55 protein-coding genes (2 of these 55 only partly in view) are annotated in these 54,842 nt (G+C 64.6%); 16 read left to right on the top strand and 39 right to left on the bottom strand.

Features of this window, described 5'->3' with window-relative positions; all coding sequences use genetic code 11:
* From ACSBOB_RS25525 to ACSBOB_RS25505, 5 genes are all read left to right on the top strand, one after another.
* On the top strand, window positions 1–480 hold the 3' portion of the coding sequence (locus ACSBOB_RS25525; protein ID WP_442578854.1) for a GntR family transcriptional regulator. The gene continues 222 nt to the left of window position 1, outside the view; only the last 480 of its 702 coding nucleotides appear in the window; its start codon lies off the left edge, out of view; the stop codon is at window positions 478–480.
* Window positions 481–596: 116 nt separating this feature from the next.
* The gene (locus ACSBOB_RS25520) at window positions 597–770 is read left to right on the top strand and encodes a hypothetical protein (RefSeq protein ID WP_442578853.1); all 174 of its coding nucleotides are present in this window, start codon (window positions 597–599) and stop codon (window positions 768–770) included.
* Window positions 767–2,041: a mandelate racemase/muconate lactonizing enzyme family protein gene (locus ACSBOB_RS25515; protein WP_442578852.1), complete on the top strand. Its 1,275-nt coding sequence runs from the start codon at window positions 767–769 to the stop codon at window positions 2,039–2,041. Before ACSBOB_RS25520 ends, ACSBOB_RS25515 begins: the two co-directional genes overlap by 4 nt.
* A gap of 187 nt (window positions 2,042–2,228) precedes the next feature.
* Window positions 2,229–3,320: an NAD(P)-dependent oxidoreductase gene (locus ACSBOB_RS25510; protein WP_442578851.1), complete on the top strand. Its 1,092-nt coding sequence runs from the start codon at window positions 2,229–2,231 to the stop codon at window positions 3,318–3,320.
* Between the two features lie 23 nt (window positions 3,321–3,343).
* Window positions 3,344–4,162 carry an HpcH/HpaI aldolase family protein gene (locus ACSBOB_RS25505; protein WP_442578850.1) on the top strand — a complete coding sequence of 273 codons (819 nt, stop codon included), beginning with the start codon at window positions 3,344–3,346 and terminating at the stop codon, window positions 4,160–4,162.
* A gap of 265 nt (window positions 4,163–4,427) precedes the next feature.
* Here the strand turns inward: ACSBOB_RS25505 and ACSBOB_RS25500 are convergent, their stop codons facing one another.
* From ACSBOB_RS25500 to ACSBOB_RS25480, 5 genes are all read right to left on the bottom strand, one after another.
* Window positions 4,428–5,204, bottom strand: a complete 777-nt coding sequence (locus tag ACSBOB_RS25500) for an SDR family NAD(P)-dependent oxidoreductase (RefSeq protein ID WP_442578849.1) — start codon at window positions 5,202–5,204, stop codon at window positions 4,428–4,430.
* Window positions 5,205–5,454: 250 nt separating this feature from the next.
* Window positions 5,455–6,075 (bottom strand): SDR family NAD(P)-dependent oxidoreductase, encoded by a 621-nt coding sequence (locus ACSBOB_RS25495; protein WP_442578848.1) that lies wholly within the window; start codon window positions 6,073–6,075, stop codon window positions 5,455–5,457.
* Window positions 6,072–7,184, bottom strand: coding sequence for an Ldh family oxidoreductase (locus tag ACSBOB_RS25490; RefSeq protein ID WP_442578847.1), 1,113 nt, complete (start codon window positions 7,182–7,184; stop codon window positions 6,072–6,074). The genes ACSBOB_RS25495 and ACSBOB_RS25490 overlap by 4 nt, the downstream gene beginning before the upstream one ends.
* Window positions 7,185–7,234: 50 nt before the next feature.
* A complete protein-coding gene (locus ACSBOB_RS25485; protein ID WP_442578846.1) occupies window positions 7,235–7,987 on the bottom strand; it encodes an E3 binding domain-containing protein in 753 nt (250 codons plus the stop codon).
* Window positions 7,988–7,999: 12 nt separating this feature from the next.
* On the bottom strand, window positions 8,000–10,444 hold the full coding sequence (locus ACSBOB_RS25480) for a pyruvate dehydrogenase complex E1 component subunit beta (protein WP_442578845.1): 2,445 nt from the start codon (window positions 10,442–10,444) through the stop codon (window positions 8,000–8,002).
* A 328-nt stretch (window positions 10,445–10,772) separates the two neighbouring features.
* Between ACSBOB_RS25480 and ACSBOB_RS25475 the strand changes: the two genes are divergently transcribed.
* From ACSBOB_RS25475 to ACSBOB_RS25465, 3 genes are all read left to right on the top strand, one after another.
* Window positions 10,773–11,588 (top strand): transporter substrate-binding domain-containing protein, encoded by an 816-nt coding sequence (locus ACSBOB_RS25475; RefSeq protein WP_442578844.1) that lies wholly within the window; start codon window positions 10,773–10,775, stop codon window positions 11,586–11,588.
* Window positions 11,589–11,656: 68 nt separating this feature from the next.
* Window positions 11,657–12,322, top strand: a complete 666-nt coding sequence (locus ACSBOB_RS25470) for an amino acid ABC transporter permease (protein ID WP_442578843.1) — start codon at window positions 11,657–11,659, stop codon at window positions 12,320–12,322.
* A complete protein-coding gene (locus tag ACSBOB_RS25465; RefSeq protein WP_442578842.1) occupies window positions 12,319–13,011 on the top strand; it encodes an amino acid ABC transporter permease in 693 nt (230 codons plus the stop codon). The genes ACSBOB_RS25470 and ACSBOB_RS25465 overlap by 4 nt, the downstream gene beginning before the upstream one ends.
* A 61-nt stretch (window positions 13,012–13,072) precedes the next feature.
* On the opposite strand, the gene ACSBOB_RS25460 is transcribed toward ACSBOB_RS25465, so the two are convergent.
* On the bottom strand, window positions 13,073–14,755 hold the full coding sequence (locus ACSBOB_RS25460; protein ID WP_442578841.1) for an acyl-CoA dehydrogenase family protein: 1,683 nt from the start codon (window positions 14,753–14,755) through the stop codon (window positions 13,073–13,075).
* Window positions 14,752–15,981, bottom strand: coding sequence for a CoA transferase (locus ACSBOB_RS25455; protein WP_442578840.1), 1,230 nt, complete (start codon window positions 15,979–15,981; stop codon window positions 14,752–14,754). The genes ACSBOB_RS25460 and ACSBOB_RS25455 overlap by 4 nt, the downstream gene beginning before the upstream one ends.
* Window positions 15,982–16,465: 484 nt before the next feature.
* Here ACSBOB_RS25455 and ACSBOB_RS25450 point away from each other — a divergent pair, with 484 nt between their 5' ends.
* The 3 genes from ACSBOB_RS25450 to folP all read left to right on the top strand — a co-directional run bounded on the left by ACSBOB_RS25450 (window position 16,466) and on the right by folP (window position 19,182).
* Window positions 16,466–16,912 carry a 2'-5' RNA ligase family protein gene (locus ACSBOB_RS25450; RefSeq protein WP_442578839.1) on the top strand — a complete coding sequence of 149 codons (447 nt, stop codon included), beginning with the start codon at window positions 16,466–16,468 and terminating at the stop codon, window positions 16,910–16,912.
* 113 nt (window positions 16,913–17,025) lie between these two features.
* Window positions 17,026–18,066: a Gfo/Idh/MocA family protein gene (locus ACSBOB_RS25445; protein WP_442578838.1), complete on the top strand. Its 1,041-nt coding sequence runs from the start codon at window positions 17,026–17,028 to the stop codon at window positions 18,064–18,066.
* A 279-nt stretch (window positions 18,067–18,345) separates the two neighbouring features.
* A complete protein-coding gene (folP, locus tag ACSBOB_RS25440) occupies window positions 18,346–19,182 on the top strand; it encodes a dihydropteroate synthase (RefSeq protein WP_442578837.1) in 837 nt (278 codons plus the stop codon).
* Window positions 19,183–19,343: 161 nt separating this feature from the next.
* Here folP and ACSBOB_RS25435 read toward each other — a convergent pair whose 3' ends face one another.
* From ACSBOB_RS25435 to ACSBOB_RS25385, 11 genes are all read right to left on the bottom strand, one after another.
* Entirely contained in the window at window positions 19,344–19,670 is a 327-nt protein-coding gene (locus tag ACSBOB_RS25435; RefSeq protein ID WP_442578836.1) for a hypothetical protein, read from the bottom strand.
* A gap of 345 nt (window positions 19,671–20,015) precedes the next feature.
* A complete protein-coding gene (locus ACSBOB_RS25430; RefSeq protein WP_442583828.1) occupies window positions 20,016–21,704 on the bottom strand; it encodes an arylsulfatase in 1,689 nt (562 codons plus the stop codon).
* A gap of 525 nt (window positions 21,705–22,229) precedes the next feature.
* Window positions 22,230–23,357: a pyrroloquinoline quinone biosynthesis protein PqqE gene (gene pqqE / locus ACSBOB_RS25425; RefSeq protein WP_442578835.1), complete on the bottom strand. Its 1,128-nt coding sequence runs from the start codon at window positions 23,355–23,357 to the stop codon at window positions 22,230–22,232.
* On the bottom strand, window positions 23,354–23,662 hold the full coding sequence (gene pqqD, locus ACSBOB_RS25420; protein ID WP_442578834.1) for a pyrroloquinoline quinone biosynthesis peptide chaperone PqqD: 309 nt from the start codon (window positions 23,660–23,662) through the stop codon (window positions 23,354–23,356). The genes pqqE and pqqD overlap by 4 nt, the downstream gene beginning before the upstream one ends.
* A 175-nt stretch (window positions 23,663–23,837) precedes the next feature.
* Complete coding sequence (gene pqqC / locus ACSBOB_RS25415) at window positions 23,838–24,614, bottom strand: pyrroloquinoline-quinone synthase PqqC (RefSeq protein WP_442578833.1); 777 nt, start codon at window positions 24,612–24,614, stop codon at window positions 23,838–23,840.
* 199 nt (window positions 24,615–24,813) lie between these two features.
* Entirely contained in the window at window positions 24,814–25,749 is a 936-nt protein-coding gene (gene pqqB / locus ACSBOB_RS25410) for a pyrroloquinoline quinone biosynthesis protein PqqB (RefSeq protein WP_442578832.1), read from the bottom strand.
* 139 nt (window positions 25,750–25,888) lie between these two features.
* On the bottom strand, window positions 25,889–25,984 hold the full coding sequence (locus ACSBOB_RS25405; RefSeq protein WP_442578831.1) for a pyrroloquinoline quinone precursor peptide PqqA: 96 nt from the start codon (window positions 25,982–25,984) through the stop codon (window positions 25,889–25,891).
* Window positions 25,985–26,152: 168 nt separating this feature from the next.
* On the bottom strand, window positions 26,153–26,740 hold the full coding sequence (locus tag ACSBOB_RS25400) for a PQQ-dependent catabolism-associated CXXCW motif protein (protein WP_442578830.1): 588 nt from the start codon (window positions 26,738–26,740) through the stop codon (window positions 26,153–26,155).
* Window positions 26,737–27,600: a substrate-binding domain-containing protein gene (locus tag ACSBOB_RS25395; protein ID WP_442578829.1), complete on the bottom strand. Its 864-nt coding sequence runs from the start codon at window positions 27,598–27,600 to the stop codon at window positions 26,737–26,739. Before ACSBOB_RS25395 ends, ACSBOB_RS25400 begins: the two co-directional genes overlap by 4 nt.
* 1 nt (window position 27,601) lies before the next feature.
* On the bottom strand, window positions 27,602–28,132 hold the full coding sequence (locus tag ACSBOB_RS25390; protein ID WP_442578828.1) for a c-type cytochrome, methanol metabolism-related: 531 nt from the start codon (window positions 28,130–28,132) through the stop codon (window positions 27,602–27,604).
* A 176-nt stretch (window positions 28,133–28,308) separates the two neighbouring features.
* The gene (locus ACSBOB_RS25385) at window positions 28,309–30,084 is read right to left on the bottom strand and encodes a methanol/ethanol family PQQ-dependent dehydrogenase (RefSeq protein ID WP_442583827.1); all 1,776 of its coding nucleotides are present in this window, start codon (window positions 30,082–30,084) and stop codon (window positions 28,309–28,311) included.
* Between the two features lie 831 nt (window positions 30,085–30,915).
* Between ACSBOB_RS25385 and ACSBOB_RS25380 the strand changes: the two genes are divergently transcribed.
* Window positions 30,916–31,269 (top strand): hypothetical protein, encoded by a 354-nt coding sequence (locus ACSBOB_RS25380; protein WP_442578827.1) that lies wholly within the window; start codon window positions 30,916–30,918, stop codon window positions 31,267–31,269.
* A gap of 98 nt (window positions 31,270–31,367) precedes the next feature.
* Here ACSBOB_RS25380 and ACSBOB_RS25375 read toward each other — a convergent pair whose 3' ends face one another.
* Entirely contained in the window at window positions 31,368–32,222 is an 855-nt protein-coding gene (locus ACSBOB_RS25375; protein WP_442578826.1) for a quinoprotein dehydrogenase-associated SoxYZ-like carrier, read from the bottom strand.
* 208 nt (window positions 32,223–32,430) lie between these two features.
* Here ACSBOB_RS25375 and ACSBOB_RS25370 point away from each other — a divergent pair, with 208 nt between their 5' ends.
* Entirely contained in the window at window positions 32,431–34,128 is a 1,698-nt protein-coding gene (locus ACSBOB_RS25370) for an amidohydrolase (RefSeq protein WP_442578825.1), read from the top strand.
* Between the two features lie 45 nt (window positions 34,129–34,173).
* Window positions 34,174–34,629 carry a hypothetical protein gene (locus ACSBOB_RS25365; protein ID WP_442578824.1) on the top strand — a complete coding sequence of 152 codons (456 nt, stop codon included), beginning with the start codon at window positions 34,174–34,176 and terminating at the stop codon, window positions 34,627–34,629.
* 42 nt (window positions 34,630–34,671) lie between these two features.
* Here the strand turns inward: ACSBOB_RS25365 and ACSBOB_RS25360 are convergent, their stop codons facing one another.
* The 5 genes from ACSBOB_RS25360 to ACSBOB_RS25340 form a co-directional block, all read right to left on the bottom strand.
* On the bottom strand, window positions 34,672–35,649 hold the full coding sequence (locus ACSBOB_RS25360; RefSeq protein WP_442578823.1) for a quinoprotein relay system zinc metallohydrolase 2: 978 nt from the start codon (window positions 35,647–35,649) through the stop codon (window positions 34,672–34,674).
* A 58-nt stretch (window positions 35,650–35,707) separates the two neighbouring features.
* Window positions 35,708–36,484: an ABC transporter ATP-binding protein gene (locus ACSBOB_RS25355; protein ID WP_442578822.1), complete on the bottom strand. Its 777-nt coding sequence runs from the start codon at window positions 36,482–36,484 to the stop codon at window positions 35,708–35,710.
* Between the two features lie 4 nt (window positions 36,485–36,488).
* Window positions 36,489–37,235 (bottom strand): ABC transporter permease, encoded by a 747-nt coding sequence (locus ACSBOB_RS25350; protein ID WP_442583826.1) that lies wholly within the window; start codon window positions 37,233–37,235, stop codon window positions 36,489–36,491.
* 74 nt (window positions 37,236–37,309) lie between these two features.
* Window positions 37,310–38,302, bottom strand: a complete 993-nt coding sequence (locus ACSBOB_RS25345; protein ID WP_442578821.1) for an ABC transporter substrate-binding protein — start codon at window positions 38,300–38,302, stop codon at window positions 37,310–37,312.
* Window positions 38,303–38,339: 37 nt separating this feature from the next.
* A complete protein-coding gene (locus ACSBOB_RS25340) occupies window positions 38,340–38,549 on the bottom strand; it encodes a hypothetical protein (protein ID WP_442578820.1) in 210 nt (69 codons plus the stop codon).
* Window positions 38,550–38,817: 268 nt separating this feature from the next.
* Here ACSBOB_RS25340 and ACSBOB_RS25335 point away from each other — a divergent pair, with 268 nt between their 5' ends.
* Window positions 38,818–39,195: a c-type cytochrome gene (locus ACSBOB_RS25335; protein ID WP_442578819.1), complete on the top strand. Its 378-nt coding sequence runs from the start codon at window positions 38,818–38,820 to the stop codon at window positions 39,193–39,195.
* Between the two features lie 31 nt (window positions 39,196–39,226).
* Here ACSBOB_RS25335 and gph read toward each other — a convergent pair whose 3' ends face one another.
* The 9 genes from gph to ACSBOB_RS25290 form a co-directional block, all read right to left on the bottom strand.
* Complete coding sequence (gph, locus tag ACSBOB_RS25330) at window positions 39,227–39,928, bottom strand: phosphoglycolate phosphatase (protein WP_442578818.1); 702 nt, start codon at window positions 39,926–39,928, stop codon at window positions 39,227–39,229.
* A 226-nt stretch (window positions 39,929–40,154) separates the two neighbouring features.
* Window positions 40,155–40,838 carry a ribulose-phosphate 3-epimerase gene (gene rpe, locus ACSBOB_RS25325; protein WP_442578817.1) on the bottom strand — a complete coding sequence of 228 codons (684 nt, stop codon included), beginning with the start codon at window positions 40,836–40,838 and terminating at the stop codon, window positions 40,155–40,157.
* On the bottom strand, window positions 40,835–41,764 hold the full coding sequence (gene cbbX, locus ACSBOB_RS25320; protein ID WP_442578816.1) for a CbbX protein: 930 nt from the start codon (window positions 41,762–41,764) through the stop codon (window positions 40,835–40,837). Before cbbX ends, rpe begins: the two co-directional genes overlap by 4 nt.
* Window positions 41,765–42,001: 237 nt before the next feature.
* Complete coding sequence (locus ACSBOB_RS25315) at window positions 42,002–42,424, bottom strand: ribulose bisphosphate carboxylase small subunit (RefSeq protein WP_442578815.1); 423 nt, start codon at window positions 42,422–42,424, stop codon at window positions 42,002–42,004.
* A gap of 153 nt (window positions 42,425–42,577) precedes the next feature.
* The gene (locus ACSBOB_RS25310) at window positions 42,578–44,035 is read right to left on the bottom strand and encodes a form I ribulose bisphosphate carboxylase large subunit (protein ID WP_442578814.1); all 1,458 of its coding nucleotides are present in this window, start codon (window positions 44,033–44,035) and stop codon (window positions 42,578–42,580) included.
* 37 nt (window positions 44,036–44,072) lie between these two features.
* The gene (fba, locus tag ACSBOB_RS25305) at window positions 44,073–45,152 is read right to left on the bottom strand and encodes a class II fructose-bisphosphate aldolase (RefSeq protein WP_442578813.1); all 1,080 of its coding nucleotides are present in this window, start codon (window positions 45,150–45,152) and stop codon (window positions 44,073–44,075) included.
* Between the two features lie 152 nt (window positions 45,153–45,304).
* Entirely contained in the window at window positions 45,305–47,308 is a 2,004-nt protein-coding gene (gene tkt, locus ACSBOB_RS25300; protein WP_442578812.1) for a transketolase, read from the bottom strand.
* A gap of 180 nt (window positions 47,309–47,488) precedes the next feature.
* A complete protein-coding gene (locus tag ACSBOB_RS25295; protein WP_442578811.1) occupies window positions 47,489–48,361 on the bottom strand; it encodes a phosphoribulokinase in 873 nt (290 codons plus the stop codon).
* A gap of 11 nt (window positions 48,362–48,372) precedes the next feature.
* On the bottom strand, window positions 48,373–49,422 hold the full coding sequence (locus ACSBOB_RS25290; protein WP_442578810.1) for a class 1 fructose-bisphosphatase: 1,050 nt from the start codon (window positions 49,420–49,422) through the stop codon (window positions 48,373–48,375).
* A gap of 120 nt (window positions 49,423–49,542) precedes the next feature.
* On the opposite strand from ACSBOB_RS25290, the gene ACSBOB_RS25285 reads away from it, so the two are divergent.
* On the top strand, window positions 49,543–50,493 hold the full coding sequence (locus ACSBOB_RS25285; protein WP_442578809.1) for a LysR family transcriptional regulator: 951 nt from the start codon (window positions 49,543–49,545) through the stop codon (window positions 50,491–50,493).
* Between the two features lie 166 nt (window positions 50,494–50,659).
* On the opposite strand, the gene ACSBOB_RS25280 is transcribed toward ACSBOB_RS25285, so the two are convergent.
* From ACSBOB_RS25280 to ACSBOB_RS25255, 6 genes are all read right to left on the bottom strand, one after another.
* Window positions 50,660–51,454 carry a hypothetical protein gene (locus ACSBOB_RS25280; protein ID WP_442578808.1) on the bottom strand — a complete coding sequence of 265 codons (795 nt, stop codon included), beginning with the start codon at window positions 51,452–51,454 and terminating at the stop codon, window positions 50,660–50,662.
* Window positions 51,454–52,305, bottom strand: a complete 852-nt coding sequence (locus ACSBOB_RS25275; RefSeq protein ID WP_442578807.1) for an ABC transporter permease — start codon at window positions 52,303–52,305, stop codon at window positions 51,454–51,456. The genes ACSBOB_RS25280 and ACSBOB_RS25275 overlap by 1 nt, the downstream gene beginning before the upstream one ends.
* A 121-nt stretch (window positions 52,306–52,426) precedes the next feature.
* Window positions 52,427–53,197: an ATP-binding cassette domain-containing protein gene (locus ACSBOB_RS25270; protein WP_442578806.1), complete on the bottom strand. Its 771-nt coding sequence runs from the start codon at window positions 53,195–53,197 to the stop codon at window positions 52,427–52,429.
* A 58-nt stretch (window positions 53,198–53,255) separates the two neighbouring features.
* Window positions 53,256–53,756, bottom strand: coding sequence for a hypothetical protein (locus tag ACSBOB_RS25265; protein WP_442578805.1), 501 nt, complete (start codon window positions 53,754–53,756; stop codon window positions 53,256–53,258).
* A 38-nt stretch (window positions 53,757–53,794) separates the two neighbouring features.
* A complete protein-coding gene (locus tag ACSBOB_RS25260) occupies window positions 53,795–54,769 on the bottom strand; it encodes a YVTN family beta-propeller repeat protein (RefSeq protein WP_442578804.1) in 975 nt (324 codons plus the stop codon).
* Between the two features lie 23 nt (window positions 54,770–54,792).
* Window positions 54,793–54,842, bottom strand: partial view of an ABC transporter substrate-binding protein gene (locus ACSBOB_RS25255; RefSeq protein ID WP_442583825.1) — the 3' end only. The gene runs 1,207 nt beyond the window's last position; 50 of the gene's 1,257 nt are visible here — the last part of the coding sequence; its start codon lies off the right edge, out of view; the stop codon is at window positions 54,793–54,795.

Raw genomic sequence — 54,842 nt, 5'->3', positions numbered from 1 at the left:
GGCGCGACCGTCGGGCAGGTCTCGCAGGACGACGTCGAGGAAATCTACAGCCTGCGCCTCGCCCTGGAGCGGCTGGCCATCGAGCAGGCGAGCCGCAAGGCCGGCGCCAAGGAACTGGCGGAGATCGAGGCTGTGCTGGAGCGCTTCAATGCGGTACCGCGCGCCGAAGTGTCGCGCCGTCTGGTGGCCGAACTCGACATCGACTTCCATGACGCCATCTTCCGTGCGTCCGGCAACCGTCGGCTCTATCGCGCTTGGGAAACATTGCGCTCGCAACTGATGATGTTCCTGATGCTGCGCGATGCACTGCCCGACGATTATCTGGACAGTTGGCACCGCGACCATGTGCTGCTGCTCGACGTGATCCGCGCCGGCAATCTCGCTGTGGCGCAGGAGACGATCGAAACCCACATCAACGGCGCCAAGCGCCGCCTGCTTGCCATCCTGCAGGCCAGCGGCCGCGTTTCTTCGACTTCCTGATCGCTCTCGCCTTGACATGCGCCCGCCACGAACCCTACGCTTAGGATTGTAAACAATAAACAGTTCTCGACGCAACATGTCTTTCCTCGACGCTGGTCATTGACGACGGCCGCCATATGGCCTCGCTGGGCATGGCGACGCTGACGACACGGCTTGATACGCCGCTGTTTGTGCGGATGGTCGCCAGCGTAGTGTGCTCGGTGCTGCGGGTGGTTTTCTACATGTCGAGAGGACACCATTTGCTGCGCGGCCCGACCACCGGTTCGGTCAAGGGAGAGGAGGGAAAATGAAGATCACCAGGATCGAAACGATCTGGTTCGAGGCGCTGCCGGCGGCGGAGTGGCAGAAACAGAACCCGAAAGCGCGGCAGGCGCTTCCCAACAATCTGTGGGTGCGCATCCACACCGATACGGGGCTCTCCGGCATCGGCGAGACCTATTACCTGCCGCGCGCGGTGGCTTCAATCGTGCATGACGTCTACGCGCCGCTGCTCATCGGCCGCGATCCGCGCGACATCGAGAACCACTGGCAGAACATGTTCGCGCTGACCAATTTCTGCGGCGTCATGGGCGCGGAGATGCGCGCCATCTCGGCGCTAGACGTCGCGTTGTGGGACCTGCTCGGCCAGATCGCCGGCCTGCCGATCTACACCATGCTCGGCGGCCGCAGCCGCGACCGCATCCGCGTCTACAACACCTGCGTCGGTTCGGGCCGGCATGCGGGCGACCTCGACGCCTGGCTGACCGGCAAGGCCGGTGAACTGGCCGAGGACCTGCTGAAGCAGGGCATCACAGCCATGAAGATCTGGCCTTTCGACCAGTTCGGTACGGGTTTGGGCGGGCCAGGCAACGAGCGCGGCGACACCATGGTGTGGGGCGCGAAGACCGCCGCCGGCACGCGCGGGCTGGGCATCTCCAACGACGATTTGCGGGCCGGCGTGGCGATCGTCGAAGATATCCGCCGGGCCGTCGGCGACAGGATGCAGATCGCCATAGAGGGCCATTGCCGCTGGGACCTGCCGTCCTCGGTCAAGATCGCCAGGGCGCTCGAGCCGCTCGACGTGATGTGGCTGGAAGAGATCATGCCGCCGGACAATGTCGACGCCTTCGTGCGGCTGAAGGCCGAGACCACCGTGCCGATCTGCCAGAGCGAGCGCGTCTTCACCCGCTTCGGCTTCCGCCCCTGGATCGAGAAGGCGGCGACGGACATCGTCATGATGGACCTGTCCTGGGGCGGCGGCCTCACCGAGGGCCGCAAGGTGGCGGCCATGGCCGATACGGCGATGCTGCCCTTCACCTGCCACGACACGATCGGCCCGGTCGCGCTGTGGGCCGCCACCCACATGATGATCAACGCGCCGAACGGCCTGATCATGGAGATCGTGCGCGGCTATGTCGACGGGTGGTACGACGACGTCGTCGAGGACCGCATTCAGGTGATCGAGGGTAACCTTGTGCTGCCCGACAAACCGGGATTGGGCACGAAGCTTCGAGAGGATCTTTTTACGCGGCCGAATGCGCGGATCGAGAGGACCACGGAAGAGAGTTTGAAGGTGTGGTGATGAGAAGTCGCGACGCCAACGTCCCCCTCCAGGGGTGGGGGTCGAGACAGTCTCGGCCTTTGCCGGATTTGTCCCTTGTTCAGGCAGATCGTCGAGCATGGGCGCGGCGTTACCCCCACCCTGTATCCCTCCCCACAAGGGGGAGGGGGGCGTCAGCCTCGAAGCGAGTCGTCAACGAGTGCGCTGCATGACCCCCTTCACCGTCAACTACACCGGCGACTATCTCGACGAGCGCGGCAATCTCAGCGTTTCCGACATCGCGCTTGATCTTTACGCCGCCGCGCCTTTCATTTCACACGGTTTCCTCACCGAGCAAAGTCCACAACCCGGCGACACAACCTATTGGGACCGCCTCTATTCGCTGGAAGTCACGCCGGAGCAGGTCGCGCGCTCCGAGGCGATCGTCATCTTCCGCCCGTGGGTTCGCGCGTCGGCTTTCGCCAATGGCGCCGGGCGGCTGACCGTGATCGGCAGGGCAGGGGCCGGCATCGACAAGCTCGACCTCGCCGCCTGCACGCAAAACGACGTTGCGGTGTTCAACGCGCCGGACACGCTGACCCACGCCACGGCCTCCTCCGCCTTCCTGTTCATCCTGGCGCTGGCCAAGCGGCTGACTGAACAGGAGCGGCTGGTGCATCGCGGCCGCTGGGATTTGCAGCCGCAGACCATGGGCATCGATCTGCCGGGAAAAGTGCTCGGCATCGTCGGGTTCGGGGCGAGCGGGCGTGAACTGGCGCGGCTCATGCGGCCGTGGGGCATGGAGATCATCGCCTATTCGCCACGCGCCGGCGCAGAGGATGCGGAGGCGCTCGGCGTGACGCTGGTGGCCAGCCTGGACGAACTGCTGGAGCGCTCGGACTTCGTCAGCCTGCACAACAGGCTCGACGCCTTAACGCGCGGCACAATCGGCGCCGAGCATTTTTCCCGCATGAAGCGCGGGGCCTATTTCATCAATGTCGCGCGCGGCGAGGTCGTGCGCGAGCCAGAACTTGTCAACGCTTTGCGTGACGGTGTCATCGCTGGCGCCGGGCTCGATGTTTTCGAGCACGAGCCGATTCCCGCAGACCATCCGCTGACCGGGTTCGAGAACGTCATCCTGACGCCGCACTGGCTGCCCTCGACGCGCGACGCCGCGCGCCTGACCATGGTGACGATGTCGAACGGCATCCTGCGTGCCGCCCAGGGTCTAGTGCCCGACAATGTCGTCAACCCGCAAGTGCTCGACCGGCCTGGCTTTCAGGCGAAACTCGCCCGTTTCGCGTCGAACCGTTCTTCCTAACCAAAGCTCAGGATTGCCGAAAAATGTTCCGTCCCAACCGCTTGAAAGCCCGCGTTCGCGCCGGGGAAAAATCCATCGGCACATGGCTGCAAAGTGCCGCGCCCACCTTTGCCGAGATGGCGGCGGTGGCCGGCTTCGACTTCATCATCATGGACGAGGAGCACGGGGCGGGTGAACTGCACCATGCCGTCGACATGATGCGGGCCGCCGCCTGTACCGACACGACCATGGTCATCCGCGTGCCTTCCGACAATCCGGTCTATCTGCGGCGCTTGGTGGAGGCTGGCTGCGACGCTCTGCTGGTGCCGATGGTGGAAAGCGCCGAACAGGCCCGCGCAGTCGTCGAGGCGGTGCGCTATCCCTCGCGCGGCAAGCGCGGCAATGCCTGGGATGCCGCGCGCGCCTCCAGCTTCGGCCTCTATCCCAGCTACTACCAAGAGGCCGACGACAATCTGCTGATCATCGTGCAGATCGAGACCAAGGCTGGCGTGGAGAACGCGCGCGAGATCGCCGGGGTCGAGGGTGTAGACGTGATCTTCATCGGGCCGACGGACCTTTCCGGCAGCATCGGCTTTCCCAACCAGACCGGCGCGCCGGAAGTCGACCGTGAGATCCGCCGCGCCATGGCCGCCGCGCGCGAGGCCGGAAAGCCGCTTGCCACGGTGCCGCGCGTCGGCCGCAGCAGCATCGAGCTGTTCGACGAGGGGTTTTCGATGATCGCCTGGGGCAGCGAGCTTTATTTCTATCGCCTCGGCATCACCCAGATGATAAAGGAATGGCGGGAATATCAGGGCAAGGAACCCACGCTCGCGGCGCCCGGAGCGTCGTCCTACGGTCGGTAGGTGGTGCGTCCTTCGAGGCTCGCCCGTTGGGGTTCGCCTCCCATCTGCAATGTCGTGCAGGCTCGCGCCTCCGGATGAGGATCGGCGTGCCGGGAAGGCCAATCGCAAAAGTCGGTGTCTCGGCAGGATGTATATCTCTTGTGCCGGCGCTGGCGAGTGGCCTTGCCGGCACGCCGGCCCCCGTCCTGAGGCGCGAGCCCGCAACGCGTTGAAAGAAAGGTGAGAGTCCTTCGCGGCGAGCCTCGAAGGACGCACCTCAAATCTGTCAGAACATGTACCCCGCCGTCCAGCCGCCATCGACCATCATCAGGTGGCCGGTCATGTAGGAATTTTCCGGCGCGCTCAGGAACAGGATGCCTTCCGCGATCTCTTCGACATGGGCCGGGCGGCCAAGCGGGATGTGGTTCATGAATCCCGCCATCTGCGCGCGGAACGAGCCGTCGTCGCCGTAGAAGAGCTGTTTTGTCCCTTCGGTCAGGACCGAGCCGGGGGCCAGCGAGTTGACCAATATGCCTTTTGGCCCGAGTTCCAGCGCCATCGAGCGGGTCAGGTGGATCATGCCCGCCTTGGCCGCGACGAAGGCGCTCTGCAGCCGCATCGCCGTGACCCCAACCACCGAGGCGATGTTGACGATGCGGCCATGGCCGCGCTTGACCATCGGCTGCAGCACGGCATGGCTGACGACATAGAGCCCGTCGAGGTCGATGCTGACGATGCGGTGCCACTCCTCCTCGGAGAATTGATCTATATCGACGCGGTCCTTGAACGTGTTGACGCCGGCATTGTTGATCAGCACGTCTATCCTGCCGAATTTTTCCATAGCCAGGTCGACGGCGCGTTTTGCGTCCTCGGCGCGGCGCACGTCCATCGAAACGGCGAGCGCGCTCGGCAGTTCGGCTGCGACGCGCTCGGCGCCCTCGGCGTTTATGTCGGCGACGACAATAGCTGCCCCGTTCGCCGCCAGCCGATGCGCGGCGGCGCGGCCGATGCCGCCAGCGGCTCCGGTGATGAAGACCACCTGCCCGGTGAGATCAGTGCGCATGGGAGGGCTCCATTCGACAATTCTGCGTGGATGGTCGACCCCCACTCCGGTTTGCTTCGCAAACCACCTCTCCCCCGATCGACGGGGGAGAGGAAAGCCGGCCGCGTCTGCGCGACATACTATTACGTAGCACTTGTGCGAGGAGGGGCGAAAAGCGCGGAGCTTTTCCTCTCCCACGTCGTTCGGGGGAGAGGTGGCTCGGGCGAAGCCCGAGACGGAGTGGTGGTCGACTGATCCTCACTCCGCGCTCTCAAAAATTCCGCGCATAGCCCGCCGCCCAGCCACCATCGACGTTCAACGTGTGTCCGGTCATGTACGCGTTGTCCGGATCGGCGAGGAACAGCACGGCGGAGACGATCTCGTCCAGCGTGGCCGCCCGCTTGACGCCGGTATGCGTCAGGAAGCGCTGCGTCCGCACCTCGCCGTCCGCCTCATAGGCACCGACCGACACAGCATTGACGACAGTGGTGGGGCCAAGTTCCATCGCCAGCGTCCGCGTCAGCGAGGAGAGCCCGGCCTGATCGGCGGAGAAGTCGGCGAAACCTTTTACCGGCACCAAGCCGGCCGCCGAAAACACCAGCACGACGCGCTTCAGCCTCGGGGCGAGTTGCCGGATTGCGGCGATGAAATCGGCACGCTCAGGTCCAAATCCGGTGTCCAGATCGGGCAGGCCGTTGGCGCCTTCGCTGACCAGCACAAGCGCGAACGGATCGCCTTGAGCTGCTCCGCCCACCACGATTTCCGCCGCGCTCGCCACATCGCTCTCGACGACCTTCGCGCCATTGTCGGCAAGAGCCTGGCGCACTGCCGAGGTCAATGCGCCCTCGGCGCCGCCAACCAGTGCAATCTTGCCGTCGAGGTCGATGTTCACGCCTTTGCCTCTGCGGTGCCGGAAGTCTCGCGCGCCTCGGGAACGTCCCGGCCGTAACGCGACGCGGCATCCTTCAACTGCGCCCACGTTGTGCGGTCGATGGGAATGCCGTTCCTCGCCCGGCGTTCGGCCTCGGCCTTTTCCACATCGCCCGGGGCCATCACCTTCTGCCCCGGCTGCGCCGGCTGGGCACGAAGGTCGTTGAGGAAGGCACCGACTCGCTCGTCGAAAGCGGCGAGCGCCTGGAAGATCGCCGGGTTGAGGATCAGGAAGAAATGTCCGATGGGAATCGGCTTATCGTATTTGGTCGCGGTTCCGGCCAGCGGCGGGATGGTGAAGCCGTGGCCCATGCCGGAAAACGCCGAGCACAACAGGTCGACCATCGCTGCCAGCCCGGCGCCCTTGTAGCCGAAGCCGGCGCCGCCCACCGGCAGTACCGCGGTCGCCTGGAACGGATCGGTAGTCATCACGCCGTCCGCAGTCATCGCCACTTCGGGCGGCAGCGGGGTGCCGGTCGCGCGGCGCAGGAAGATGCGGTTGTAGGGGATCGAACTCGTCGCCATGTCGAGCAGCATCGGCTCCTCGCCGGGCGCCGGCACGGCGAAGCTGATCGGATTGGTCCCATAGAACGGCTTCGTGCCGCCGAACGGCACGACGGCGGCGTCGGCATGCGTCATGCTGATTGCGGCGAAACCCGCACGCGCCGCCGCAAGCGCGTAGACCCCCGAAGCGCCATGATGGGTCGAGCGTCCGACCGTCACCGCCGCGACGCCGCTTGTCTTGGCTAGAGCGATGCCTTCCTCGATGGCGCGGAAGCTGGCGAGATGGCCGAAACCGTTATCGGCATCGACATGACCGACCGCCGAGGCTTTTTTCGAGAACGTGACATACGGCGTCTTGTTGATGCGTCCGCCTTCCAGCATCTGGATGTACCAGGGAACCAGCCGCACACCGTGGGTGTCGACACCGCGCGACGAGGCGTCGACAACTGCCCGGGCCACCGCCTCCGAGCTTTCCGTGCTTGCGCCGCCTGCATGCAAGAGGCCGCTCACATAGGCCGAAAGCGCGGACGCTGGACATAAGAACCCATCGATCGGCTCGATCGCCATTCAAAAATCCTCCCGGTGATTCCGTTGCGGCATTGGCTGCCGTCTTTTAACTAGACCAAAAGGCGGAACGGCGTCTCGACAAGGTCCCTGAACACGCCAAGAAATTCTTCGGCATCTTCGTCGCCGACCCTAGACGGATCGTAGCTCAGCAGGCATTCGGCGGACCCGTCCTTTTCGCCGGCTCCGACCACCAGCCTTGCCACGCCGCCGCCGATCAACCGTGCAGCGACCGGACGGATGCCGGCGCGGCCGAGGAACGAGACCGCGAGTGTGGCCTCGCCTGCGTCATTGGCCTGCTGCCGCATTTTCGAGATGGTACTGAGAGAGGCGTCGGCCAAGTCTATCAGCCGCTGGCGCCTGTCGGGAGCGCTGAGCAGAAGCAGCGCCCGATCTGGGGCAACGGATTTGACCGCTTCCGATGCGAACGCCGCGGCCTTCAGGCAGATGTCCTCTCGTGAGACACCCGGACGGAGTTCGGCGATCTGCGCAAGCAAGGCCTCAAGCGCCGAGAAAACGACACGAGCGACGACAGCCGACGGAGCCGCCGTGGAGGCAACCGCCACCTTTGGCGACACGGCAATCGCAGGAGCGGCATCTGCGGCGACAGGAGCCGAAATCGCCGGGGCGGGCTGTCGGGCGATTTCAACCTGCGCCGGCCTGAAATGGATCAGGTCGTCGCCGGTGATGCGGCCGTCCGGGCCGGTTCCCGCTATGGCCGACAGCGACAGGTTGCGTTCGCGCGCTAGGCGCCGCGCATAGGGCGTGGAGCGCAGGCGCTGCAGGGCATGGGCGGCGGTGCTCATGATCGCCGCCCCTTAGTGCACGGCGCCGATGCGGCCGCCCATCGGCACCACCGTGCCGACGGCTTGTTCGATCGTCAGCGTGCCGGCGGACGGCGCCTCGATCTCGACCACCGCCTTGTCGGTCTCGATCTCCGCCACCAGTTCGCCGGCCTTCACCGCCTCGCCCTCGGCCTTGGCCCAGCGGATGATCGTGCCCTCGCTGACCGTCAGGTCGCCGAACGGCATGGTGATGGGCTCGCCGCCATTGCCGGCCGCCGCTGCCGAACTTGGTGCCGGCGTTGCGGCCGGCGCCGGGAGATTGGTGTTCGCCGCTGCTGCGGCGGCTGTAGCTGCGACGGGGGCAGCGACCGCCGTGCCCGTGGCGGCCGCAGCCGCCGCAAGACCCGGATAGCGCCAATGCGACGGCACCGGCGCGCGGCCGGCGATCACGTCCTTGGCCGCCGCCACGATCTTCGCCGCATCGACCAGCATCATCCGTTCCAGCGATGGCGCCAGCGGATGCGACACCGGCTCCGTATGCAGCCGCCCGACCGGCGCATCGAGATCGTCGAAGGCGATCTCGTTCATCGCCTGGCCGAGTTCGGCGCCGACGCCGCACATTGCCCAGCCTTCGTCGACGATCAGCAACCGATGCGTCTTCGCCACGCTTTCCGCCACCGTCTTCACGTCGAGCGGCACGATGGTCCTGAGGTCGATCACCTCGCAGTCGATGCCTTGGGCGGCAAGCGTTTCCGCCGCTTCAAGGCTGCGATGCACGAGCTGGCCCGCCGACACGATCGTAATATCCTTGCCGGTGCGGGCGATGCGCGCCACGCCGAACGGTACGAGATGTTCGCCTTCCGGCACTTCGCCCTTGGTGGCGAAAAGCGCCTTCATCTCCATCATCATCACCGGGTCGGACGCCCGCAGCGCCGTCTTCATCAGGCCCTTGGCGTCGGCCGGCGTCGAGGGTACGCAGACGATCAGGCCCGGCACATGCGCCCAGACCGGATGATAGGCGCCGGAGTGATGCGGCCCGGCGCTGCGCACCGCGCCCGCGCCGACGCGCACCACCATCGGCGCGCTCATCTGGTTGTTCGACATGTAGCGCAGCTTTGCCGCCTGCAGCACGATCTGGCCGCCGGCCTCGAACATGAAATCGGCGAACATCAGGTCGGCGACGGTGCGTGCCCCGGTCGCTGAGGCGCCGACGGCGGCGCCCGTAAAACCCTGTTCGGAGATCGGCGTGTCGACCATGCGGTTCGGCCCGAACTCCGCCCACAGCCCCTTGGTGTGGGCGAAGGTGCCACCGCGCTCGCCGGTGCCTTCGCCGAAGTAGAGAATCGCCTGGTCACGACGCATCTCTTCCGCGATGCCGTCGCGTACCGCGTCGAGCCAACTGGTCACCGGCCCGCCGGTCCTCGGCTTTGCCGCCAGCGCGTCGGCAGGGTTCAGCGGCTCGGCGAAGACGTGATGGAACGCGGTCGCCGAATCCGGCTCGGGCGAGCGCCGTGCGAATTCCAGCGCTTCCTGCACGACCTTGTCGATGCGGTCGTCGATGGCGTCGAGTTCGGCGGCGGCGGCTGCCTCGAATTCCTCCAGCAGTTTTTTGCGGAAGGTTGTGATCGGATCGCGGCCCAGCCATTCGTCGACTTCGGCCTGGGTGCGGTAGGTGCCGGTGACGGGGTCGCCCTCGTGGTGCCCGACGGTGCGGTAGGTTTTTGCCTCGATCAGCGTCGGCCCGTCGCCGCGCCGCGCCCGGTGTACCGCGTCGCGCATCGCGTCATACATGGCGAGCACGTCGTTGCCGTCGACCGCGATGCCCGGGATGCCGTAGGCGGCTGCGCGCGTCGCGATCTCGGGATTGAGCGTTGCGGTCTTCAGTGGGGTGGCAGTGGCGTAAAGATTGTTCTCGCAGACGAACACCGCCGGCGCCTTCTGGATGCCGGCAAAGTTGAGGGATTCGTGGAAACCGCCATGGTTGGTGGCGCCGTCGCCGAAGAAGGCGACGCCGATGTCGTCGCGGCCTTGTGCCCTCGCGGAAATGCCGACGCCGGTCGCGTGGCTGATGCCGGCGGCAACGATGCCGTTGGTGCCGAACAGGCCGACCGAGCGGTCGTAGAGATGCATGGTGCCGCCGCGCCCGCCGCAGCAGCCGTCGCGCTTGCCGAACAGTTCGGCCATCAGGATGTTGGGATGCATGCCCTTGGCCAGCGCGTGGCCATGGCCGCGATGTGTCGAGGTCACCCAGTCGGTGGGCCTGAGATGCGCGCAGGCGCCGACGGCCGTCGCCTCCTCGCCGATATAGAGATGCAGGAAGCCCGGCGTCTCGCCCTTGCGGCAGGCCGTCTGCGCGACGCTCTCGAAGCGCCTCAGCAGCACCATCTGCTCGTAGAGCCGTAGCAGAAGCGGGATGTCGAGATTGCGCCCCGCGCGAGCGGAACTGTTGCCGGCGACGGCGCTGCTTGAACTGGCCATTTCCCCACCTGCTCGCGTGCATAACCCGAGGGCTGACGCCTAATGTTATAATAGCATTATAGTATGATTGTCGGGTTCCGCAATCGGCTATCCGCCACGCGCCTGCCGTCACTGATGTTTTTTGTTAACAGTAGGCAGTACCGGTAGCGCCGTGCGTGGACAAGCCCATTAGATTATAATAGCATAGTTTTCATAAAGCGGGAGGAACGGCTTTATCGCGCTTGCGGAGAGCAGGGCGCTCGTATCGGATCGGCGGGTCAAGCGCGTTGTCGCGTGCCGCTTTTCGAGCACGGCGCGGTCGGCGCGTCACATGCATCGGGAGGAATTCATGAGGACTTTATCGAAGTGGGGTTCACTGGGCGTCATGCTCGGCGCCCTCGTCTTGACTGCCGCGGCGTCGTTGATATCGCCGGCCTACGCGCAGACCGTCGACGAGATCATCGCGCGCGGCAAGCTGATCGTCGCCATCGACACGACCACGCCGCCCTACGGTTTTCTCGACAAGGACCTGAAGCCCACCGGCTTCGACATCGAAGTCGCCAACAAGATGGGCGAGGCGCTGGGCGTGCCGGTCGAGTTCGTCACGGTCACCTCGCCGGGCCGCATCCCGGCGTTGCTCACCAAGCAGGTCGACGCCGTCGTCTCGATCTTCTCGATCACCGCGGCGCGCGCCATCCAGATCGACTATTCGATCCCCTATGCGGGGCAATCGGCGGTCGTCATCGCGCCAAAGAGCACGGCGATCAAGGGCCATGCCGACCTCGTCGGCAAGAAGGTCGGGCTGACGCGCGGCACCGGCGAGGACGGTCTGCTGACCAAGGCGGCGGAAGCCAATCCCGGCATCGAGATCCTGCGTTTCGACGACTATTCCTCGCTGCTGCAGGCCATGGTGTCCGGCCAGATCGACGCGATGGGCGGCGGCGACTATGGTGAGATCTACCTGAAGAAGGCGCAGAACGGCGACGATTTCGAGCAGAAATACATCCTGAAGACGTTCTATTTCGGCATCGGCGTCGCCAAGGGCAACGACAATCTGCGCCAGTGGATCAACACCTGGCTGTTCACCCTGAAGACCGACGGCACGCTGGAAAATCTGTCGATGAAATATCGCAACCAGCCGCTTCCGACGCTGCCGGTTTTCTGATCGGATCGCTTTCCTGACCTCAGTGCCGGGGCCGTTCGACGGCCCCGGTTTTCATTGCCAAGCGAGCCATGACAACCGTCCTGCAATTCGGCCCGGTTCTGGTGCATCTCGACAGGCTCCTGTGGGGGCTTGCGCTGACGCTGGAATACGCAGTCCTGTCGATCCTGTTCGGCACGGCCATCGGCATCCTCGGCGCTGTCGGCCGCTGTTTTGGGCCGCGCTGGCTGTCCGCGGCGATCGCCTGTTATGTCGAGCTGATCCGCAACACGCCGCTGCTCATCCAGCTCTACATCGTGTTCTTCTCGCTGCCGCTGATCGGCATGAAGTTCACGCCGGGCACCTCGGCGATCATCGCGCTGTCCATCCATCTTGGCGCCTACGCCACGGAGATCCTGCGCGCCGGCGTCGAGTCGATCCCCGCTGGCCAGATCGAGGCGGCGAAATCGCTCGGCCTCAGCTCCTATCGCATTATCCGCCACGTCGTGCTGGTCCCGGCGGTGCGCGCCGTCTATCCGTCGCTGTCGGCGCAGTTCATCCTGCAACTGATGGGCACCTCGATCGTCGGCGCCATCGCTGCGGAGGAACTCACCGCGATCGCCAACAACCTGGTCATGCAGACGTTCCGCAGCTTCGAGGTCTACATCATCGTCGCCGTCATCTATTTCGTCGTCGTCCAGGCTGCGAGCCTGCTGCTCGCCGGCGCCGGACGCCTGCTGTTCCGGTGGAAGCAATGAGCCTTCGCGAATTTGGCTTCAACGAATTCTGGTTCATCCTGATGGCGGCGCGCTGGACGGTCCTGCTCGCTGTCATAGCCTTCGTAGGCGGTGGTGTGCTGGGCATGATCGTCGCCGCCATCCGCGTGGCGCCGGCCAGGCCGCTGCGCTGGCTGGCCGCCGGCTACATCCAGTTCTTCATGGGCACGCCCCTGCTCATCCAACTGTTTATGGCCTATTACGGCTCGTCGCTGCTGGGATTTCGGCCCGACCCCTGGACGGCGGCGGCGCTCACCTTCTGCCTCAACGGCGCGGCCTTCTTCGGCGAGATCTTTCGCGGCGCCATCGAGGCGATCCCGAAGGGCCAGTGGGAAGCGTCGACGGCGCTCGGCTTCCGTTTCGTCCGCACGCTGCGGCTGGTGATCGTGCCGCAGGCGGTGCGTCTCATGCTGCCGCCGACCGTGGGCTTCATGGTGCAGATCGTCAAGTCGACCTCCGTCGCCTCGCTGATCGGCCTGACCGAAGTGGCGCGTGCCTCGGTGCAGGTCAACACGGTGACCTTCGAGCCGGTCTGGGTGTTCGGCACGGCGTCGCTGATCTATTTCTCGCTATGCTGGCCGCTGTCGCTCTATGCTGGCTATCTCGAACGCCGCATGGCCGTCGGCATCGTGCGCAAGCCCGAGAAGCCGTTAATCATGACGTCAGCCTGACTTCGGCGACAAGCCAGTCACCTCCGCGCCCGCCGATGCGGCAAACTTTTTCATGGAGCCGTCAATTCGACCCGGCGAGCAGGCCGCGCGCAATCACCTGCGCCTGGATCTCGCCGGCGCCCTCGAAAATGTTGAGGATGCGCGCGTCGCACAGGACGCGGCTGATCTCGAACTCCAGCGCATAGCCGTTGCCGCCATGGATTTGCAGGCTGGTGTCTGCATTGCTCCAGGCGACGCGCGCCGCCAGCAGTTTCGCCATGCCGGCCTCGACGTCGCAGCGCCTGCCCTTGTCCTTCTCGCGCGCCGCGAAATAGGTCAGTTCCCGCGCCATGGCGATCTCGGCCGCCATCAGCGCCAGCTTGTCGGAGACACGCGGGAATTCGATGATCGGCCGCGCGAACTGCCGGCGCGTCATCGCATAGTCGAGGCCGAACTCGAAGGCCCGCCGCGCCACGCCGACGGCGCGCGCCGCCGTCTGGATGCGCGCGCTTTCGAAGGTTCGCATCAATTGCCGAAAACCTTCGCCTTCGACGCCACCCAGCAGCCCATCCGCCGGCGCGGCAAAACCGTCGAAGGACAGCTCGTATTCGCGCATGCCGCGATAGCCCAAAACCTCGACCTCGCTGCCGCTCATGCCCGCGGCGGGGAAGGGGTCCGCCTCAGTGCCACGCGGTTTCGGCGCAAGCAGCATGGAAAGCCCGGAATGGCCCTTCACGTCGGGCTTCGTGCGAACCAGAAGCGTCATCAAATCGCTGCGGCTGGCATGGGTGATCCATGTCTTGGAGCCGAAGACCTCCCAGTCGCCGGCCGCGTTGCGGGCCGCGCGCGTCGCCAGATTGCCGAGGTCGGAACCTGTATCCGGTTCGGTGAATACGGCGGTCGGCAGCACCGCCCCGCTGGCCACGCCGGGAAGCCATTGCGCCTTCTGCGCGTAGGTGCCGGCGAGGCTGATCAATTCGGCGGCGATCTCCGAACGGGTGCCGAGCGAGCCGGCGGCGATCCAGCCGCGGCTCAGTTCCTCCGTGACGATGCACATGGCGACCTTGCCCAGGCCAAGTCCGCCATGGTCGGGATCGATCGACACGCCGAACACGCCGAGTTCCGCCATCTCGGCCACGACTTCGTCGGGGATCAGCGCGTTTTCGAGATGCCATTTCTGCGCCTGCGGAATGATGCGCTCGTCGGCGAATCGGCGGAACTGGCCGCGGATCATATCCAGCGTCTCGTCGCCGAAATCCTCGGCGATGCCGCCGCCGGCCTGGAATCCTTGAACCAGTGCAGCGCGGTTCTCCGCCGTATTGCCGCCGCGTATCAGCAGATCGACGTGATGATCGCGCGCAAGCCTCTCGGCCGCCGCCTCGACGCCAAGATCCATCGGCCGGGCGATCTCGTTCTGGCTCATCGGCAGGCCGCCGATGAGCTGGGAAAAATATTCGCCGATGCCGATCCTGAGCGCCAGCGCCTCCATCCCGCCCAGCCGGCCTGCTTCGTCCAGACGCCTGGCCCAGGCGGTGGATTTCTCGATTGCCGTGACGGTCGTCGCAATCCAGGCAAAACCATGCGCGGCGCGCTGCTCGCGGTCGAGGCTGGCATTTGAAATGCGTCCGTCGACGGTGACCCGTTCCGCCACAGCGCGGCGCGCTTCGGCGAGATAACGGCCAGCGGCGTAGGATGCCGCGGACAGCAACTCGACCAGCGGAGGGGTGTTAGCCTCCGCCGTTGACGCCAGTCCGGTCGCGCTCAATTCTGCGTCTCCGGCCCGGCGACGATCTTCCTGTCGTGCAGCGCGCCGATCTCAGTCTCCGACAGGCCGAGAATGTCCACAAGCACCTCGTCCGTATGCTCGCCGAGCACAGGCGAGCGTCCTGGCAGGTCTCGTTCTTGACCGCTAAAACTCGCCGCCGAGCCGGGCGTGAGATAGGCCGGGCCGCTCGGGTGCTGAACCTTGGCGAAGACCGGATTCGCTTCCGAAAGATCGGGGTCCTCGGAAAGCGCCTGCGACAGCGTCCGATACGGCCCCCAGCAGCCACCGGCGGCATCGAGTGCGGCGGTCAGTTCGCCTTGGTTTCGCCCGGCGATCGCGGCCGCCACCAGCGGATTGAGCGTCTCTCGATGCTCGAACCGCACGCCTTCGTCGCGGGCAAACGATACGCCGGCCGCTTCCTCGGCGCGCTCGACCGCCTCGCCGATGCCGAGCACTTCGACAAGCCCCGACCATTGCCGCTGGGTGATCGCCACGATCATGATTCGCTTGCCGTCGCGTGTGACGAAATCCCGCCCGAACGCGCCGAAAAGCTCGTTGCCGTAACGCGGCCGGTCGGCCCCTGTGATCGCAGTCTCGGCGATCTGGCCGAGATGGCCGAGGCTCGCCATGGCGACGTCGCTCAGCGGCACGCGAATCTCCTGGCCCTGGCCGGTATCGCGCCGATGGCGCTCGGCCGCCAGCAGCGTGAAGGCGGCGTAGGCCCCGGCCAGAAGGTCCCACGCTGGCAGCACATGGTTCACCGGTTCGTCGCCCATCGAGACCGGGCCGGTCATCTGCGGAATGCCGATGGCGGAGTTCACCGTATAATCGACGGCGGTCGTGCCGTCCGGCCGGCCCATGACACGCAGCACGATCAGGTCGTCGCGCTTTGCCTTCAGACGCTCATAGGAGAGGAAACCCGCAGCCGGAAAATTGGTGAGGAACATGCCCCGGTCCGGGCCGGGCGCGGCGATCAGGCTGGTCACCAGTTCGCGGCCCTGCGGGCTGCCGAGGTCGACGGCGATCGACTTCTTGCCCTTGTTCAGTCCCTCCCAATAGAGGCTGGCGCCGGCTGCGCGTGGCCAGCGGAAAAAGTCCGGCCCGCCGCCGATCTGGTCGATGCGGACCACCTCCGCGCCGAGCTGCAAAAGGTGCAGCCCACAGGATGGCGCGGCGATGAACGACGCCGCCTCGACGATCCGCATGCCTTTGAGAAGTTTGTACATTCCGACTGCGCCCCGTCTTCTCGAAACGAGGCGCGGAGCATTCCGTCGCGGCGTCGCCGTCGCCTCTCCGGCCTGTTCAGACCCGACAGGCCACGATGCACCTTTGCATCGATTGCCGTTTGCGTAAACCGTGGAACGCCGCCTCGGCAAGTGGAAGCGATCCCGTGTCTGTGCGAACAGCCACCGTTCGGCGCGCCATCGCCGTCCCGGCCTCGGCACGTGCTGTCTTCAAAATGTTTCCTGTTTGTTCTATTTTATGCGGATGCAGCTGGATCTGGGACTGGACGAACCCGAACAGGCGGTGGATCGACCCGAGCGCAAGCCTGTGCATTCGCGCCGCCCGCGAAAGCCGGCAGAACCGCAGCCACCGATTCCCGGCCTTGAAATCACACGGCTCGACAATCTGTTCTTCGCCATCCGCGTGCCATGCGCTGTCGCCCCCGCTATTGGCGACATCCGGTCCAGATTGATGAGCGAGGCGGAAATGAAGGGAACTCTGATCTCGGACCACTGCCTTCACATCTCGATCCATGCGCTCGGCATGTATGAAGGCCTGCCGGAAGGCATCAAGACCCAGGCGCTTGAGGCGGCAGCGGCGCTCCACATGCAGGCTTTCGACGTGGAATTCGGCCGCGCCTTGAGTTTTGCCAACCCACGCAACAATCACCCGCTGGTGCTGCGGGCTACGGATGGGCTGGGTTCGCTCTATGATTTTCACCACGCACTGGGCGAGGAGATACGGAAGGCCGGGCTGGGCCGGACGGTGGTGAAATCCTTCACGCCGCATGTGATCATGCTGTATTCGCCGCGGGTTCTGGCGGAGCGGGCTGTCGAACCCGTCGGCTGGAAGGCGAAGAGTTTTACGCTGATCCACAGTCCCTATGGTGCTTCGACCCATAACCCTGTGGAGGAATGGCGCTTTTCCGATTGAACCGGGAGCGTTCCCACCGTCGGCGGATCTTTATGAAAACCTTCGACGTGGTAGAGGTCGGGACATCCGGTTTCGGTATGCCCGAACCGGGATTGTGGGGGGATCGGAAACAAATGACCATTCGCGTCGGCGTCATCGGCTGCGGTTTCTATGCGCAGAACCATTTGAATTCATGGGCTGAATTGAAACCGGACGGGGCGCTGCTCGCCGCCGTCTGCGACGTCGATCGGGCCAAGGCGCAGGCCGCCGGGCGCGGCTTCGGCGCCCCCTGGTACACCGATGCGGCAAAGATGCTGGACGCGGAGAGGCTTGATGTGGTCGATATCGTGACCCGCCACGAGACGCACCGGCCGCTGGCCGAACTGGCGATCGGGCGGGGTGTGGCGGCGATCGTGCAAAAGCCGTTCGCGACCGGCTGGGACGATTGCGTGGCGATCGTCGATGCGGCGGCGAAAGCCGGTATCTGGTTGGCGGTGCACGAGAATTTCCGGTTCCAGACGCCGATGCGGCACGTCAAAAGGGTGATCGACAGCGGCGCGATCGGCCTGCCGACATGGGCGCGCATCAATTTCCGCACCGGCTACGACATCTACAAGACGCAGCCCTATTTCTACGACGAGGAGCGCCTGGCTATCGCCGATGTCGGCATCCATGTGCTTGATCTCGCACGCTTTTTCATGGGCGAGGTCAGGCACATTTCTTGCGAGGCGCAGCGCCGCAACCCGAAGGTGAGGGCGGAGGAGACCGCCACCATGATGCTGCGGCACGAGAGCGACGCCGTCAGCGTCGTCGAATGCACCTACGGCTCGCGCAAATTGCCGGACGCATTTCCCGAAACGCTGGTCGAGATCGAGGGCGAGCGCGGCGCGGTCGTGGTCGACATCGGCATGCGCATGTCCGTCACCAGCAACGGCCAAGTGCTTGAAGAATCGATAGGATCGCCGCTGCGCCCATGGACCAGCGAGCCCTGGCACGCCAGCCAGGAAGGCGCCTACAACGCCTGTGCGCATTTCCTGGATTGCCTGAAAAAGGGCGTGCCGGCGGACACGTCCGGCGAGGACAATCTGAAGACTTTCGCGCTGGTCGACGCCGCCTACAAGGCCGCCGAGGAGAAGCGCGCCGTCGAACCGGCCAAGTGGCGGCGGAAGGCGTAGTCGCCGGCCGAATTTCCTGGGAAACGAAACGAATACAAGGACTTGGGCTTTCCACCCCTGGCTCGGCAGCCATATGGAAAAACCGGCGTGAAGTCCGGAAGATCAAGCCTTTTCAAAGGTTTGCGCGGAACTCGCTGGCAAAATGCCGCGACGGGCTTCACGAAAGGCATGTTTTTGCCGGTTCGCACTGCCGAAAAGGCCGAGTTCGCTTGACGGCGCGGCGTTTGGTGTTGACGGTTTCATGGCGCGCGGGCGCACAGGATTTTGGGCGGATTATCCATGACGAGACGCTGGCAGCTTGCCCACGGACGCCACCTCGACCTCGGCGACAAATCGATCCTGATGGGCATCCTCAATGTGACGCCGGATAGTTTTTCGGACGGCGGCGAGTTCGACCGGCCGGAGCGGGCGATCGCCCAGGCGAGGAAGATGGTGGAGGAGGGCGCTGATATCATCGACGTCGGCGGCGAGTCGACCAGGCCGAATGCCACGCCGGTTTCGGCGGCCGACGAGCAGGCGCGCATACTTCCGGTCATCGCGGCTGTGGCGGGGCAGGGGTGTTTGATCTCGGTCGACACCTATCGCGCCGGGACGGCGCGGCTGGCGGTGGCGGCCGGCGCCCATATCGTCAACGACGTGCACGGGCTGCAGCGCGAGCCGGACATCGCAAAAGTGGCGGCCGACACCGGGGCGGGACTGGTCATCATGCACACCGGCCGCGACCGCGAAAAGCTGCCGGATGTCATCGAGGACCAGTTTTTCTTCCTCAGACGCTCGCTGGAGATCGCCGCGGCGGCCGGCATTCCGGACGACCGCATCGTGCTCGACCCCGGTTTCGGCTTCGCCAAGGATTATGAGGAGAACCTTCAGGTCATGGCGCGGTTCAGTGAGCTGAAAACGCTGGGCTTCCCGCTGCTGGTCGGCACCTCGCGCAAACGCATGATCCGCCACGTGGCCGGCGCCGACCGGCTGGCGCAGGATACAGGCACCGTCGCCACCAGCGTCATTTTGCGCATGAAAGGCGCGCTGATTTTCCGGGTGCACAATGTGGCGATGAACCGGGATGCGCTGGCGTTTGCGGATGCGATGGTGGAGAGGGAGGCTCTTCATCCCTAGAGGCGATGTCTCAGGTCGGGATAACCCGACCCTGAAGATTTGGGAGCAGGTGGAGATCAGCGGCCAGCTCCAAAGCCGCCTTAAGATTCCCCGGGTTTAGTCAGCGGTCATGTGGCGACGATCGATGCCATAACACCGCCAAAGATCCGCCTCCTGATTTCTCAATCGGAGGGGGCGCCGATTATTCCGAGATAGGCTCCATTCTCTTCGAAACGGCAGTCGAAGCCGGCATCGCGGTCGTCGTCTTCGCTGTCCACCGTGCCCAACACCAGAAGCTTTCCTTCACGTCGAATTGGAGGATCGGTCGTAATGTCCTCGGGCTGCGCCTCAAATTTCGCCGCTACCGCCTTTTGACAAAATATCGTCATTTCGCCCTCGGGAACTATGGTTCCCAGGCGGGGTTCTTCCGCCGCGTTCCCGATCCGAGCCATACCACAGCCAATGATCGCAAGCGTTAGCAGTACGTGCTTCGAGTGATATTTCATCATCGTAGATCCCTCCTTGTTTCAAGACATGTCTCAAGCCTCAAGCTTGCAATTGCTTCGCGAAGTCGGCGTCGAAAAAATGCTCGGTGGACGTTACTTGAGGGTGTGCTTTTGCGCCACGAAATCTGCAACGATATTATCCTTATCCGCCACATGGGCGGTACCGACCGGGTGGCGCAGGAAATCAGCACCGCCGCCGCCAGCGTTGTTCCGCCGATGAAGGGCGCGCGACCGGCTGTGTCACAAGCGCAGCAAGCCGGCAGCACAGGCAGTGGCCGGGCGCGCAAAGCTGCCACACGCCCTCGTGTGGCCGGACGCCCCCTCGGCGGGGCGTCCGGCATTGGCGGATCAGTCGTGGCCGGCCTTCATGCTGCGGACCTGCTGCATCACCTGCTCCAGATTGTAGCTTGCAGGGTCCTGAAGGGGCGGGTAGGTGATGTAGGTCTCGAGATGCTTCAGCCACAATTGCTGACCGATCGGCAGTATGTTCCAGTCATAGACGTAGGCGGTGGACGGTGAAGCGATGGCGCCGCCCATGCCAAAGAGTGTCTTGATCTGCTGTCCGACCGAAGTCTCGAACGGATCGCGCTTGATATTAACGACCTGCGTCCACGAGTAGGGCATCACCCCGGCGATGAAGCCGGCAGGATCGTCCGACACCATGGCGAAATACATCTTCCAGTTCTTGTAGCGGACGGCCGAGGGCTCCTTGCCGGAGTAATACAGGAAGGAATCGCGCGCCGAGGGTGCCTTGCCTTCCAGGAAGTCGCGCTGGTCGATCCCGTCGAGCGTGGTCTTGACGATACCGGGATATTGGCCCGCCTCGATCTTTTTCTTCAACTCGTCGCCCTTCGGGCCGCCTGCGATGTTCACGAGCGTCGGCAGCCAGTCGAGCGCCGAGAACATGTCGTTCTTAACCGTGCCGGGCTCGATGTGCCCCGGCCAGCGCACGACCAGCGGGGCACGCATGCCGCCTTCCCACGTGCTGAGCTTGCCGCCCTTGAACGGCGTCACGCCTCCGTCGGGGAAGGTGATCGTCTCGGCGCCATTGTCGGTGGTGAAGACGACGATGGTGTTGTCGAGTTCGCCCATTTCCTCCAGTTTCTTCAAGACGTAGCCGATGTTGTCGTCCATCTGCTTCATGCCGGCTTCGTTGACGCCCCAGTCCTTGCCGCCGGGCTCGCCGACCATGTTCAGATATTTGTCGGGCAACACCGTCGTGATGTGCATGCGAGCCGGGTTGTACCAGACGAAGAACGGCTTCTTGGTCTTTTCCGGATCGTTCCTGTCGAGGAAGTCTATGACCTTGGCGGAAATTTCCTCGTCGATGGTCTTCGAACGCTCCAGAGTCAGTGGCCCCTCGTCCTTGCAGGACTGATTTGCCGGGGACCCATCGGAGGATGCGCAGGCGAGCATCGGACGCGGCGGCGTCAGGCAGGTCGTTGTCTTGGGATCCACGGCGGCGGGGTCTTGCGCTATGCCGGGGATCGGCGTGTTTCGGCAAGGCGGCGCGATCCCCTGCTCGGTCGGGGTCTTGTTGATGTCGGGGAAGCTTACCCCCTGCATGGCGTCGAGGTGATAGAGGTAGCCCCAGAACTCCTGGAATCCGTGAGCCGTCGGCAGAGATTCGGTGGTATCTCCGAGATGGTTCTTGCCAAACTCGCCTGTCGTGTAGCCAAGATCATTCAGGAACCGGGCAAGGTGAGGCGTGCCGGCCCTCAGATAGGAAGGGCTCCCGGGAATTTCCGGCAGGACCATGCCGACGCGCACCGGCTGCATGCCGGTAATGAAGGCCGTGCGACCAGCCGTGCAGCTCTGCTCGGCATAGTAGGTCATGAATTTCGCGCCCTCCTGGCCGATACGGTCGATGTTGGGCGTCTCGCCGACCATCAGGCCTTGATGATAGATGCTGGGCTGCATCCAGCCGATATCATCGCCCATGACGAACAGGATGTTGGGCCTTTGCGCATCCTGCGCAGTGGATGGAAGGTTTGATACAGCAAGGACTGCCAGCGATACGGGCACGCCTAGCCACATATTCCGAAGCATACTCATCTGAGAATTCCTTCCGGCTGCCCGAAACGGGCCGGCAGCCCTGTGCCCATTTCCAACGAGGCAACAGACAAGTGCCGCCTCCTCTCAATTTTCATTGCCAAGATCGCTACTTATGAAGCTCCTCCTCTGGTTTCGCATTTCGCCGGGACGCCAGCCTTTGCACTGAGACAAGTTCTCAGCCGGCGATAGGCAGCACCTATAAGATGCTTGCCAAGTTCTCGTCTGATTTTCTCTTATATAGCGCCACACGCCATCCTCCTGGCGAGCCACGCTACTCCCGACGGGCCGGCGGCGCTATGTAAATTACATAGGCGTGTGTGTATGCCGTCGAAGGATTAGTTCCTGGTGCCCGGGCGCTCTGATGAAATGACCGCTTTCAATCCCGGACGGTCGCAAAGTTGATCGTGAGCGAATGCTTTCGGACGGCGCAGAGGTGCAGGTAACTACTTTGGGCTCATTTCAGATGAATGAACCAAAATACTTCGTAAAGCCGGCTGCTCCGCGCCCTCACCCCACCAATTCCCGCTGCCGCGCGACGGCCCCGATGCGGCGATAGACGAACGGCTCGTCGCGATTGGCGCGCGCGGCGGCCTGCGCCTCCTCGATCAGGCGGGCCATGCGGGCGTGCAGGGGGGATTTCGCGCAGGCGGGGTCGGTAGCGGCGGGGTCGCCGGCGATGGCCATCGCCTGGCAGCGGCAGCCGCCCCAGTCGATTTCGCGGCGCTCGCAGTTTTTGCAAGGGGCTTGCATCCAGTCGGTGCCGCGAAAGGCGTTGAAGGCGGGGGAATCGCGCCAGATCTCGGAGAGCGAGCGGTCGCCGAATTTTTCGAAGGTGAGCTGTGGGATGGAAGCGGCGGCGTGGCAGGGCAGCACCGTGCCGTCGGGGGCCACCATGAAGGCGTCGCGCGCCCAGCCGCCCATGCACGGCTTTGGGTAGGTGGCGAAATAGTCGGGGGTGACGAAGTCGATGTTGAGGATGCCGGTCAGTTTTTCGCGCGCCTGCTCGACGATTTCGGCCTGGCGGTCGACGGCCGCGCGGTCGGGCATCAGCGCGTCGCGGTTGACCAGCGCCCAGCCGGAATATTGCACATTGGCGATCTCCAGCCGCTCGGCCCCGAGCGACAGCGCCAGCTCGATGAAGGCCGGCACCTCCTCGATGTTGTGGCGGTGGATCGGCGCGTTGATGGTGAGCGGCAGGCCGGCGGCGCGCGCCCGGCGCGCCGTCTCCAGCTTCTTCTCATGGCTGCCGGCATGGTTGGAGACCAGTTCGGTGGTGGCGGGTTTTGCGCCCTGGAAGCTGAGTTGGAGGTGGTCGAGCCCGGCTTCGGCCAGCGCCTCGATGCGGCCTTCGGCGATGCCCACGCCGGCGGTGATGAGGTTGGTGTAGACGCCGCGCGAAGAAAGCCCGGCGACCAGTTGCTCGAGGTCGCGGCGCAGCGTCGGCTCGCCGCCGGAAAGATGCACCTGCAAGACGCCGAGATCGGCGGCCTGGCGGAAGAGATAGAGCCAGGTGTCCGTGTCGAGCTCGCGGTTGGCTTTCAGGAGCTCCGTGGGGTTGGAGCAGTAGGGGCATTGCAGCGGGCAGCGGTGGGTGAGTTCGGCCAGCATGCCGATCGGGGGAAGGAGCTCGGTCATAGCTTCACCAGAAGTTTGTCGGACCATTCCTGGAGGAAGGTTATGACATCGGCCGAGACGTCGGCTTCCGGAGCGTCGTATTCGGCGGCGAGGCCGGCTACGATCTGCGCGACCGTGGTGCTGCCGTCGCAGCGGCGCAAAATGTCGAGGCTGATGTCGTTGGGCCAGAAGATTTTTTCCGGCGAGAGCACGGCATGGGCCTGGCGCACCGGGTCGTACTGGATGCGGACGTGGCGCGGCAGGGCAGGGATGGAGTGCAGGGAGACGAGGGCGCGTCCGCGCGGAGAGGGTTGTTGGGGGATCATGGGAGGGGGCTCCCGTTGGAAATTACATGCCCCCTCCACCACGCTTCGCGTAGTCCCCCTCCCCCGTAAACGGGGGAGGATCCAGGGCGTGCCGGCGGCGCCGCTAGTTCCTCCCCTGCGAAGCGGGGGAGGGGGACCGCCGTAGGCGGTGGAGGGGGCGCACGCCGCAAGTCCATCACGCCGCATCCTCCCGATACGCACCGGGCGGGATGTGGCCGGCGCCACCATAAGCGTGTTCGAGCGCGTCGAGCATGGCCCAGAGAATATCACATTTGAACACCAGCGCGTCGATCACACTTTGCTGGCGCTCGGGCGTGTCGGCGTGGCGCATGACATAGCTGAGCGCGAAGTCGGAATCGCGCGAGGCCTGCTCGGGGCGCTTCTTGAAATAGGCCAGCGTGTCCTCGGTGATGTAGTCGTATTTCGCCAGCATCGCCGGCACGCGCTCGCCGATGATGACGGGGGAGAACAACTCGGTCAGCGACGAGGCGACGGCTTCGAGCAGGGTGCGGTTGGCGCAGAAGGAGAGGTAGGCGCCGACGGCGAAACGCGTGGCCGGCAAGGCGAGGTGCTCGCTTTTCACCGCGTCGGCGTCGAGGCCGAGCGAGGTGACGAGATAAAGCCAGCGGGCGATGCCGCCGCTCCAGCCGTCGTCGCCGTCATGGTCCTCGATGCGCTTTCGCCATTCGGCGCGGAACGCAGGATCCTCGGCGCGGGCCAGGATGGTAGCGTCCTTGCGCGGGATCACCGCCTGGTAGCAATAGCGGTTGAGCGCCCAGGCCCGCATCTCCAGCTTGGAGAGCGCGCCGGAGGTCATCTTGTGATGGAAGGGGTGGCGGTTGTGGTAGCGCTCGGCGCCGACTTTTCGCAGGACGGCTTCGAGCTGGGTGGGGGTGAGGCCGTCTTTTGCGGCGTCGTGGAAGCTGCGGGGGGCGATGGTCAAGATGTTCATGCAGGCCTCCGCATGCGCCTCGGCAGGTGCAGGTGCCGGGGACAGTTTACTTTTTTCGGCCCGCGCGACCTCGCGACCGCTTCGATCCTTCTGCCGAAAGAAAGTAAACTGTCCCCTGCGCTTCCCCGCCGGACGTCGCTTTCGTCCGGACGCATGTCGGATTGTCGGGCCGGGCGGGAAAAACTCATCAGGAAACCGTTCACAGCACGATCTCCATGCCGTCATGGGCGACATCCCAGCCTGCCGCAGCTATGGCGGCGCGCTCGGGAGAAGCGTCGTCGAGCGCCGGATTGGTGTTGTTGATGTGGACGAAGACGCGGCGGCCGATGGATAGGCCGGCAAGCGCGACGATCGAGCCCGCTTCGCCCGACATCGCGAGGTGGCCCATGCGCCGGCCCGTCTTCTGGCCGACGCCGGCGGTCAGCATTTCGTCGTCGGTGAAGACGGTGCCGTCGAAGAGCAGGCAGGCAGCGTTGTCGAGGCGGGCGCGCAGGCGCTGGTCGACGCGGGCGCAGCCGGGAACGTAGAAGGCCGAAGGGCCGGAACCGGCCGAAATGCGCACGCCGATCGTGTCGCCTTCTTCCGAGCCGAAATCGGCGTCGGCGCGCGTCGAATCCTCCAGATAGAGCGCGATCTTGCCGGGCACGGCAAAGCTTTCGACGGTGAGTCCGGTGTCGCGGTCATCCGCGTCGCGGATCGGGATGGCGGTGTCCTGCGGCAGCAGCCGGCGCGGCACGATTTTCGGGTCGAGCACGTTGAAGATGGAATTGGCGGCGAGCACTTCAAGCACCCGCTGGCTGGCATAGACGGCGAAGGGTTCGCGCTCGCGCAGGCTGAGCAGACCGGCGACATGGTCGACATCGGCGTTGGTGAGCACGACGGCCCTGATCGGCGTGGAGCGCAAGGGCGCGTCCGGCGCGGGCTGCAATTCCGGCGTCCGGGCGATCTGCTCGCGGATGTCGGGGGAAGCGTTGAAAAGCACCCAGCCTTGCCCGTCGGCCGATGCCGCCAGGCTGGATTGGGTACGCGGGAGAACACCCGGTTGGCCGGCGCGCGCGGCACGGCTCAGCCGAAAATTGCAGTTCCATTGCGGAAACCCACCGCCTGCTGCCGATCCGATGACCTTCAGGCGCATGGCCACGATCCGTTTGCGATTTGTGACGCGGCGAACACCCTATCGTCCCGCGAAACGCTCCGCGAGCAATCCAGTGGACCAAAAACATTGAGTTGCGGCGCGTCGTCCCGTTTCCGGGGCGACGCGCCGCGGCAGTCGCCTACTTCTTGGGAGTGATTTCGGCAGGCAGATAGCGCGAGATTTCCATGCCAGCTGCCACCTGGCACATCGTGGGCTTCGTCCAGCTTTTCTTCATGCGTTCCTCCTGTTGTCCCGGCCCCAAGGCCGGACCTCGCCGTTTGGCGGTCGCAAGGCACCGTTATGCGACAGCCGGTCGTCCATCAGTTCAAAATGGACAAATGAAGCAGAACGTCCTGAAAATGCGAAAATCAAAAAGCAGTCGGTATCGGTCGGTTTCAAAAACTCAGTTCGGCAAGACGAAGGGCCGGTTTTCTTCCAGCGGCAGCTTTGCGTTCTCCCAGCCGTCGGAACCGGGAGGATACCACAGAACCGGGGCGTAGCCCCATTCCACCGCCCGCTTGGCCGCGTTCCACGACATCCAGCAGTTGGTCATACAGTAGAACAGCAGTGGCTTCGACGTGTCTGTCCCCACCGCCGCCGCGATGCCGGCGCGGAAATACGCCGCCGTCTCGGCATTGATCTCGCCGTAGCCGACATTGGCCAGCCAGATGCTGCCCGGAATGTCGTTCCGCGCCTTGTCCCGCCAGATCGTGCCTTCCGGCAAATTGGCCGGCTTCGGCGCGTTCGGCATGACGTCGAAGAACACCGCTTCCTTGTTGCGCCAAAGCGCCTCGGCTTCCTCCGTCGTCACCACCTTGGCGCCCTTCAGCGTCGCGGGCACCGGCGCGCGGTATTCTTCCATGCGGTAGCCGTCGGGCTCCGGAACGTCGGCAGCGTATAACGGAGCCGTCCAGCCGAGAAGGCCGGTCGCAAGCAGCAGAAACGCTTCCTTCCTCCATCCTTCGTTCCTCGTTCCGATCGACCGGCTCATTGGGTGATCGGCTTGTCCTGTTCGTCGATCAGCGGCACGCCGTAGCCGAGCAGGATCTTGTTGATCTCCGCCTGGTTGTCCTTGATCAGCCGATTCAGCGTGCGCTTCCATTCCTGGTCGGACGGGCGCACGCCCATGGTGATGCGGTAGGACATGCGCGAGCCGGTCTTTTCCTTGGTGAGCGGCACCACGGCGACGTCCGCGCCTGACTTCGCGGCGTAGTAGCCGCCCATCGGTCCCCAGACGACCGCCGCGTCGATCTCGCCGGACTGGATGTCCTTGATCATCATCTCGGCCGGCGACGCGGTGAAGCGGGTATCCACCATCAGTTCGTAGACTTTTGCCTTCTTCATCAGGTTGGCGCGCGCCATGTTGGAGGCCGGCGGCGTGCTCATGACCACGCCGATGCGCTTGTCCGCGAGTTTTGGATCCTCGATGGTCTCGACACCATCGAGGCCGCCGCCCTTCTTGTACATCAGCACATAGGTCGAGCGGTAATAGGCGTTGGTGTTCTGCACCTGCTCGTCGCCTTGCGCGTAGCCCATGATGATGTCGCAGCGGTTGGCGCGCAGCGTCTGGCGCACGAAGCCGGTGACCATGGGGAACCAGGTGTAGGAGACCGACTTGCGCCCGGTCTTGGCGGCGACGAACTCGGCCAGCTTGTTTTCGAAACCCTCTCCGCTCTGGTCGGTGAAGGGCATGTTGGACGGGTCGGCGCAGACGCGCAGCACGTCGGGATCGACAAGCTCGCCAGCGGCCCCGATGCCGGCGCCCTGCGCCATCGCGGCGACGGACGGCATGGCCAGCACGCCGGCAAGGGCGAACATGGCAACAAGGCTGGGGGCGCGGCGAAAAATCATCTCAGCCACCCATGCAGGACGCTTCGGCGTCCTTGGCGGCCTGCGGCTTCTCGGCCTTCTTGGCCGGGCGGCCGCGCGGCAGGTCGCCGACAGAGCGGGCGCGCAGGTAGATGTAGAGGTCGTCCATGTAGCAATAGACGTTCTTGTTGTCGCCGAAGGCCGGCATGACGTTTTCCTTGCCGGCGCTGAGGTTCTTGCGGCCCTCCGCGACGATCGACAGGAAGGTGCCGTAATCCATCGTCTTCACCGTATCCGCCAAAGCGGGAGCGTAACTGGAGCCGACGCCGTCCGGCCCGTGGCAGACGAAGCAGTCGGAGTTGAAGCGCCGGTAGCCGCTGAATGTGTACCAGTCGACCGTGCCGTCATCCAAGATCTTGAAAGTCGGGTTGCCATTGGCGTCCGTGTATTTCCCGTCATCGTCGCCTACCGCCGCCGCCTTTTCCTTGGTGTCCGGATCGCTGGCGCTCTGTGCGAATGCATGGCCGGCGAGGGGCAGGAGGAGGCAGGCGATAACAGCGGCACGAAAAGTCATTACGAACCTCTTGGTTGGTTTCGCCACGGACAAAGCTTTGCTGTCGCAATGCGGCGGTGACAGGTGCGTTGTGGTTGGCGAAATCGGAAGCCCGACTGTTGGTTTGTCGAGCCGGGCTTCCGGTTTTCAGGCCTCACCCTTTTAAGGCCGAGGCTGGTCGCGTGGTTCCCTCAAAATCAGTCCGGGAGACCGAAGACGGTGAGCTGGCCGCCCAGCGTCGTGTACTCGGCAAGACCGGCGTAGCCGCCGACCGCGCCCAGGCCAGCGGTGCCGACCGATGCGGCCTCGTCGCCCTGCTCGCGGCCCTGGTCCACCGCGCCGTGCCATGCAGCGGCGTTCTCGGGAGCGAGAAGCCCGCCCGCGAGGCCGATGCCTGCCCAACCGCCGACACCTGACAGCACGGCGATGTACTGCTTGCCGCCATGTTCGTAGGTGTTGACGTTGCCGATGATGCCGGACGGGGTCTTGAACTTGTAGAGTTCGTTGCCCTTGTCATCGACCGCCTTGATGTAGCCTTCCAGCGTTCCGTAGAAGACGACGTCGCCATCGGTCGCCAGCGCGCCGGACCACACCGAGAACAGCTCGGGCTTCGACCAGACGATCTCACCCTTGGCTGCGTCCCAGGCGATGAAGTTGCCCATGCCGCCATGGCTGTTGGGCGCAGGATACATCGCCACGGTGGCGCCGACATAAGGCTGACCGGCCGTGTAGCTCACCCGGTAGGGCTCGTAGTCCATGCAGACGTGGTTGGTCGGCACGTAGAAGAGACCGGTCTTCGGCGAATAGGATGCCGGCTGCTGGTCCTTGGTTCCGAGTGCCGCCGGGCAGATGCCGGTCGAGTTGGTGTCTTCGCCGTTCTGCTGGGTGGAGTATTTCGCGACGACCTGCGGGCGGCCATACTGGTCGCTGTTCTTGTCCATCACGACTTCCGTCGCCCAGTTCACCGCCGGATCGTATTTCTTGGCGACCAGGAGCTCGCCCGAATTGCGGTCCATCGTGTAGGCGAAGCCGTTGCGGTCGAAGTGGACGAGAACGTCATGCTTGGCGCCGTTCACCTCCATGCCGTCGACGAGGATCATCTCGTTGACGCCGTCATAGTCCCACTCGTCGTGCGGGGTCATCTGGTAGACCCACTTGGCCACGCCCGTATCCGCATCGCGGGCGAAGATGGTCATCGACCACCGGTTGTCGCCGGGGCGCTGCACCGGGTTCCAGGTCGATGGGTTGCCAGTGCCATAGAAAACCAGGTTCGACTTCGGATCGTAGGCATACCAGCCCCATGTCGAGCCGCCGCCGGTCTTCCACTGCTCGCCTTCCCAGGTGTTGGTGCCGGAATCCTTGCCGACCGGCTTGCCGAGCGCCGTCGTCTTTTCCGGGTCGATGAGCGTTTCGGCGTCGGGACCCATCGAATAGCCCTTCCAGGCCAGCGATCCGTCCTTGAGGTTGTAGGCAGCCACCCAGCCGCGGACACCGAATTCGCCGCCCGAGATGCCGACGATCACCTTGTCCTTGACGACGATCGGGGCGTGCGTTCCGGATTCGCCCTTGCCGCCGTCCGTCTGTTCGCCGTTCTTGATCGACCACACGACCTTGCCGGTCTTGGCGTCGAGCGCCGTCACCATGGTGTCGGCCTGGTTGAGGATGATCTTGCCGTCGCCATAGGCGACGCCACGGTTGACCGTGTCGCAGCACATGATCGGGATGACGTTCGGATCCTGCTTCGGCTCGTACTTCCAGAGGATCTTGCCGTCGTTGTTGAGGTCGAGCGCATAGACGATGTTCGGGAACGGCGTGTGGACATACATGACGTCGCCGATCACCAGCGGTCCGCCTTCATGGCCGCGCAGCACGCCGGTGGAGAAGGTCCACTTGGCCTGCAGGTTCTTCACATTGTCCTTGTTGATCTGATTGAGCTTCGAGTAACGCGTATTGGCATAATCGCCTGTCGGCATCGCCCAGTTCTTGGGGTCAGAGGCAAGCTTCTGCAAGTCGTCGTTCGCCCACGCACCAAAGGCCGATGCGCTGGTGATCAGCGCCGCGGTCAATGGAATGAGGGTGGTTTTCTTGAGTACACGCATCGAATGTCCTCCCGGGGTTCGCAAGCAGGAATCAATTGTCTTGCCCACAAGGGCTCGCCCAAGCGATTCATGTGGTGGGAAGTATTTCCGGCAGCGTGTCACGACCTAAGCCAGATGCGCAGAGGGCACCGTTACTGCCCACCCCACTTTGGCCTACGAAAGACGGTCGCCGCTCCCTATGACGGTGACGCCCTTGAAGCCGGAAACAGGGAAAACCTATGTCATCCCGACACCGCAGGCAAGCAAAAAGCCCATCGTCTATGTTGCAGTGCAATATAATAGTGGATGTGATGCGATGTGAGAGGAAAATATCCTGAAATCGATTCATGATTTAGTATTTTCGCTCTCGTCTGTCATGAAAGTGTATATTGGAAGTGTGGTTTGAGCTTATCGCGGGCTTTTACTAAACTGGGTTCCTTTCGCCTATTTCATGTATTGCTCCGGGGGCGGCGGCATGGCTTCGACACCCGCCGCCATTAGTTCGAATCCTATGAAAATCCACCCGGACCGCCGCCTCGGACAGGCTGGAAAAGGTCGCCGCAGGGCGCTTTTGCCGCTGTGCAGCGCATTCCTCCTTTGGTCCTATATGCTTTCGTCCTATCAGGCCCACATGATCGGGCGATGCCGTGGCGGCCGGCCGCGGGGCGCCGGATTCATGCGGCAGAAGCCCCACGGCGTGCCGGCGGCAAGCAGCGGAGATCGATGATGACGAGACCTGCCGGACATTTTTCCCTGTGGCTGCTGCTCGCCGGCGCATCGGCCCTGGCTTGGCCGGCAAAGGCCGCCGGCGACTATCCGACGACGGCGCTGGCCGATTACGTGCTGGGCTGCATGCAGGTGAACGGCCAGACCCGCGATTCGCTGGAGCGCTGCTCCTGCTCGATCGACGTGATCGCCTCGATCATGCCCTATGAGGACTACGAACGGGCCGAGACGTTCCGGCGCATGGCGCAGATGAGCGGCGAGGCCAGCGGCCTGTTCCGCAACAGCGCGCCGGCCAAGGCGGCAGGCTCCGAACTTCGCCGGGCGCAGGCGGAAGCCGATGTGCGGTGTTTTTAGGGTATGGCGATATTCAGGTGAGCGTGGCCGCCTGGTTTGAAGGCGTGGCAGGACAGCGTTAACGCGCGGCGCATGGGGTCAAGGCAGATGCCCCTAACTCAAAGCCCCGCCGCTTCCAGCGGCCACTGGTCCTTGAACACTTTTCCGTCGGTGTCCACCGCCTCGACGCGGATCTCGCCATTGCCTTGCACGTCGAAGTCGAAGCGGAAGTTGGGGTCCTCGGAGATCGAGATGCCGCCTTCCATCGACAGGATCGGCCGGTCGGCCTGGGAGATCGTCAGCTTCTGGACGAAATGCGCCGGGATGAAATACTGGGTGATCGGATCGCGCTGCAGCCCCGAATTGTTGGGGTGGCGGATCATCAGCTGCAATTCCTCGGCCTTCGACATGGTCTCCTGCTCGGGGAACTGCCGCAGCTTCATCTTGCCCATGGAGGCCAGCGCCTCGTCGGTGTTCTTGACGGCGGGGGCCGAACAGCCGCCAGACGCCTTCACGAAGGTCTGCGCCATGTGAAGCTCGCCGCCCGCCGTCTCGGCGATGGCGCGGATCCACGAGTAATCGTTGACCCTGACCCGCGTCGACAGATGCGTGACGCCGGCATCCTTGCCGAGCGTGAAGGTCGCGGCCACCGGCGCGGGGTTGACGTCGATGATCATGGTGACGGCTTTCACGCCGTCGGGCGCCTTGGCCGAGTCGATATAGATGTCGACGGGCACAAGTGCAGCGTCCTGCGCGCGCTTCGGCGCCTCGATGCGGATGAGCCCGGTGTCGGCCAGGATGGCCCGGTCGCCGAACACGTCGCCCTTGAGGCTGGACCAGATTTTTTCCGACGACGCCATGGTCTGCTGCGCCCGGGCGCCGCCGGAATAACCGGCAACCGCCAGCACGATCGCCACGAACAAGGAAAGCCAGCGGGAACCGGAACGCCGGTCCGCGAGAGTATGAAAAAGCATGTCATGCCTCCACCAGGAGAGAGGTGGTGCCCAGGCTGTATGGAATCATATGCCTTGGCGGGGCGGTTGGCAAATCAGGGGTGCGTGAGAGGGCAGATGAGGGAAGGTAGCAGGCGCCAATTTCCCGGAACCAGCCCGCCTTGACGGCTTTTCCGTCCCTTGTCACCTTGAGCCGGCGCCACAGAGCGCTGCCTGAGGGAGGACGGCCGTGAAAAGAATATCGCCAAAGACAAGCCTTGTTCTCGCCTTGCTCGCCGTGCCGCTCGGCGCGGGCGCGGCCTTTGCCGACGGACAAAACGTCGTGCTGCGCGGTGCGCGTATCGTCACCATGGACGAGGCGAAACCGGAGGCGCAGGCGATTGCGCTGGTCGATGGAAAAATCGCGGCGGTGGGGTCGGATGCCGACATGGAGCCGTTCCTCAAGGGTGCAAAAATCTATGATCTGCCGGCCGGCGCGCTGGTGCTGCCGGGTTTCCAGGACGACCACAACCACCTGATCTGGAGCGCGACGCAGGCCGAGGATATCAGCCTCGCCGACGTTGCCGACGAGGCGGGCCTGCGCGCGGCGATCGAGCCGGCCATGGCGAAGCTGCCGAAGGATGCCTGGCTGCGCGGTGGCGGCTGGAGCGTCGGCACCTATCTCAACCCCTCGGCCAAGGCGCTGGACGCGATCACCGGCGACCGGCTCGCCTATTTCGACGACGTCGACGGCCACTCCGGCTGGGCCAACTCGGCGGCGCTGAAACTTGCCGGCATCGACGCCGGCACCAAGGACCCGGAAGGCGGGCGCATCGAGCGCGACGCCGAGGGCAACCCGACCGGCCTGCTGCGCGAGAATGCCATGAGCCTGGTCGCGTCCCTGCTGCCGCAATACCCCGACGAGCAGGTCGACGCCGGGCTGGCGAAGGCCCAGGCCGAGGCGATGAGTTTTGGCATCACGGCCATTATCGACCCTTCGGCGGAAGAATGGATGCTGAAGGGCTACCAGCGCGCCGACGCCGCCGACAAGCTGAAGCTGCGCGTCGAGGCGGCGGTCAAGATCGACGCGGAGGAGGGCGCGGCCGGCGTCGGGCGCGTGCTCAAGCTCAAGACCGACTATGCGACGCCGCGCCTCGAGGTGACGTCCGTCAAACTGTTCGTCGACGGGGTGATCGAGACGGGAACGGCGGCGCTGCTGGAAGCCTATGTCGGCTCGAATTCGGCCGGCGATCCATTGTTCACCTCCGAGCAGTTGAACGGGATCGCGGTCGCCGCCGACAAGGCAGGCCTGCAACTGCATTCGCATGCGATCGGCGACCGCGCGGTGCGCATGGCGCTCGACGCCTACGAGGCCGCCGAAAAGGCCAACGGCAAGCGCGACAGCCGCCACCAGATCACCCATCTGGAACTGGTCGACCCGGCCGACATCGCCCGCTTCAAGCCGCTCGGCGTGGTCGCCAACATCCAGGCGCTGTGGGCCTATCCCGACACCTACATCGTCGACCTGACCGAGCCGAAGATCGGGCCAAAACGCTCGGAGTGGCTCTATCCGTTCGGCGCGCTGAAGCAGGAGGGCGCGACGCTGGTGGGTTCCAGCGACTGGAGCGTGTCGTCGATGAACCCGCTGGAGGCGATCCAGACCGGCGTGACCCGCCAGGACATCACCGATCCCAACGGAAAAGTGCTGACGCCGCAGCATAAATTGGACGTGATGGACATGCTCCGCGCTTATACGGTCAACGGCGCCTATGCGGCGTTCGACGAGGCGGAATCCGGCACGCTGACGGTCGGCAAGCGCGCCGACGTGGTCGTGCTCGACCGCGACGTGACGAAGATTGCGCCGACGGAAATTGCCGCCGGCAAGGTTTTGGTCACGCTGATCGACGGCGAGCCGGTGTATGAGGCTGAAGGGGTGGCGGGGAAGTAGGTTTCGCGCTGCTGCGAGGTTTCCAAGGGCGAGAGGGACTACGGCATGATCGTGCAGCCATTAAAGGGTGTCGGCGACTTCCGCTTCGATATGCCGTTGGCGGATGCGCTGGCTTGCGTTGCGGGGTGCCGGGTGGAAATTCTGAACAGGGGCGGCGGCGACGAAGAAACCGAACACTGGGTCTTCCAGAACGGTGGCGGCAAACCGGATATGAAGCTGGCGTTGCATGAGGTGAAGTGGCGGCCCGGTCTGCAAGCCATAAATGTGTTCAAAGGCCCGCTGTTTCTGGAGGGGGGTGGCGACTTGGATCTGATGAGTTGCTCGCGCACGACCTTGAGGAGTACACTTCCCGGTAAACTGTTGCGTGATGACCAGGGCGACACTTTCGTCGAATTCGGCATCTGTCCCTGGTTCGAAGATGTTGGTTTGGACCAGAAACCCTCGGCTATCCTTGTGGTGTCGCCAAGTTACCTGCAGGAACTGCTCTCGATTGGCACTTGAGTCCTGCGCCACTGGGTGATGGGCAACCAGGGTAGCGTCCTCCTACTCCCACTCCAGTTCAGCATAGGCCGCCGTCGCGTTGCGGCCGTTGTAGTCGTCGAACAGCGCCCAGTTGGCGCGCTCCGAAAGGCCGGCTGTCTGCACGGCTTCGGCGAGTGGGACGCCGTCCTTGATCGCCTTGCGCAGGTCGGCGGAGAGCACTTCGAAATAGCGACGCTCTGCCGCCAGTGCCTGTGGCCAGGGCGAGGGGGCAGGGCCGTGGCCGGGAACGATTGCAGCCGCGTCAATCGCTGCCAGTTCGTCCATCTGGCGCATCCAGCCGAGCAGCGAACCGTCGAGGGTCGGCAGGTGTTGCAGGAAGACTAAATCGCCGGTGAACAAGGTTTTCGTCCTGCGGTCGAACACGGTGAGGTCGTTGTCGGTGTGCGCAGCCTTCCAGGCGCGCAGCTCGATGACGCGGCCGCCGAGGTCGAGGTCCATGCGGTCTTCCACCAGCAGTGTCGGCGGAATGATCTCGATGCCCCGCATCAATTCTTCCCCAAGCTGTTCGCGATAGCTTTGCAGGTAGAAGGCGGCGCGCGCTTCCAGCGCGCGCGGCAGGTTCTTGTGGCCGACCAAGGTTGCTCCGGTTGTCCGGAACGCGGCGTTGCCAAAAATGTGGTCGGGATGCATGTGGGTGTCGATCAGGTAGCGGATCGGCTTTTGGGTGACGCCCTTGATCGCGGCCAGCAGCGCACGGCCTTCGACGAGGCTGCCGCCGCTGTCGATGACGGCGACCGCCTCGGAGCCGACGACCACGCCGAGATTGGCGATGGTGCCCCGGTTTTCCGGCGCCATCAACTCGTTGACGCCCTGCACGGCGAAGACGCCGTCAGCGATTTCCACCAGCGCGAGATCGAGCGTACCGGCGGCCCTCGCCCGTGGCGGGCAGCAGGGCAGCAGCGCCGCGCTGGCGCCGAGGCATGCGAAACCGGCGACGAGCCGTCGGCGGAGCGGGTCGATGGGGACGGGTCGTATCATAACGGTCGACCTGCGTTCCAACCGCGGACGTGAAGGCCCAACCGAGTGAATTTCGGCATCACGCCCGTCCCGGAAACTTTTCGTAGAACGACCGCACCAGGTCGGCCATCACCGTCGGGTTGCGGCTCTGGCGGGGCAGGCGCACGTCGAAATAGCCGACGACATGCGCCGGGCGCTCCGACAGCACGATGATGCGGTCGCAAAGCATCAGCGCCTCGCGCAGATTGTGCGTCACCATCAGCGCCGTAGTCGGGCGTTCCGACCAGACGGACAGCAGCAAGTGCCGCAGCCGCTGGGCGGTCGGTTCGTCCAGCGACACGAACGGTTCGTCGAGGAAGAGAATGTCTGGCTCGGTGGCGAAGGCGCGCGCCAGCGCGGCCCTGCGCGCCAACCCGAGCGACAGTTCGGAGGGGAACAGCTTTCGCATGGCGGAAAGGCCGAGGCTGTCGAACAGCGGCCCGAGATCCTTGCCGCGCAGCGCCTTCGGAAGGGCGAGGCGCACATTGTCCTCGACGCTACGCCATGGCAGCAGCGTCGGTTCCTGGAAGACTGCGGCAATGCGGCCGCCTTCCGGCAGGCGGAAAGAGCCGGAAAAATCCCGGTCGAGGCCGAGCAGGATGCGCAAGGTCGTGGTCTTGCCGCAGCCGGACGGGCCGAGCAGGCAAGCGAATTCGCCGGCGCGCACCTCGAAGGACAGGTCTTTCAGGGCCGGCAGCGATACGCCGTCGGCGGACACGAAGGTCTTGTCGGTTATGTCGACGGCGAGCGAGTTTTTGGCGACGGCTTTGGGATCGCCCTCCGTTTCGTCTTCGCCTGCGTGGCTGAAATTCAGCATCTTGCTATGCCGGCCGCCTGCGCCAGCGCGTGGCATGGCGTTCGAAGGGCTGCACCAGCAACAGTTCGATCAAGAGCATGACCGCCACGAAGGCCAGCGTGTAGGCGAGGATTGCGGCGACGTCGAAGAGCTGGAAATAGAGGTAGATCTGGAAACCGACGCCGTTGGAGCGGCCAAGCAGTTCGACCACCAGCACGATCTTCCAGATCAGCGCGATGCCGGAGCGCGAGGCGGCGGCGATGTAGGGCTGCAACTGGGGCAGCAGGATGTGGCGAATGCGCTCCAGCGGGCCGAAGCGGTAGACCGCGGCCATTTCGCCATAGCGTGGGTCGAGCGTCCGCGTGCCCTCGCGCAAGGTGACGACGACGTTGGGGATCTTGTTGACCGCCACCGCGCCGATCGCCGCCACCTCGTTCAGCCCGAACCAGATATAGGCGAGCACGATGACGACCAGCGCCGGCACGTTGAGGAACAGGATCACCCACGGATTGAAGAACCGGTCGGCGCGGCGGTAGCTGCCGAGCAGGACGCCGATGACGGTGCCGACGACCATGGCGAGGACGAAGGCGGCGGCGACACGCAGCAGCGTCATGCCGAGATGGAAGGGAAGCTCGCCGCTCGCCGTGTCGTGGACGAACACCTGCCAGACGGCGGAAGGCGGCGGGAAGGCGCGGCTCGGCCAGATCGTCGCGGCGAGCGCCCACAGAAGGCCGAGCCCGAGCAGCGAGGCGGTCACCGTCAGCGCCGGCATCAGCGTCGCCGCGCCGCCAGCGCGGACGGCTGGTTTCCCGGCGGTGCCGCCGGGTGTACCGGCCTGATCGGCCGTCATTTCAAGAGGTCCGTCCAATAGGTGCCGGGCGCCATCTCGGTGGCCTTGCCGACCAGTTTTTCGCCGCCGACCTCGGCCAGCACATAATAGAGTTTCGCGGCGTCAGCCGCTTCCTCGGCGATCGGCCGGGTCGGAATGCCTTCGCGGTAGCGGTCGCGCAGTTTTTCCAGCTCCTTGCCCTCGGCCCGAACGAGGGGCGCCAGCCGCAGCCATTCGGCGTCGGATTTCGCCAGCAGCGCCTTGGCGCCGGCCGAGGCTTTGACGAAGCCGCGCACCGCTTCGAGGTTTTCCGCCGCCCATTTCTCGTGGAAGACATAGCCAAGCGCCGAGACCGGCCCGGAGGCGCCGAGCGACAGCGCCGCGTCGTTGGCGCCGACCAGCCGGCGAAAGCCGTTGGCTTCGAGCCGCGCGCAGAAATGCCAGAAATTCAGCACCGCATCGAGTTCGCCCTGCATCGCCTTTTCCGCCAGCAGCGGCGGCGCGCCATAGGCGACCTCGCCGGCGGACGCTAGGTCGATGCCATGGTCACGCTTGGCCAGCGCCTGGATCAGCAGCCAACTCTTGTCGAGCGGCCCACCGGCGACGCCAAGTTTTTTGCCCGCGAGATCGGGGATCGCCTGGATCGGCGAATCCTGCCTGACCATGATGGCGCCGACCGCCGTGGAGTAGGGCGCCAGCGTCAGGTCGTTGCCTTCCGAGCGCAGCCGCGACACCCACAGCCAGTCCGACACGATCATGTCGATGTCGCCGGCCAGCATCGCGACATTGGTGGCGTCCTCGCCAGCGAAGGAGACGGCCTCCACATCGATACCGTTTGCCGCGTCGAGCGAGTGGTGCTTCAGCGTGTCGAGTTCCCAGCTGACCGTGCCGAATTTCAGCACGCCGACGCGGATTTTTGGAGCGGCGGCGGCTTGTCGCGTGGGCATACCGGCGAGCGTGGCCGCGCCAAGGGCGGCAAGCTGCAATGCATGGCGGCGGGTCAGCGTCATCGTGCGCCTTCCGGGATGGCGCTTGAGGAGCCGCGCATCAGATGGCCTTGCCTTGTTCCGGGAAGGCGCATTTCCAGCGCATCACCTTGTGTTTGGGATGTTGTTCCGACCATTTGGCGATCTCGGGCGGCGCCAGCATCGTGCATTGCATGAGCCCGCCGCGCCGCTCGAAATAAAGATGCTCGTCGTGGCAGTTCGCCGGATTGGTCACCAGGCAGACCGTCAGGATGAGATCGACAAGATCCATAAAAGCCCCTCCCGCCGCATTCGACGAAACATCGCGACAATCCGGATCTCCTTCATCCGGAGACGCGGCCGCCGTTGCTCGCTTCCTGGAGGTGCCCGAACAGGAAGCCGGGAAAAGCTACGCGCTCGCCCCGAAGCCGTCAACACGACGAAGGGCGGCCTGTTTCACGGATCGTATACTGGACCTTCGTACGGTTGACATCCGACCGGCCCCGTCTAGCTTCGGCGCAGGTCACTCAGGGCACTTTAAGGATCAACGAGGAAATGCCATGCGCTTCACCGCAGTTTTGATCGCCGGTTCCCTTGTGGCGCTGGCGACCGCCCAATCCTCGGCGCAGGACGCCGCGGCCGGCGAGAAGGTTTTCGCCAAATGCAAGGCCTGCCACGTCGCCGACACCGACCAGAACAAGGTCGGGCCGACGCTGAAGGGGCTGATCGGCCGCACCGCCGGCACGCATGAGGGGTTCAAATATTCGCCCGCCATGATCGCGGCGGGGCAGGCCGGCCTGGTCTGGGACGAGGCGCATCTGGCCGACTACCTGACCAACCCGCGCGAGAAGGTGAAGGGCACCAAGATGGCGTTCCCGGGCCTCAAGAACCCGGACGACATCGCCAACGTGATTGCCTATCTCAAGCAGTTTCCGTGAGGGTGGGGCGGTCTTCGGCCGCCGCCGCGCCTCACGCCGCCGTCAAAACCCGCTGCAGCGCCGCCGGCAGATCCAGCAGCGTGTCGCAGACGAGGTCGGCTCCGAGTTCCTCGACCGGCGTCTCCGTGTAACCGCCACGGATCAGCGCCACCGGCATGCCGGCCGCGCGGGCGGATTTCACGTCTGAAATGCTGTCGCCGACCATCAGCGCGTCGCGCGGTTCGACGCCGAGTCGTTCCAGCGCGAAAAGCAGCATGTCCGGCGCCGGCTTGGGGTTGGTCACGGCGTCGCCGCCGACCAGCGCGCCAAGACGCTCCAGCAGGCCGAAATGCAGCAGGATGGTGCGCGCCGCGAGTTGCGGCTTGTTGGTGGCCACCGCCATCGGGACGCCCTTCGCGTGGAAATGGGCGATCGCCTCGCGCGCGCCGGGCAGGAGTTTCGTGAGGCCGGTGAGATGGCGCAGGTAGATCGGCCGCATGTCGCGATGCGCCTGCTCCAGCGTGGCGGGCGCGAGCGATACGCCGGATGCGGCGAAGGCGCGCTCCACCAGCTTGCGCACCCCGCCGCCGATCATTGTCGTCACCTCGGCGACCGGCTGGGGCGGCAGGCTATGGGCGGCGAGCAATTCGTTGACGGCGGCCGCTATGTCGGGCGCCGAATCGACCAGCGTGCCGTCGAGGTCGAACAGGATGGCCTTCGGCGTCCGTATCGGTTTCGGCGTACTGGCGTCCATGCGTCTTTCTCCCATGCGGTCGTTCACTGATTGGCATCGAGACGGCCACGAAACTATGTTTTCTCGCGCGGCAAGTACCCCACTCCGACCCTTCGGGCCACCTCTCCCCCTTGCAGGGGTAGAGGAAGGAGACTGCCGCATTTCCGGTTTCCTCTACCCCTGCAAGGGGGAGAGGTGGCCCGAAGGGCCGGAGTGGGGGTGCTCTTCCTATGATATCAACTCAGATTCACGCCGCCTTGCTCAAAACCCCGTCCGCCGCGCCGCGAATGGCCTCGATGTTGGCGCGGTAGGCGGCCTCGGTGCCGCCCTTGAACACCGCCGAGCCGGCGACCAGCACGTTTGCGCCGGCTTTCACCACCAGTGGCGCGGTGTCGGGTGCGATGCCGCCGTCGACCTCGATGTGGATCGGCCGGCGACCGATCAGCGCCTTCACCTTGGCGATTTTCTCCAGCATTTCCGGGATGAACGCCTGGCCGCCGAAGCCGGGATTGACGGTCATCACCAGGATCAGGTCCAACTGGTCGAGCACGTTCTCGATCGCCGCCACCGGCGTCGCCGGATTGAGCGAGACGCCCGCCTTCTTGCCCAAGCTTTTCACCGTCTGCAGCGAGCGGTGGAGATGCGGGCCGGCTTCGGCATGAACGGTGATGATGTCGGTGCCGGCATCGGCGAAAGCGGCGATGTAGGGATCGGCGGGCGCGATCATCAGGTGGCAGTCGAAGATTTTGTCGGTGCGGCTGCGGATCGCCTTAATCACCGGCGGCCCAAAAGTGATGTTGGGCACGAAATGGCCGTCCATGACGTCGAGATGCACCCAATCGGCGCCGGCCCTCACCACCGTCTCCACCTCGTCGCCGAGGCGCGAGAAATCGGCCGAAAGGATGGAAGGGGCGATAATCGTCTTGGTCATTGGTCACCTTTCCCAAGGCCGGACGCCTTGTTGCCGGGCATGGAGAACACCCGGCTTGCCTTAATATCTTCCGCCGAGATCGTCGACAGCGCCTCGGCATCAAGCGGCCCCGTCGAGGTTTCGAACAGGCGGTTCGCCTGCCTCAGCCGCGCCCGGTCGAGCGCGTTGCGGATCGAGCGCGCGTTGGCGAAATGCGGCTGTGTGCGGCGTTTTTCGATATAGGCGGTCATCGCTTCGGCGGCCGGCTTGTCGAGGTGGTAGTTCTGGTGGCCCAGCATGGTTTCCGCAATACGGAACAGCTCGTCGTCCGAATAGTCGGGAAAATCGATGTGATGCGCAATACGGGAGCGAAAGCCCGGATTGCTCTCGAAGAAGCGGTCCATGCGCTGCGCGTAGCCGGCGAGAATGACGACGAGGTCGTCGCGCTGGTTCTCCATGATCTGCAAGAGGATCTCGATCGCCTCCTGGCCGTAGTCGCGCTCGTTCTCGGGCCGGTAGAGGTAATAGGCCTCGTCGATGAACAGCACGCCGCCCATCGCCTTCTTCAGAATCTCCTTGGTCTTCGGTGCGGTATGGCCGATGTATTGGCCGACGAGATCGTCGCGCGTCACCGAGACGAGATGGCCCTTGCGGATGTAGCCGAGCCTATGCAGCAGATTGGCCATGCGCAGCGCCACGGTGGTCTTGCCGGTGCCGGGGTTGCCGGTGAAACTCATATGCAGCGTCGGCGTGTCGTGGGCGAGGCCCATGCGTTTTCGCGCGCGCTCGACCAGGAGCAGGGCTGCGGTCTCGCGGATACGCTTCTTCACTGGCGCCAGCCCGATAAGCTCGCGGTCGAGCTCGGCCAGAACGTCCTTGACGCCCGAGGATTCGAATTCCTCGCGCAGGTCGACGGCGGTGGGGACGGCTTCGGCAAGGGCGGACATGGCAACTCCTTCACCCTCCCCTTGTGGGGAGGGTCGGCGAAGAGATTGAGCGAAGCGAAAACTCTGAGACGGGATGGGGGTGTCGATAGAACGCGATGCCCCCACCCCGACCGCTACGCGGATCGATAAAGCCCTTCGCTATCGCTCCGGGCTTTCGTCTTTCGAAAGGCCCATTTGGGGGCCTTTCGCCGGCCTATGGCCGGACACGCCTCACCCCCACAAGGGGGAGGGTGGGCGCTAGCTTGCGTACCTGTTCCCAGCCGGCTTGTCCGCCGCGTAGGGCGTTGTCGTGTAGCGCACGACGCGTCCCGCGCCTTCCTGCCGCGCCAGGCGGAAGCCCGGTTCTTCCGCGGGGCGGTTGACGATGAAGGAAAGCTTCACCGACTCCCAGCCATGGCTGGAATCGAAGGCGACGACGCGGATGTAGCGGTCGCCGTAGACTTTCCGGCATTCCCGCAGTTCCATGATGAGCGCCGCCGCGTCCGGATTGTCGAACATCGGATGGCCCCACATGTCCCAATAGGTATTGCGCGGGTGCGGGTCGTCGGTGAATTCGAGGCTGACGGACCAGTTGTTGTCGATGCAGTACTGAACCTGCGAGCGGATCTGGTCGTCGGTAAGGTCTGGCAGGAACGAAAAGGCTCCCTGGGTGATGCGCATGGTGGTTGCTCCTGGTTTACCCTCCCCCTTGTGGGGAGGGTCGACCGCGTAGCGGTCGGGGTGGGGGTCAATCTGCTCGGGTGAAGGACATACCCCCACCCCGGCCGGCTCCGCCGTCCGACCCTCCCCACAAGGGGGAGGGTAAGCGTCCCGCTATTCCGCCGCGGTCGCCACCGGCACGTAATCCGGCGAGTCGGTGGAGGCATAGTTGAAGGTCACGTCCTTCCAGATATCCAGCGCCTGCTTCAGCGGCAGGCAGTGGCGGGCGGCTTCGGCAAGAATCTCTGGCCCTTCGCGCAGATAGTCGCGGCCGGAGTTACGCGCGAAGATCATCGCCTCCAGCGCGACGCGGTTGGCGGTGGCGCCGGCCTGGATGCCCATGGGATGGCCGATGGTGCCGCCGCCGAACTGCAGCACGGTGTCCTCGCCGAGCAGGTCGATCAACTGGTGCATCTGGCCGGCATGGATGCCTCCCGAGGCCACCGGCATCAGCTTGTTCATCGAGGCCCAGTGCTGGTCGAAGAACACGCCGTTCTCCAGCCGCATCGGGTTAAAGTCCTCGCGGCAGATGTCGTAGTAGCCCTTGGTCGTCGCCGGATCGCCTTCCAGCTTGCCGACCACGGTGCCGGCATGGATGTGGTCGACACCGGCCAGCCGCATCCACTTGGCGATGACGCGGAACGACACGCCGTGGCTCTTCTGGCGCGTGTAGGTTGAGTGGCCGGCGCGGTGCAGGTGCAGGATCATGTCGTTGCGGCGCGCCCATTTCGCCATCGACTGGATCGCCGTGTAGCCGATGACCAGGTCGATCATGACGATGTTGGAGCCGAGTTCCTTGCCGAACTCAGCGCGTTCGTACATGTCCTCCATGGTGGCGGCGGTGACGTTGAGATAGGTGCCCTTGATCTCGCCGGTCTCGGCCTGCGCCTTGTTCACCGCCTCCATGCAGTAGAGGAACCGCTCGCGCCAATGCATGAAGGGCTGCGAGTTGATGTTCTCGTCATCCTTGGTGAAGTCGAGCCCGCCTTTCAGCGCCTCGTAGACCACGCGGCCGTAGTTGCGGCCGGACAGGCCGAGTTTTGGTTTCACCGTGGCGCCGAGCAGCGGGCGGCCGAACTTGTCGAGTCGTTCGCGCTCGACCACGATGCCGGTGGCCGGCCCCTGGAACGTCTTCACATAGGCGACGGGCAGACGCATGTCCTCGAGCCTCAGCGCCTTCAGCGGCTTGAAGCCAAAAACGTTGCCGATGATCGACGCCGTCAGGTTGGCGATCGAGCCCGGCTCGAACAGGTCGAGGTCGTAGGCGATGTAGGCGAAGAACTGGCCAGGCGCGTTGGGCACCGCGTCGACCCGGTAGGCTTTTGCGCGGTATTTTTCGGTGGCGGTCAGCCGGTCGGTCCACACAACGGTCCAGGTGGCGGTGGAGCTTTCGCCGGCGACGGCGGCCGCCGCCTCGATCTCGTCAACGCCGTCCTGCGGGGTGATGCGGAACAGCGCGATGACGTCGGTGTCCTTCGGCTCGTAATCGGGCTCCCAATAGCCCATCTTCTTGTATTCCATGACGCCGGATCTGTAGCGGGCGGCGCCTGTCACGGTCATTGACTTGGCCATTGCTCTGGGTCCTTTCCTTTTATTGTTGGACCGCTTGTCAGGCGGCTTTGGCGGTGGCGATCAGCGGGTCGAGCTTTCCGGCGGCGTAGCGTTTCGCCATTTCGTCGAGCGAGATCACCTTGATCTTCGAGGCGTTGCCGGCCGTGCCGAAGCGCTCGAACCGGTCGCGGCAGAGGTCGCGCATGGCGTCCATCGCCGGTTTCAGGAATTTGCGCGGGTCGAACTCTTTTGGAGTCTCCGACGCGATCTTGCGGAACTGGCCTGTCATGGCCATGCGGCAATCGGTGTCGATGTTGACCTTGCGCACGCCGTGGCGGATGCCGCGCACGATCTCGTCCACCGGCACGCCATAGGTCTGGGGCATCTCGCCGCCATAGCGGTTGATGACGTCCTGCAATTCCTGCGGCACCGAGGACGAGCCGTGCATGACCAGATGTGTGTTCGGCAGCTTTTCGTGGATCTCCTCGATGACGCGCATGGCCAGGATGTCGCCATCCGGCTTGCGCGTGAACTTGTAGGCGCCGTGCGAGGTGCCGCAGGCGATCGCCAGCGCGTCGACCCTGGTTCGCAGCACGAAATCAACGGCCTGGTCGGGATCGGTGAGCAACTGGTCTTGGCGTAGCGCACCTTCTGCGCCGTGGCCGTCCTCGGCCTCGCCATGGCCGCTCTCCAGCGAGCCGAGCACGCCGAGCTCGCCCTCGACGGACGCGCCGACCCAATGCGCCATGCGCGCCACGCGCTCGGTGACGGCGACATTGTAGTCGTAGCTTGCCGGCGTCTTGGCGTCGGCCTCGAGCGAGCCGTCCATCATCACCGATGTGAAACCGTGGCGGATGGCCGACATGCAGGTGGCTTCGTTGTTGCCGTGGTCCTGGTGGATGCAGAGCGGGATCGACGGATAGATATCGACCAGCGCGTCCATCATCTTCGACAGCATGATGTCGTTGGCGTAGGAGCGGGCGCCGCGCGACGCCTGGATGATCACCGGCGCGTCGCAGGCTTTCGCCGCCTCCATGATGGCAAGACCCTGTTCCATGTTGTTGATGTTGAAGGCCGGCACGCCGTAGCCATGTTCGGCGGCGTGGTCGAGCAACTGGCGCAGCGTGATTTTTGCCATGGCGGTTCAGTCCCTTCCGTTCGTGTTCTGTGTCGCGTGGTCGCCCGGCTTGCCGGCATCCTTGCTCTGGCCGTCCGGCCTGGCGGCAGGCTCGGGCTGATTCCGGGAGGGGCGTCCAATTCCGGTTTCACCGCCATACATGGCCAGTCTCCTCAGATGAGTTTCAGCGCGGTCGCCGCGACCGCCTCCGGCGTGATGCCGAAATGTTTGTAGAGGTCGGGCGCCGGCGCGCTGGCGCCGAAACCGGTCATGCCGACGAAGGCGCCGGTCTCGCCGATCCAGCGATCCCAGCCCATGCGCGCGGCCGCTTCCACCGCGACGCGCGGTACATCGCCCAGCACGGAGCGGCGGTAGTCGGCGTCCTGCTCCTCGAACAGTTCCCAGCACGGCATGGACACCACCGCCGCCGCGAGGCCGTGATCGGCGAGGAGGATTTCGGCCGCCGTGACCGCGATCTCGACCTCCGAGCCGGTGGAGATCAGCGTCAGGTCGCGCCGGGCGGCTGGTTCGCGCAGGAGATAGGCGCCATGCGCCGAGCGTTTCTCCGCCGTGTGCGCCAATCGCAGCATCGGCAGGTTCTGGCGCGACAGCACCAGCACGCTCGGCCGGTTTTCGGATAGCAGCGCCAGTTCCCAGCATTCCGCCGTCTCGACGATGTCGCAGGGGCGGAAGACGTCGATGTTCGGCGTCGCCCGCAGCATCGCCAGATGCTCGACCGGCTGGTGGGTCGGGCCGTCCTCGCCGAGGCCGATGGAATCATGCGTCATGACGTAGATGACGCGCTGGCCCATCAGCGCCGAAAGCCGCATCGCGCCGCGCGCATAGTCGGTGAAGCACAGGAATGTGCCGCCATAGGGGATGAAGCCGCCATGCAGCGCGATGCCGTTCATCGCCGCCGCCATGCCGTGCTCGCGGATGCCGTAGTGGATGTAGCGGCCGGCAAAGTCGTCGGGCGCGATGCGGCCCATGCCTTTGGTCAGCGTCAGGTTCGAATGGGTGAGGTCGGCCGAGCCGCCGACGGTCAGTTCCGTTGCCGCATTGATGACGCCCAGCGCCATTTCGGACGCCTTTCGCGTGGCGACTTTTGTCGCCTTCTCGACATGCTCCTTGCGGAAGGCGGTCAACGCTTCGACCAGGCTGTCGGGCAGCTTTGCGGCGATGGCGGCCTCGAAGGCTTTTGCCTGCGGCGAGGTCGCCAGCCGATGCTCCCAGGCGCGCCGCGCGGCCCGGCCGCGCGTGGCGACCTCGCGCCAGGCGGAGACGATCTCGTCCGGCACCTCGAACGGCGCATGGGGCCAGTCGATGTTTTCGCGGGTGGCGGCGATTTCCGCATCGCCCAGCGGCGCGCCATGCGTCTTCTCTGAGCCGCCGAGGTTCGGCGCGCCTTTGCCAATTACCGTCTTGCAGGCGATCAGCGACGGCTTTTCCGAACCCCGCGCCTGTTCGATCGCCTCGGCCACCGCTTCCGCGTCGTGGCCGTCGACCGAAAAAACCGCCCAGCCGGCCGCCCGGAAGCGGGCCGGCTGGTCCATCGACGTGGAGAGGGAGGTCGGGCCGTCGATGGAAATCGAATTGTGGTCCCAGAACACGATCAGCCTGTTGAGGCCGAGATGGCCGGCAAGGTCGATCGCCTCGTGCGAGATGCCTTCCTGCAGGCAGCCATCGCCGGCGATGACATAGGTAAAATGGTCGACAAGATCGGCGCCGTGGCGGGCGGCCAGCATGCGCTCCGCCAGCGCCATGCCGACGGCGGTGGAGATGCCCTGGCCGAGCGGGCCGGTGGTGGTCTCGATGCCCAGCGCATGGCCGAATTCCGGATGGCCGGCGGTGCGGCTGCCGAGCTGACGGAAACTCTTCAACTGCTCGATCGGCATGTCCTCGTAGCCGACGAGGTGATGCAGCGCGTATTGCAGCATCGAGCCATGGCCGGCCGACAGCACGAAGCGGTCGCGATCCGGCCAGTCCGGCCGGGATGGATCGATGCTGATGAAGCGGTTGAACAGCACCGTCGCGACGTCGGCCATGCCCATCGGCATGCCGGGATGCCCGGAATTGGCCTTTTGCACCGCGTCCATGGCGAGTGCGCGGATGGCATTGGCCATGTCGCGCTCGGAGACGGCGGGCGCGGCGACGGTTCTTATGGCTGCCGGGCTCATGAGTTCCTCCTCGTGAGGCTGTCAAGATGTGCCCCCTCCACCATGCTTCGCATGGTCCCCCTCCCCCGCTTCGCAGGGGAGGAACCCGCGTCGCCGTTGATCCTCCCCCGTTTACGGGGGAGGGGGACCGCCGAAGGTGGTGGAGGGGGCGTAAGCCGTTGCAAATTCATCATATCCTCCTCATGAAACCCGCCGCTTGCGCTCGATGAGTTGCAGGATCAGCGGCGTCAGGATGAGCTGCATGGCGAGATCGAGCTTGTTGCCGGGCACGACGATGGAGTTCGGCCGCGACATGAACGAGTCGTGGATCATCGACAGCAGGTAGGGAAAATCGATGCCGCGCGGATTGGCGAAGCGGATGACCAGCATCGACTCGTCCGGTGTCGGGATCCAGCGCGCGATGAACGGGTTCGACGTGTCGACGATCGGCACGCGCTGGAAATTGATGTTGGTGAGCGCGAATTGCGGGACGATGTAACGGACATAGTCGGGCATGCGCCGCAGGATCACGTCCACCACCGCTTCCGTCGAATAGCCGCGGGTTGAGCGGTCGCGATGGATCTTCTGGATCCATTCGAGATTGATGACCGGCACCACGCCGATCTTCAGGTCGGCGTGCTTGGCCAGGTCGATCTCGCCGGTGACGGCGCAGCCGTGGAGACCTTCGTAGAACAGCAGATCGCTGGGCTCGAACGCGCGCCAGTCGGTGAAGGTGCCGGGCGGCGCGCCGAAAATTTTTGCCTCATCCTCGTCATGGACATAGGAGCGCGTCTTGCCCGAACCGCGCCGGCCATATTCCTCGAAAACGCTTTCCAATATGGCGAGTTCGTTGGCCTCGGCGTTGAAATGGGTGAAGTTCGGATTGCCCGCCTTCTCCTCTTCCGCGACCTTCTCCTTCATGCCGGCACGGTCGTAGCGGTGGAAGGCGTCGCCCTCGATGAAGGCCGCCTCGATCTTCTCGCGGCGGAAGATCTGCTCGAAGATGCGCTTCACCGACGTGGTGCCCGCGCCGGACGAACCGGTGATCGAGATGATGGGGTGCTTTGCAGACATGGGTCCGGTCCTCAGGCGCGGAACAGGCCGCGATTGCCGAACAGCGGCGCGCGTTCGCCGATGCTCGACGGGTCGGTGTGGTAGCGGCCGATGCGCTGCACCTCGCGCTCCGAGCCGAACACCAGCGGCGTGCGCTGGTGCAGGCTGTGCGGCACGATTTCGAGGATGCGGCCGAGTGTGTCGGTGGCTACGCCGCCGGCCTGCTCGACCAGCAGGGCGATGGGGTTCGCCTCGTAGACCAGCCGCAGCCGGCCATGGCCATAACCCTTGCGGCGGTCACCGGGGTAGAGATAGACGCCGCCGCGCATCAGGATGCGGTAGCAGTCGGCCACCAGCGAGGCGATCCAGCGCATGTTGAAGTCTTTTTCGCGCGGGCCTTCGCTGCCCTCGAGGCAGTCGTCGACATAAAGCCGAACGGCCTCGTCCCAGTGCCGGTAGTTGGCGGCGTTGATGGCGAATTCCTGCGTGCGCTCCGGGATGGCGCGGCTCTCATAGGCCTGCACGAAAGTGCCGAGCCGAGGCGACGGCACGAAGATATGCGTGCCGCTGCCCAGCGTCAGCACCAGCGCGAATTGCGGGCCGTAGATGAAGAAGCCGGCCGCGAGCTGGTTCGATCCCGCCTGGAAAAAGGAGGCGGCCGGATTTTGGTCCGGCGCGCCAGTCGCAGGGAGGAGCGAAAAAATCGTTCCGATCGAGACGTTGACATCGATGTTGGAGGAGCCGTCGAGCGGGTCGATGGCGATGGCAAGTGGGGCGGCCGCGTCGAGCAGCACCGGTTGGTCCAGTTCCTCCGAGGCATAGAGAGCCACGGGCGCGTGGCGTATGGCGGTGAGAAAAATGTCGTCGGCGAAGACGTCGAGATCCTTCTGCTCGTCGCCACCGGCATTGGCGCTGCCGCGGGTGCCGGCAAAGGCATGGCCGAGCACGCCCTGATTGATCGTGCCGCGCACCGTGGTCGCGGCCTGCACCAGTTGCCGCACCGTCTCGGCTACAGCCGCACGGATCGGGCTTTCGGTTCCCGCATAGGAATTGAGAAACGCGTCGAGCGTTGCCGCAGTCATCTGATTGTCCTCCCGGACCGCCGACCTCCTCTTGGCCGGCATGCGGATGACAACAGGCGGTATGGGATAAGTAAACTTTAATAACTTTACTTTGAGACTAAAAATTGCTTAGCCTTGCGCATGCGCAACCTGACCCTCAAGCATCTGCGCGCCGTACAGGCGATCGTTTCCGGCGGAAAAATCGTCAATGCCGCCAATGCCTTGGGCCTGTCGCCCCCGGCCGTGACGATCCAGTTGCGGCAACTGGAGGAGGAAATCGGGCTGGCGCTGTTCGACCGCACCACGGATGGCATGCGTCCCACTGCCGCAGGACTGGCCTTCGTCGAGACCGCGCGGGTGATCGACGAGCGGCTGCGCATGCTCGAGGACCAGGTCGACGCCATAAAAGGCCTGCGCGCCGGCAGCCTGCGGCTGGGCGTGGTGTCGACGGCAAAGTATTTCGCGCCGCGGCTGATGGCGGCCTTCATGAAGGAATATCCCGACATCGACATGCGGCTGCTGATCGGCAACCGGGCCGAGACCATCGCCAATCTGAAGAACCACGATGTCGATGTCGTGCTGATGGGCCGCCCGACCAAGGACGTGCCGGTGCGCGCCTCGGCCTTCGGCGATCACCCGCTGGTCATCGTCGCGCCGCCCGACCATCCGCTGGCGACGGTGCGCGACATCTCCAAGGAGCGCATCGCCGAAGAGGATTTTTTGATCCGCGAGCCGGGGTCGGGTACACGCATCTCGCTGGAGATTTTTTTCAGCGAGATTCCCGGCCGCATCGACGATCTCGGCGTCGAGATGGGTTCGAACGAGACCATCAAGCAGGCGGTCATGGCGGGGCTGGGTATCGCCTTCATCTCCGCCCACACCATCGCGGCGGAGGTGGAATGGGGGCGGCTAGTGGTGCTCGACGTGGCCGGCATGCCGATCCGCCGGCAATGGTTCGGCGTGATGCGCGCCGACCGCGCGGTCTCGCCGGCCATGCAGACTTTTCACGATTTTCTCATGCGCAAGGGCGCGATGTACCTGCCGCTGCTGGGGAAGCTGTATCCGGAGACGGGTAGGGCAGTAGGGCAGTAGGGCAGTAGGGCAGTAGGGCAGTAGGGCAGTAGGTATGTCCGCTCTCGGCATTGGGCTTGAGACTCGTCCAAAAGAAGCGCTGTAGCTGCGATCCGTTGACTGCCTCGTGAAATCGCAATCTCTTTCCTACTGCCCTACTGCCCTACTGCCCTACTGCCCTACTGCCCTACTGCCCCTTCTTCATCTCCTCCGCCACCACCTTCGCCAGCGCATAGAGCCGCTGCTCGATCAGCGTCGGCACCTCGCAGACATAGGTCAGCGACTGCACGCGCTCGTCGAAGATGCGGGTTTCGAACACCAGCCGGTCGGTCCGCCGCGCGATCTCGCCTGGGTCGGCATCCGCCTTGGCGCGCATGGCGTCGACCTCCGAGCCTTCCTTGCGCAGCCGTTCCGCCAATTGGATCTGGTTGCGCGCATAACGCCCGATGCCGGACATCACCTGCGCGCGCTCGCCGTTCATGTGGTCGAACAGGCCCTGGAACAGTTTTGCGAGTTGCTCCTGTGCCTTGTCCTTCGGCAGCGCAGCGGCGAAATCGCGGATCTCCTGCTCCGCCTCGGCGACCGGCACGCGCCGTGCCGCCAGTTCGCGCACCAGCGTGTCGATGTCTCCGTCCTGCGACCAGCCGGCGGCGGAGGCCGGCAATTCGGGGCCGTTCCAGATCTGGCCGAGCGACAGTTCCGGCACCTTTCGCTGGATGCAGGGCCAGTCGGCGTCCTGTTTCTGGGCTGCCAGGGTGGAGGCGGGGAGGGCGAGGAATAGTAGGTAAGCGATGAGGGTTTGCAGACCGTGCCGGTAAACTGAGGGACGACCGGTGACGCCCCCTCCACCAGGCTTCGCGTGGTGTCCCTCCCCCGTAAACGGGGGAGGATCGACGCTGCAGCCGGCCGCGACCTTGGATCCTCCCCTGCGAAGCGGGGGAGTGGGACCGCCGGAGGCGGTGGAGGGGGCATTCATTTGCATCAGCCGTTTCCTCCCGTATCCTGTTTGCGGATGACCAGTCCGCGCGACGGGTCGTAGGCGATGATTGCGGCGGCCAGGAAAATCGCCGTGAAGCCGACCACCACTGCCAGCGATACCCATTCGACTTGCCCGTAGAAGGCGAAACGGATCAGCTCGACCGCGTAGGTGAACGGGTTGAGCTGGCAGATCCTGTGGAGCAGGGGGCTTGATTCCTGCACGCGCCAAAGCGGATAGAGCGCCGGCGAGGCGAAATACATCGGAAAAATCACGAAGTTCATGACGCCGGCGAAATTCTCCAACTGCTTGATCACCGACGACAGCAGCAGGCCGAGTGCGCCCAGCATCAGCCCGGCGAGGAACAGCGCCGGCAGCACCATCAGATAGCCGATCGGCGGCGCCTTGACGCCCCAGAACCAGGCGACAGCGAGGAAGACATAGACCTGCGCCAGCGACACGACGACGCCGGCGAGCAGTTTCGACACCAGCAGGAACCAGCGCGGGAAGGGGCTGACCAGCAGCGTGCGCATGTTGCCCATCTCGCGGTCGTAGACCATCGACAGCGACGACTGCATGCCGGAAAACAACAGGATCATGCCGCACAGTCCCGGCGTGATGTAGACCTCGTAGAGCACGTAGGTCTTGTAGGGCGGGATGATCGACACGCCGAGCACCTGGCGGAAGCCGGCCGCGAAGATGAACAGCCACAGCAGCGGCCGCACCAGCGACGAGATGAAGCGTTCGCGCTGGTTGAGGAAGCGTAGTCCCTCGCGGACAAGGACGCCTTTCAGGCAGACCAGGTAGTTGTAGAGGCCGAAGGCTGGGGCGGGCAGGGGCGCGGCGGAGAGGGTCATGGGGCAGCCTCCGCGCGCTGTTTGCTTGGGCGAGTGATCCTCCAAGCCTCGCCTGCGGCGAGACGCCGGAACGAGCCGGCGAAGCCGGATCGGAGCGGATAAATTCCATGGGCGATAGAGTTCATCCCCGCGCCCTCTTGCCCGTAAGCGCCGAAAACGCCTCGCCGATTGTCTTCGATCCGGTCGAAGCAATGACATCAGCCACGACGCCCTTGGCGACGACCTTGCCCTCCGAAAGCACCACGACATGGTCGCGCTCGTCCACCTCGTCGATCAGATGTGTCGCCCAGAATGCGCTGATGCCCTCCGTCGCCACCAGCCGGCGGATGTCGGCCAAAATGCCCGCGCGCGACTGGACATCCAGTCCGACCGTCGCTTCGTCGAGCAACAGCAGATGCGGCCGATGCAGCAAAGCACGCGCGATCTCGACGCGCCGCATCTGGCCGCCCGACAGGCTGCGCGCCTTGTCATGCAGGCGGCTCGCCATGTCGACGGTCTCCAGCACCGCGCCGATGCGCTTTCGGGCCTCGCCGGAGCCGATGCCGTGCAGGGAGGCATGGTAGGAAAGGTTCTGGTGGACGCTGAGGTCGAGGTCGAGCGTGCGCGCCTGGAAGACGATGCCCAGCCGCCGCAGCGCCTCGCCGGAAGCCCGCGTCACGTCATGGCCGAAGATGCGGATCTTGCCTTGCCGCGTGTCGTAGAGATGGCTGATCAGCGAGAACAGCGTGGTCTTGCCGGCGCCGTTGAGCCCGAGCAGCACGGTGAAGGTGCCGGGTGCGATGGCAAAGGAGACGTTGTCCAGCGCTTTCTTGGGGCCATAGGCATGGCTGACGGCGGCGACGTCGAGCGCCGCGATGCCGTTTGCCTGGTCGAGGGCGGTCATCTGTTGCATTCGTGCGCCCTCCCGCCGCGCAGCCGAAACTAGCGCGGCAGGCGGCCCATGCCAGTTCCTACTTTATGGTAATGGTGCCTTTCATGCCCTTGTCGGCGAGGTCCGGCACCGACCAGGTGTAGATGCCTGGACGCACCGTGGTGAACTGCACCTGGATGGTGCCGTCGGCGTCGAATTCCAGCCAGGCCGGCGCACCGTTCATGTGGACCTCGAGGTCGCTGATGACGATCTGGTTGTTCCAGACGTTGCGGAACAGGTCGGTGTTGAACTTGTATTCCAACCCGCCCGCCGCCGTGATCTTCCAGCGGTAGCCCTGGCCGGCGATCAGATTGAAATCCTTCTGGTTGACGGTGAACTGGTCTTCCTTCGAGCCGAGGATGAGTTCCGGCACATCCTTGCTGGCGCGCGTCGGTTTCTCGGCGGCGGCAGGAGCGGCCTGTTCGGCTGCGGCGGGCTTGTCGTCGTCGTCATCGTCGTCCGCGTCCTGCGCCCACACCTGCCCGTGCGCGAACGCCAGCCCGATCAGCGACGCGAAAGCGATTGCCCGAAATTTTCTCATGATTTCCTACCCTTTTGCTGGTTGCCTGATTCTTTTTCTCAGTTCGGGGAAACGACCACGCCCCACGGCAGCGCCCCCACCGTCACCGACTGCACCGGCTCGTCGGTCGCCGCGTCGATGAAGGTGATGTCGTTGGACACGCCGTTGGTCGAGATGATGGTCTTCTGGTCCGGCGTGAAGGCGAGCTGCCAGACGCGCTGGCCGACCAGCACGTATTTCTCGACCTCGTAGGTCTCGGTGTTGACCACCGCGACGCGATTGGCGGGTCCAAGCGCCACATAGGCCTTCTTGCCGTCGGCGGTGATGCGGATGCCGACCGGCTGGATCGCCTCGGAACGCAGGCCGGGAATCTCGAAGGTGATCTTGTGCTTCACCTCGCGCGTCGCATTGTCGATGATCGACACCGTGCCGCCGATCTCGGCGCTGACCCAGGCCTCCGACCCGTCCGGCTTGAACTCGACGAAGCGCGGCCTGGAATCGACCAGCACATTGTCGGTGATCTCATGCGTCGACGCGTCGATGAAATGCGCCATGTTCGTCGTTTCCGACGTGTTGACGATGGTCTTGCCGTCGGGGCTGACGCCCATGCCCTCCGGCTCGACGCCGACCGGGATTTCGGACAGCACCGCTTTCGACTCCAGGTCGATCACGGTGACGAGGTTGTCGTCCTCGTTGGCGACGTAGAGCGTCTTGCCGTCGGGCGACAGCACGAAGAGTTCCGGATCGGGACCGGAGGGCAGCGTGTCAACGATCTGCAAGGTTGCCGTGTCGATCACCTCGATCGTGTCGTCGTCGCTGGCGCAGAGATAGACGAACTTTCCGTCATGCGAGATGGTGATGCCGCGCGGCCGCTGGCCGACATTGATGGTCTTGGTGACCTGCATGGTCGCCGAGTCGAGGACGGTGACGGTGTTGTCCTTCTCGTTGGAGACGTAGACCGTGTAGGCCGAGGCCGGGCTGGCCAGAAATCCCAGCCCCGCCATCAGGGCGAGCGCGGAAAGGCTCGTTCGCATCAAATTCCTCCCGTTAGTCATTGTTATTTCAGCACGCACTTGGTCTCGGGCTGGTCGACGCCCAGCGTGTCGA

This window comes from Mesorhizobium sp. KACC 23794 (genome assembly GCF_052180275.1).
Lineage (GTDB): Bacteria > Pseudomonadota > Alphaproteobacteria > Rhizobiales > Rhizobiaceae > Kumtagia.
Note: the sequence above shows the minus strand (reverse complement) of the source record. Positions and strands in the feature narration are given on the sequence as shown.

Excerpts from the sequence above, each read along its gene's own strand:
- ACSBOB_RS25500 (WP_442578849.1), bottom strand. The coding sequence starts at position 5,204 with ATGCGCACTGATCTCACCGGGCAGGTGGTCTTCATCACCGGAGCCGCT.
- pqqE (WP_442578835.1), bottom strand. The coding sequence starts at position 23,357 with ATGACCGAGCTCCTTCCCCCGATCGGCATGCTGGCCGAACTCACCCAC.
- ACSBOB_RS25275 (WP_442578807.1), bottom strand. The coding sequence starts at position 52,305 with ATGACCCTCTCCGCCGCGCCCCTGCCCGCCCCAGCCTTCGGCCTCTAC.
- folP (WP_442578837.1), top strand. The coding sequence starts at position 18,346 with ATGACGAGACGCTGGCAGCTTGCCCACGGACGCCACCTCGACCTCGGC.
- ACSBOB_RS25470 (WP_442578843.1), top strand. The coding sequence starts at position 11,657 with ATGACAACCGTCCTGCAATTCGGCCCGGTTCTGGTGCATCTCGACAGG.
- ACSBOB_RS25455 (WP_442578840.1), bottom strand. The coding sequence starts at position 15,981 with ATGTACAAACTTCTCAAAGGCATGCGGATCGTCGAGGCGGCGTCGTTC.
- ACSBOB_RS25385 (WP_442583827.1), bottom strand. The coding sequence starts at position 30,084 with ATGCCGACAGGCGATTATGCCAATACGCGTTACTCGAAGCTCAATCAG.
- ACSBOB_RS25400 (WP_442578830.1), bottom strand. The coding sequence starts at position 26,740 with ATGAGCCGGTCGATCGGAACGAGGAACGAAGGATGGAGGAAGGAAGCG.
- ACSBOB_RS25310 (WP_442578814.1), bottom strand. The coding sequence starts at position 44,035 with ATGGCCAAGTCAATGACCGTGACAGGCGCCGCCCGCTACAGATCCGGC.
- ACSBOB_RS25430 (WP_442583828.1), bottom strand. The coding sequence starts at position 21,704 with ATGTGGCTAGGCGTGCCCGTATCGCTGGCAGTCCTTGCTGTATCAAAC.
- pqqD (WP_442578834.1), bottom strand. The coding sequence starts at position 23,662 with ATGATCCCCCAACAACCCTCTCCGCGCGGACGCGCCCTCGTCTCCCTG.
- ACSBOB_RS25365 (WP_442578824.1), top strand. The coding sequence starts at position 34,174 with ATGATCGTGCAGCCATTAAAGGGTGTCGGCGACTTCCGCTTCGATATG.
- ACSBOB_RS25285 (WP_442578809.1), top strand. The coding sequence starts at position 49,543 with ATGCGCAACCTGACCCTCAAGCATCTGCGCGCCGTACAGGCGATCGTT.
- ACSBOB_RS25435 (WP_442578836.1), bottom strand. The coding sequence starts at position 19,670 with ATGATGAAATATCACTCGAAGCACGTACTGCTAACGCTTGCGATCATT.
- ACSBOB_RS25405 (WP_442578831.1), bottom strand. The coding sequence starts at position 25,984 with ATGAAGAAAAGCTGGACGAAGCCCACGATGTGCCAGGTGGCAGCTGGC.
- ACSBOB_RS25390 (WP_442578828.1), bottom strand. The coding sequence starts at position 28,132 with ATGACTTTTCGTGCCGCTGTTATCGCCTGCCTCCTCCTGCCCCTCGCC.
- ACSBOB_RS25355 (WP_442578822.1), bottom strand. The coding sequence starts at position 36,484 with ATGCTGAATTTCAGCCACGCAGGCGAAGACGAAACGGAGGGCGATCCC.
- ACSBOB_RS25485 (WP_442578846.1), bottom strand. The coding sequence starts at position 7,987 with ATGAGCACCGCCGCCCATGCCCTGCAGCGCCTGCGCTCCACGCCCTAT.
- ACSBOB_RS25315 (WP_442578815.1), bottom strand. The coding sequence starts at position 42,424 with ATGCGCATCACCCAGGGAGCCTTTTCGTTCCTGCCAGACCTTACCGAC.
- tkt (WP_442578812.1), bottom strand. The coding sequence starts at position 47,308 with ATGAGCCCGGCAGCCATAAGAACCGTCGCCGCGCCCGCCGTCTCCGAG.
- ACSBOB_RS25350 (WP_442583826.1), bottom strand. The coding sequence starts at position 37,235 with ATGCCGGCGCTGACGGTGACCGCCTCGCTGCTCGGGCTCGGCCTTCTG.
- ACSBOB_RS25380 (WP_442578827.1), top strand. The coding sequence starts at position 30,916 with ATGACGAGACCTGCCGGACATTTTTCCCTGTGGCTGCTGCTCGCCGGC.
- ACSBOB_RS25445 (WP_442578838.1), top strand. The coding sequence starts at position 17,026 with ATGACCATTCGCGTCGGCGTCATCGGCTGCGGTTTCTATGCGCAGAAC.
- ACSBOB_RS25360 (WP_442578823.1), bottom strand. The coding sequence starts at position 35,649 with ATGATACGACCCGTCCCCATCGACCCGCTCCGCCGACGGCTCGTCGCC.
- cbbX (WP_442578816.1), bottom strand. The coding sequence starts at position 41,764 with ATGTCCGCCCTTGCCGAAGCCGTCCCCACCGCCGTCGACCTGCGCGAG.
- ACSBOB_RS25520 (WP_442578853.1), top strand. The coding sequence starts at position 597 with ATGGCCTCGCTGGGCATGGCGACGCTGACGACACGGCTTGATACGCCG.
- ACSBOB_RS25290 (WP_442578810.1), bottom strand. The coding sequence starts at position 49,422 with ATGACTGCGGCAACGCTCGACGCGTTTCTCAATTCCTATGCGGGAACC.
- ACSBOB_RS25270 (WP_442578806.1), bottom strand. The coding sequence starts at position 53,197 with ATGCAACAGATGACCGCCCTCGACCAGGCAAACGGCATCGCGGCGCTC.
- ACSBOB_RS25345 (WP_442578821.1), bottom strand. The coding sequence starts at position 38,302 with ATGACGCTGACCCGCCGCCATGCATTGCAGCTTGCCGCCCTTGGCGCG.
- ACSBOB_RS25335 (WP_442578819.1), top strand. The coding sequence starts at position 38,818 with ATGCGCTTCACCGCAGTTTTGATCGCCGGTTCCCTTGTGGCGCTGGCG.
- rpe (WP_442578817.1), bottom strand. The coding sequence starts at position 40,838 with ATGACCAAGACGATTATCGCCCCTTCCATCCTTTCGGCCGATTTCTCG.
- ACSBOB_RS25475 (WP_442578844.1), top strand. The coding sequence starts at position 10,773 with ATGAGGACTTTATCGAAGTGGGGTTCACTGGGCGTCATGCTCGGCGCC.
- ACSBOB_RS25375 (WP_442578826.1), bottom strand. The coding sequence starts at position 32,222 with ATGCTTTTTCATACTCTCGCGGACCGGCGTTCCGGTTCCCGCTGGCTT.
- ACSBOB_RS25450 (WP_442578839.1), top strand. The coding sequence starts at position 16,466 with ATGAAGGGAACTCTGATCTCGGACCACTGCCTTCACATCTCGATCCAT.
- fba (WP_442578813.1), bottom strand. The coding sequence starts at position 45,152 with ATGGCAAAAATCACGCTGCGCCAGTTGCTCGACCACGCCGCCGAACAT.
- ACSBOB_RS25490 (WP_442578847.1), bottom strand. The coding sequence starts at position 7,184 with ATGGCGATCGAGCCGATCGATGGGTTCTTATGTCCAGCGTCCGCGCTT.
- ACSBOB_RS25260 (WP_442578804.1), bottom strand. The coding sequence starts at position 54,769 with ATGCGAACGAGCCTTTCCGCGCTCGCCCTGATGGCGGGGCTGGGATTT.
- ACSBOB_RS25395 (WP_442578829.1), bottom strand. The coding sequence starts at position 27,600 with ATGATTTTTCGCCGCGCCCCCAGCCTTGTTGCCATGTTCGCCCTTGCC.
- ACSBOB_RS25465 (WP_442578842.1), top strand. The coding sequence starts at position 12,319 with ATGAGCCTTCGCGAATTTGGCTTCAACGAATTCTGGTTCATCCTGATG.
- gph (WP_442578818.1), bottom strand. The coding sequence starts at position 39,928 with ATGGACGCCAGTACGCCGAAACCGATACGGACGCCGAAGGCCATCCTG.
- ACSBOB_RS25295 (WP_442578811.1), bottom strand. The coding sequence starts at position 48,361 with ATGTCTGCAAAGCACCCCATCATCTCGATCACCGGTTCGTCCGGCGCG.
- ACSBOB_RS25280 (WP_442578808.1), bottom strand. The coding sequence starts at position 51,454 with ATGCAAATGAATGCCCCCTCCACCGCCTCCGGCGGTCCCACTCCCCCG.
- pqqB (WP_442578832.1), bottom strand. The coding sequence starts at position 25,749 with ATGCGCCTGAAGGTCATCGGATCGGCAGCAGGCGGTGGGTTTCCGCAA.
- ACSBOB_RS25480 (WP_442578845.1), bottom strand. The coding sequence starts at position 10,444 with ATGGCCAGTTCAAGCAGCGCCGTCGCCGGCAACAGTTCCGCTCGCGCG.
- ACSBOB_RS25515 (WP_442578852.1), top strand. The coding sequence starts at position 767 with ATGAAGATCACCAGGATCGAAACGATCTGGTTCGAGGCGCTGCCGGCG.
- ACSBOB_RS25340 (WP_442578820.1), bottom strand. The coding sequence starts at position 38,549 with ATGGATCTTGTCGATCTCATCCTGACGGTCTGCCTGGTGACCAATCCG.
- pqqC (WP_442578833.1), bottom strand. The coding sequence starts at position 24,614 with ATGAACATCTTGACCATCGCCCCCCGCAGCTTCCACGACGCCGCAAAA.
- ACSBOB_RS25505 (WP_442578850.1), top strand. The coding sequence starts at position 3,344 with ATGTTCCGTCCCAACCGCTTGAAAGCCCGCGTTCGCGCCGGGGAAAAA.
- ACSBOB_RS25510 (WP_442578851.1), top strand. The coding sequence starts at position 2,229 with ATGACCCCCTTCACCGTCAACTACACCGGCGACTATCTCGACGAGCGC.
- ACSBOB_RS25265 (WP_442578805.1), bottom strand. The coding sequence starts at position 53,756 with ATGAGAAAATTTCGGGCAATCGCTTTCGCGTCGCTGATCGGGCTGGCG.